The sequence below is a fragment of the Hymenobacter antarcticus genome (assembly GCF_039539545.1).
GTDB classification, from domain to species: domain Bacteria; phylum Bacteroidota; class Bacteroidia; order Cytophagales; family Hymenobacteraceae; genus Hymenobacter; species Hymenobacter antarcticus.
The window spans coordinates 57021-113525 of record NZ_BAABDI010000014.1 but is presented as its reverse complement, the minus strand read 5'-3'; the positions used below and the strand labels follow the sequence as shown (position 1 = coordinate 113525).

Below are 56505 nucleotides of genomic sequence, written 5' to 3'. Positions count from 1 at the left end.
CACCTTCTCCACATCGGCCCCGGCGCCCGAAGTGCCCGACGAGTAGGACAGCATGGCCACCCGCGGCTCGATGCCAAAGGCGCGGCTGCTTTCGGCCGAGGAAATGGCGATTTCGGCCAATTGCTCGGCCGTGGGGTTGGGGTTCACGGCGCAGTCGCCGAACACGGCCACGCGGTCGGGCAGGCACATGAAGAACACCGACGACACCACCGACACGCCCGGCTTGGTTTTGATGAACTGCAGCGCCGGCCGGATGGTGTGCTGCGTGGTGTGCACCGCCCCCGACACCATGCCGTCGGCGTGGCCCTGGTACACCATCATCGAGCCGAAGTAGGACACGTCCCGCAGCAGGTCGCGGGCCATGGCCTGGTTCACGCCCTTGTCTTTGCGCAGCTCATAAAACGTCTCCACGTAGTCGGCGTACTGCTCGGAATTAACCGGGTCGATGATGCGCAGGTGGCCGGCGGGCAGGTGCAGGCCCAGGCGCTTGGCCGAAGCCGCCACTTCGGCCGGGTCGCCGAGAATGGTCAGGTCCACCACGTCCTGGTGCAGCAGCTGCGCGGCGGCCCGCAGAATGCGGTCGTCGTTGCCCTCGGGCAGCACAATGTGGCGCCGCGCGCGTTTGGCCCACTGCAGCAGCCGGTACTGAAACATGTGCGGCGTAATGCCTTCGGACTGGAAGCTCACCAGCTTCTCTTCCAGGACCCGCACGTCCACGTACCGCTCGAACGTGTGGATGGCCCGCTGGATTTTCTTCGGGTTGTCGGGCGTGATGCGGGATTTGATATTGGCCACCCGGGTAGTCGTTTCGAAAGTGCCCATGGGCACGGCCAGGATGGGCACCACGCTCGGCAGGCCTTCCAGCAGGCGCATGATGGGCGGGTCAGGCTCGGAGCCGGCCGTGAGCACCAGCCCCGCCACCCGCGGGTAGCTGGCCGACATGTTGGCCTGCAACGCCGCCACGATGATGTCGCCCCGGTCGCCGGGCGTCACAATCAGCACGTTGTCCTTGAGGTAGTTCAGGAACTGCGGCACCTGCATGGCCCCGATAATGTAGTTGTCGACCTGCCCGCCCAGGCCCGCCTCGCCAAAGAGCAGCTTGCCGCCCAGCCCGGCCTGGATTTCGCGCATGGTGGGGTGCAGCAGGTCGGGGTCATCGGGGATAACGGCCAGCAGCACGTCTGGGGGGAGTTGGGCGCGGAGCAGCGCCTGCACGTCCTCGGCCTGGGCCGGCACCACGCGGTTGGCCACCACCAGCAGCACCGGCACCTCGCGCCCCTCGAAGCTGCGCAGCAGCGTGAGCACCGAGCTCACCAGCTGGGCCGTGCTTTTGCCCTCGCCCGACACCACCAGCACCACCGGCACGCCCAGGTTTTTGGCAATGGAGAGGTTGGCATCGAATTCAAAAGCGGTGCCCGGACCCAGGAAGTCGCTGCCCTCCACCACCGTAAAATCGTAGTGGTCTTCCCAGTGCTTGAACTTGCGAATCACCGCATCAATCAGCTCACCCTGCGCGTCGGCCTCGATTAGCCGCAGGGCCTCCGGGCGCGTGTAAGCGTAGGTGTCGGCATAAGGCAGCGGCAGCTTGAAATGCCTCGTGATGGTGTCGATGTGTGGGTCGGGGCCCTGCGCGGGGTCATAGTCGATGATGGGCTTAAAGTACCCCACGCGGCGGGCCTGCCCCAGCAGCATGTTCACCAGGCCCAGCGCAACCAGGGATTTGCCGCTGTTGGGCTCGGCGACGGCGATAAAAACGGCTTTTGTCATGGTTTAGGTAACGTAGTGACCGCGCCCGGCGTTGGCCTACTAGCCGACAGGGCCAGCGGCCCACGCAAGTATCCGTCCTGGTTAGGCTGCCCACATCAAAGTCCACGGCTTCGGCGGTGGAGTCTGCCCATGAGAGCTGGTGGCTCCACCTGCACGCAACCCGATTGAAAACGGCAAAGTAGCACCCAGACCAGTACTACTCTGTTTGAATTGCCGCCGGCTGTGCTACGCCAGGGAGCTCAGCAAAAAGCGGGCGGCAACGCTCTGACCGAAAACGAAGCAATTAGCCTCCTTTTCGGCAAGTGCCTTGCCGCCCGCTTTTCGGCTGTGTCAGCCTCAGACTTTCACGTCGTAGCGGTCGAGCATCATCACCTTATCCCAGGCCTTCACAAACGCTTTCACGAAGCGCTTATGGCCATCGCTGCCGGCGTACGCTTCTGCAACCGCCCGCAGCTGGCTGTTGGAGCCGAACAAGAGGTCCGACCGCGTGGCCGTAAAGCGTTTTTCTCCCGTCGTGCGGTCGTTAAGCGAGAAGGTCATGCCTTTCGCGTCCGTCTTCTTCCAGTCGAAGTCCATGCTGGTCAGCACGGTAAAGAAGTCGTTGGTGAGCACGCCCACGCGGTCGGTGAAAATGCCGTGCGCCGAGCCGTCGTGGTTGGTGTTCATCGCCCGCAGGCCCCCCACCAGCGCCACCCACTCCGGCGAGGTGAGCGACAGCAGTTGCGCCTTGTCGAGGAACAGCTCCTCGGGGGCCACGCCCTGCGAAATCTGCGGGCCGTAGTTATGGTAGTCCGACGGCCACTAGGCGACCGAAGAGGTCAGGAAGCCCTTGATTTCTTCCTTCAGCGCAGGCAGGTCGATGGCGTTGAAGGCCTGGGCGTAGTCGAAGTCATCGCCGAGCGGATTGGCGCCCGGGCCGTTCTGGTGCAGCAGCTCCACCCGCAGCCGATTGGGGTACCAGTCGGACAGCGTAGGCGGCGTTCCCTCCGCGCCACCGATGCGGTCCCCGCCGAAGGGACATTTGCCAGCCATTTCGAATGTTTTGGTGTCGGTCTTGTCGTGGCTCGTGTTATTCATTATGATTTCCTTTAAGATTTTCAAATTGGGGTAAGCCGTCGCTAGCGCGCCACTTATTAACTAAGCAGTCGTTCAAAAGTAAACGGGTTGTCAGTTGCTTGTTGTTAGTTGTCAGTCAGACGATTGCCATCCTGCTAACAACTGACAACTAATGACTAACAACTTAAGCAGCAGCGCTTCGGGTTGTTGCGGGCCAAAAATCGCAACTGCAATTAACTGGCTTCCGAGGCAGACAAATAGCGCGTACTCATTCAAAATCAGGGCTTTCAATTGCAGCTCTGGTCAAACGCAGGCACTGGGCCCGCGGCTGCATTCTAAAGGAAGCCGTAAGGCGCCCAGGACGGTGGGAAAGGCCAGCCAGCCGCGTGGCCCGTTCGTCCGCAGCCAAGGGAACGAAGCGTTTGAGCCTCCCCAAACGTGCGCATTTAGCAAGGCCTGATTACTGGTGGCCCGTTCCTTAGCGCGGGCTTTTCAGCAGCTCGGGGAATTTGCGGCGAAACTTCTCCACTTTGGGGGTCGACTCGCTCTGCACGTACCCGGACTCGGGGTGGCGGCGGTAGTAACCCTGGTGGTAGTCCTCGGCGGGCCAGAACTTTTGGAACGGCACCACCTGGGTGACGACGGGGCTCCCGTACTGCTGGCTGGCATTAACGCGGGCAATGGCGTCTTCGATGGCTTTTTTCTCTTCCGGGGTGCGGTAGAAGGCCACGGAGCGATACTGCGCCCCGGCGTCGGGCCCTTGGCGGTTGAGGGTGGTGGGGTCGTGGGCGGCCCGGAAAAACACCTCTACCAGCGTGGCGAAGCTCACCTCTTTCGGGTCGTAGTACACCTCGATGGCCTCGGCGTGGCCGGTTTCGCCCCGGCCCACCTGCTCGTAGGTGGGGTTGGCTTCGCGGCCCCCGCTGTAGCCCGACACCACGGCGTTCACGCCTTTCAGCTCCTCGAATACTTCTTCGGTGCACCAGAAGCAGCCCCCGGCGAACGTAGCCGTGGCGAGGCCCTGCCTGTCGGCGGGCGCGGCCCCGGCCGTGGAACGGACCACGGGCGGGTTATTCGTTTGCTGGACCTCGGCGGGCGGTTCGGTGCAGGAGGCCAGCAGCAGCAGGAACAGGGCGGCCAGGCTGTTTTTCAGGAAATGAGCCATATGGATACAGACTTAAAAGAGAAATGAAAAATTCAGCGGCCGGGCCGCCAGAGCTTCCTTACGCAAACCCGCCCCGGCCGACCGGCTCTACTACCGCCTCGGGCAGGAGGACGCGGACGGCACCCGCCACTACGGCCCCGTGGTCACGGTGGCGGCCGCCGGCGGCTGTTTCGCTCACGGTGACCTCAACCCCAACGACCCCGGCCAGCCGCCATCTGCGTTGGTGTCTTATTTCTGAAAAGGCAGCGGTTTGCCCGCTGGGCACGTGTACTGGTCGGTGGTCCGGTCGTAGGTAGAGCCCTCGATTTCGGGCCTATACTGGCCAAACACTGGAATCCAGGCCGTCACCCCCTAGGCTTCCAACAAGGCGTAGTTCGGGCCGTTGGCATAGCCGGCGTCAGCCAGCAAGTCGCGCATCCGCAGTTCGTGGGTACCCAGGCGCTGTTGCAATCCCGTCAACAAGCGCGGCAGGTGGCAGCTGTCGCGGCTGTCAGCTAAATCCGCTTGCACGTGGCTAATGACGCCTTGGGCCGTATCGACGGATAAGCTACACAGGTAGTTCAGGGCCCGCGCTTTGCCGGGTTTAACGGAAATGCGCGCGTCCGGGTCAGTCGGGCTATAATGTGTTTTATTGCTCACCAAACGGGCTTTTTCGTGCTGTGCTCCCAAGGCCCCCGGCTCGGTCCGGCGTTTGGCTTGCCGGGCTGCTTCGCAGCGCAACTGATGGGCGGGGCCGAGTGCACCGCTGCCGGGGGCGGCAGGGCGTGCCCGCCTTCGTACTGCTGCGCAACGGCGTGGAGCTGTGGCGGCAGCAGGGCCTGCCCGCAGGCGCACCCATGGCCGCCTTGCTGCTAAGTGAGCTGGCCGCGGCCGCGGGGTAGCTGATGTTACGCAGTGGCTTCTGCGGTTTGTTCTTTGGTTGCTGGTTGCTGGTTGCTCGTTTCAAGGTGCTGGTTGCTGGCTTAACGCTTGTGAGCCGCTTTTATAGGACGAGCAACCAGAAACCAGCAATACACCCCGCTCGGTTAGCCCGGTTCGCGGAGTGCAAGGCCAGGCGGCAGCAACTTTCCTGTCCAAGGTCAGGCCTTCGGGATGACTTTCGTCAAGGCGGCGGGGCGGGGATTTCGGTACTCTTGTGTCGGGCTTTATTCGGGCCAGCCTCTTCTGTTAATTCTATGGATGTTACCCTGCAATTTCTGGGGGCCGCGCACTGCGTCACCGGCTCCAAATACCTGCTCACGCTCGACGACCACGCCGCCCGGCCGCACCAGCTGATGGTGGACTGCGGCCTGTTTCAGGGGCTGAAGGAGCTGCGCCTGCGCAACCGCGAGCCGCTGCCACTGCCGGCGGCCGACGTGGAGCTGGTCATCCTCACCCATGCTCACATCGACCACAGCGGCTACCTGCCCAAGCTGGTGCGCGACGGCTTCCGGGGCCGCATCCTGTGCACCGAAGCCACGGCCGACCTGCTCAGCATCATGCTCCTCGATTCGGCCAAGCTCCAGGAAGAAGAAGCCGCGTACGCCAACAAAAAAGGCTACTCCAGGCACCACCCCGCCGAGCCGCTCTACACCCAGGCCGACGTGGAGCACATGCTGCCGCTGGTGGAAAGCGTGGCCTACGACGCCCCCGTGGCCTTGCTCGATGGCCTGCTCACGCTCACCTTCCGCGATGCCGGCCACATCCTCGGCTCGGCCATTGTGGAGCTGGAGGTGCAGGGCGCGCAGCAGCGCAAGAAGCTGGTGTTTTCCGGCGACCTGGGCCGCTACGACAACCCGGTGCTGTTCGACCCCACGCCCATTACCTCGGCCGACGTGCTGCTGGTGGAGTCCACCTACGGCGACCGCGACGCCCGCATCGAAGACCCCGAGGCCGAGATGGTGCAGGTGGTGACCGAGGCCATGGCCCGGGGCGGCGTGCTGCTCATTGCCGCCTTCGCCGTGGGCCGCACCCAAACCCTGCTCTACTTCCTCAAAAAGCTCATTGCCGAAGGCCGCCTGCCCCAGGTGCCGGTGTACGTAGACAGCCCGATGGGCATTCGCGTGTCGGACCTGTACCCGCGCCACCCGGCCGCCCACCGCCTTGGGCACGGCAACGTGTTTGACTTCCCGGGCGTGCGCTTCGTGACCGAAGCCCGGGAGTCGAAGGGGCTGAACTCGAAAACCGGGGCGGCCATCATCGTTTCCTCCAGCGGCATGCTCACCGGCGGGCGCATCATTCACCACCTGTTCAACCGCCTCTCCCGGCCCCAGGACACGCTGCTGCTCGTGGGCTACCAGGCCGAGGGCACCCGGGGCCGCCGCCTGCAAAACGGCGAAACCGAAATTAAAATGTTTGGCGAAATGGTGCCCGTGCGCTGCCAGGTCAAGCAGCTCCACGGCTTCTCGGCCCACGCCGACCGCTCGGAGCTGCTGCGCTGGCTGGGCCAGTTTCTGGCCCCGCCCAAGCGCACGTTTATCGTGCACGGCGAGCCCGCCCCCGCCGAGGCCCTGGCGAAAGCCCTGCGCGAAGCCCACGGCTGGTCCAACGTGGAAGTGCCCGACTACCTGGACCGGCATGTGCTGTTTGAAGGCATTTAGGGCGGGAATAAATCCCGGCCACAAGCAGCAAGTAGCCGACTACCGGACCGGCTCCCAACTTCATTCCAGGAAGTAGTAGCCGATGGAAGGTCAATAGGAGCATTATCGGCCTTGGTTAAAAGTTTGGTCCAAAAGTCGCATTTGGAGCGACAGTCTCTTAACCTTCAGGGACTTCCCACTCGACGGTGAGCAACGCACCCAAGTCGAAGCGTAGCGCATCGGTTAGTGCTTCGTCGGAGAAATCAAATTCGCCTTGCAGGTTGATGTGCTGCCAGCTCACGGGCGACATCCGGGCGATGGCATCGGCCAGGGCCTGCCGCTCGACTGGTGGAGCTTGAAAGAGCTGCTGATTGAGGTACAAGCAGTTCCAGCACACAATCACATTTTGGACCAGCCGTTTGCAGGCATCGGCGAGCTGCTGCTCTTCCTTGCCTGCGTAGCGAAACTGCCCGTTTTGGCCGTAAAACACGGCACGGGCGAACTGGTGGGTGCTTTCCAGCTTGTCGAGTTGGTCGTCGATGCGCTTGCGCAGGTCCTGGTCGTCCATGTAACGCAGCAGAAATTCGGTGCGTACCGCCCGCCCCAACTCGCGCAACGCCAGGTACAGGGGGTGGTGCTGGGAGTAGGAGTTGAGGCGCTTGAGCACGGTGGACGCCGTCACGTGCTTCTGCTTGAGGCTGACGATGAGCCGCAGAATGGTTTCCCACTGGGCTTCAATCAGCCCCCGGTCCAGGGGTTTGCCCAGCCGCAGGGCGTACGCGGCCAGGTCGGGCACGTCCATGCCGGCGAAGGCGTAGAGCTGCTGGTCCTGAAAGGACTGGATGCGCGGGGCAAAGGCGACCTGAATCAGGTACGTCACGGCAAAGTTAACTTCGGTAAAGCCGTGGGTATCGGTGCTGTGAATGGTCGATTCCACGACGTCGTTGTGCAGCAGGCCATCGACCATATAAGGCGCTTCCCGGTCCGAGGACGTAAACGTGGTCGAGTAAAAGAGTCGGTGCCGGTCGTCGAGGAAACCGTACGAGACGAGCCCTTTGTTCTGTCCAAAATACTTGTAGGAGTAGGTGGCGTGAATCGAATCCACGGCCACGTGGTACTTCTGGCCATCGGAGGAGGTATGGGTCTGGCCGGGGGCGCGCTGGAACAAGCGGCTGACCGGTAGCTTGCCCGTCAGGGCAATGACCGCGTCGTTGGCGCGGCGCAGATTGTCCAGCGAGAAGTACCAGTTGACCGTGTTTTCCAGCGTGGACTGGGCCACGTGCTTCGTGGCGTGGGCCATGCGCGTCAGCCCCAGGTTGCAGCCGTAGGCCATGACGCCGGCAAAGAACACCCGGTCGGCCGGCCGGGGCGGGCGGTGGCGCGGATTCCAGTGTTCGAGGCAGTCGGTGAAGCGGCACTGGGCATTCACCGTGTGCAGCACCTCGTGCAGCGAAATCACGCCCGGTCCGGGAAACAGCGGCCGCGGCGGGGGCGCGTCCTCGTCGGCGGGCCGGGCCGGCGTGAGGAACCGCGGCCGGCCATCGGCCCGCTGGCGCACGGCCGGGTTGGTGCCGGCGTTCAACCGCTCGAAGGTGCGGGCAAACGCGGTGGCCAGTTTGGCTTGCAAGGCGTCGAGAAAGGGGCCCGGCTCGCGCAATTCCAGCAGGTTGGTTTGAAACAGCAGTTCCTCCCGCTGCGCGGCCCAGGTGGCGGCATCGAGCAGGTAGGTATCGAAGGGGCGGTAGCTGAGCGAATGGACCAGATTCAATTTGCCCGCTTTCAGGTGGTCGGCCACGTGGCCCGCCAGCAGCGCTTTGTAGAGGGACACCGCGCTGTCGGCCTCGTGCAGGGCGGCGCGCTCGGCCGCTTTCAGAAACGTGGCCGGGGGCTGGCTCCCCGGGTTGCCGGCCCGGTTCCGGTACTGGGTCAGGGCCTGGGCCAGCGGGCTGTCCGGGCGGCCTTCGTAGGCCACCAGGCGCAGAATATCGCCCAGTCGGCGCTGCAAGGCGCGGGAGCGTTCCTCCACGACCTGGTAGTACGGGCCGGTGGGGCTGCCGCCCCCGCCTTTGCGCAATTGCTGGGCCGTCTGGCGCAGCTGCGCAAACGCCGCTACGTCCGGGGTTTGCAGCCAGGCCAGTAGGGCGGCCACTTTTTCTGCGTTGGTGCGGGCGAACGAAAAGGCCACCGCTTCCACCTGCGTCAGGGCCTCCCCGTGGCCCACCACCCCGTCGAGCACCTGCCGCAGCTGGCCGGCCGTGTCTTGTTGTTGGCGGTAGACCCGCTCCTGCGTTTCGCGCTGGGCGGCATTGCGGTGGGTTTGCACCGCTTGCAACAGCGTCTCGGTCAGCAGGTCGCCGAGTTGATAGAACTGGTAGACCACGAAGCAGAGCACCATCAGGTACTTCTTATCCGCCTGCTGCTGCACCTGAAAGACCTGCGCCCGCTCCACGTAGCGGGCGTAGTAGCGCACCAGTTCCTCGGACAACTCCAGGGCCTGCACCACGGGGTGTACGTGCGTGAACAGCGCGTGCAGCACGATGTAGTCCTGGATGTTGGCGCGGATAGCGGCCGGGCGCATCAGTTCCAGGCTGCGCTTGAGCGTGGTCAGCCGGTAGGGTCGGTGGGAATGGGCAGGGGCTTCTTCGGCCGTGGTAAACAAGGCATCGAGCTGCTGGCGCAACTCCGGGGTTAGCAGGCTAGCCAGTTGGGTGGTGAGCTGCTGCTCGACGGCGCGGAAGGCGTCGGTAACCAAGCCGGCCAGCGTGGCGTAGGTCGGCACTTCCCAGCGGTGGGAACGCAGGTAGTCCGCCGCCGTGCGAAACACGGCCACCGGGTTCATTTGCTGGCGAGCAAAATGGGTGACCTGGCGCAACACGCCGGGTTGCACCTGTTCGAACGGGGCCACCCCGAAGTGATGCAACAGCACCGGCCGGTGGCGGAAGCTGGCTTTGTTATCGTAGCCGCTCCAGTCCATGGGGCCCAGTCGGTAAGGCTGCTGCACGTAGGCGCGGTCGGCTGCGGTAAACCGCTCGACGGCGAAAAAGCGGCCGCTGGCCTTGAAGTAGCCCAACTGCAAGAGGAAGCCGCCGCGCATGTGCGCGGCGCTCATGGCCCGGAGCAAGGGCTCGGCCCATTCGGGCAGGGAAAAGAACAATTGCCGCTGGGCCAGCGTGAACGCGGGCGGGGAATCAAACGCGCGGCGCTGGGCCGCGTCGAGCAGGGGAAGGGAGCGGGCCATGACAAATGGGGGTGGTAAACAAACGCCCCTTTTCCGGTACCACCGGCCCCGGCACTGAATCGGCACGCTGCTACCGGAAAAAGCGGTACCGGAAACTGGTTCCGGCAATCAAGATACCGTAAATTCGCCTTTCGCTTCTTTCCGGTACCAATCATCCCCTTTTTGCCATGAAGAAACTCGGCTACGCCCGCGTCAGTACCCAGGAGCAGGTGCTGGACCTCCAACTCGACGCCCTGCGCCAGGCCGGCTGCGACGACATCTACACCGATACGGTTTCCGGGGTGCAGGCCCACAAGCCGAACTGGGAAAAACTGTTGGCGTACGCCCGGCCCGGCGACACCGTGGTCATCTGGCGGCTCGACCGGCTGGGCCGCTCCACCAAGCACCTCATTGAAGTCGTCGAAGACCTGAGCCGGCGTGGGCTGCACCTGATTTCCCTCCAGGACCCCATTGACACGACCTCGCCGGGTGGTCAGTTGGTGTTCCAGATATTCTGCGCCCTGGCCGAACACGAGCGCAACGTGCTGGTGCAACGCACCCACGCCGGGCTGCAAGCGGCGCGCGCCCGGGGCCGCCAGGGAGGCCGGCCCCCGGGCCTGGCCCCGCGTTACCAGAAAATTGCGCCCGCCGTCAAGGAGCTTTACGAAGCCGGCCAGCAGTCCACCCGCCAGCTCATGGCCTACTTTCAGATTGGCTCGCGCCGCACCCTCTATAAAATCCTGCGCTTCGCCGGCTGCCGGATTAATTCCACCTCTGCGCTCGCTGCTGGGCCCGTTGCCGACCAGGCCTAGCAGCCATGTAACATTTGGACCAAACTTTTAACCAAGGCCAAGCCTACAACTAAAAGAGAGCCTACAAGCGGGCAAACCAATGGCTGACCGGTGCGCTATTCCTACGGTAACCCCAAATGCGACTTTTGGACCAAACTTTTAACCAAGGCCACCATTGTTACCGGTGTTACCAATGTTACTTGTATTACTGATATTACCGATGGCGATTGTATCATTGTTGAAAAGCTGGGATGATTGCTGAAATTGGCCCACGCCTGCTCTTGTGTCCTACCGTTGGGTGTTGTTAAACAAGTAGGGTAGAACCTCCGACTCGGCCCTACGTGGGTTTGCTCGGCGGCTGCCAGGCCGCAATCAGGTCCATGTCAAAGGAACTTCGGCAGGCAGCTGCTGGTCGGAGAATTCGTATTCGCCGTGCAGGCTCAGCTGGTGGTAGGAAAGCACGGCCGAACGGGAAAGCGTGGCCAGTATGGCGGCTTGCTGCTCGGGCAGGTACTGCGGAAATGCAAAGCCGTCATCAGACCAAATACACGCTAACGCCGCTGGGTATGCGCTTAAAATTGGCCTGTTTGTCTTCTTGCACGCAATCGACCGATTCGGTCTATAATCCGCAACCTGGGTTTGCTAAAAGGGGAGAGTTGTGAGTTAAAATCAAAGAGGATTTTAACTCACAACTCTCCCCTTTTAATTTTTTTCAATGTGTACACTGGACCAGAAACCGCTGTAACCTACCCACGGCCACTCCAGGAACGCTATTCGCGCACCAGGCGTCGGGTGACGGTGTGCGGGCCCTGGCGGGCCCGCAGCAGGTAGGCTCCGTTGGGCCAGTTGGCACTGGGCAGGGAGAGCGAGGCGCGTGGTTCGGTGGTGTGGCGGAACAGCAGGCGGCCCGTGGCGTCGTACACCTCCACTTCCACGGGTTGGGCGCCAGCAGAGGTTACGCGCACCTGAGTCGCCGCCGCCGTGGGGTTGGGCCAGAGTTCCAGGGTTAAGCCGACAACGGGCTGGGGCGTGAGCACGACCACGGGGGAGAAGGCCGTGGTGCCGTCCAGGTCCACCTGGCGGAGGCGGTAGTAGACCAGCGGCGCACCGTAGCGGCTGATGCGGGCGTCGGGGTAAGCATAGTCGCGGGGTGCGGTGCTGGTGCCGGCAGCGGGCACGGTGCCAAGGGCCTGCCATGCGGCGCGGCCGTCGGTGCTTTGCTGCACTTCGAAGTAGGCGCTGTTCTTCTCACTGGCGGTGCGCCAGCGCAACAGGCCGTCGTCGCCCACCAGGGTGGCGGTGAAGGACACCAGCTCCACGGGCAGGGGATTGGCGGGGCTTATGCTGGCGAGTGCCAGGGCCGTGTAGCTGGGGTCGAGGGCAACCGGCAAGGTAACGGTAACGGTTTTGGCCGTGGTGTTGATGGCATTGGCGGGGGTGGCGCTCAGGTTGGTCCATTGGGTGCCGTTGTAGGCAGCGATGGTCAGCTTGCCAGGGTCGCCGACGTAGGGGCCACCGATGGCCGTGGGGCCGAAGTTGCCATAGGGAACGGTGAGGGTAGCCCCGGCCGGTACGTCAATCGTACCGATGGGATAGTACTCGTGCGTGCTGACGTTGGTGAGCTGCAGGCCCCCGCCCTGCGTGGCCCGGCTGGTGGGAGTGGGGGTAGCGCCGGCGATGTAGCGGATGGCGGTGCCCCGGGGGCTGCTCACCGTGATGGGTGAGTAGATGTTGGCGCCTACGGGCGTGGTGTTGCCGCCCAGCGAGTTGGTGGCACCAAGCGGGTAGGTGAAGGGGGCGGTACCGTCTTTGGCCAGGAAGCCGTCGACGTACGTGGTGGCGCTGGGCGTATTGCCGGCGAGGGACGAGGCCTGGGGCCCCGGGTTGGTGATGCGGATGGCCCGCACGGGGGTGGCCGTGAGGTTAGCCGCGGTGTTGGTAACGGTGGTGATGCCGTTGCCCAACGTGAGTAGGTTGGTGACGTTGATGCCGGCCGTGTTGCTCACCGTGAAGGGCTGGGCCGCGCCGTTGAGGAGGGCCAGGTTATAGAAGGTGGGGGGCGCAACGCCAGCAATTGCTTGGGGGCCGGGTGCCCCGGCAGGGCCGATGAACTGGTCGGTGGCTTGGTTGCTGCCGTCGGGGATGGCCACGTAGCTGCCGTCGTTGCGGAACGTGGGGAGGCCGGCCCCGGCATGGGTAATGGTGGCTCCGGTGTTGGAAAACGTGCCGGTAGGGTTGTTAACAAACTCCCCGGCGTGGTACAGGCTGCCGTGGTAGGCGAGGGCCGACCCCGCGTTGTACGTTTGGGCCTGGCCGGCGTAGGCAGGGCCCAGCAGGGCCAGCGCGCAAGCCAGCAGACGTGGCCCGCGCAGGAAAGCGGTGGATAAACGATTCATGAGCGAAGGAAAAATGGATGCAAAGCAGCCGTGCCGGGGCACGAGAAGAAAGGGACCACTGCCCACGAGCTGCCCGGCCACATAGAGCCAGGCAGCTCGGAAGGCAGGCGCTTACTTGCTGCGGGCGGTGGTGCCGGCGGCTTGCAGGGTCTGCATTTCGCCGCGCAGGGTTTGCAGGGCGGCTTGCAGCGCATCGACGGTGCTGGCCGAGGCCTTACCATCGAGGCTGGTTTGCAGGGTGGCGTTGGCGGAGGTCAGCTTGGCGTTGGCCGTTTTGAGGGCCTCAATCTGCGCCTGCTGCTCCTGAATGGCTTTGGTGAGCACCGGGATAAGCTCGGTGTACTTCATGCCGTAGTGCTCCCCGGCGGCTTTGGGCGCTGCCACGGCTTCGGGCACAATCTGCTCCATTTCCTGGGCAATGAAGCCCACCATGTGGTTGGTGGTCGGCTGCGCCTTCCAGTTGTAGGCCACCGGGCGCATCTTCAGCACGTCCTTGAGGCCGTAGGTCAGGTTCTCGATGTTCGTCTTCAGGCGACGGTCCGAGGTTTGAATTATACCATTAGCGGCATAAACCGTACCCCAACGGGAGTTAATGGTACCCAGGTCTTTGGCGCCGTCGGCATCGGGAACCACGTTGCCCCCAAACACGTGGTTTTCGTTGCCGACGCCGACGTTACTGTTATAATAAAAATTGCCCAACGAGTTGGCCCCGACATTGCCTAAATTTAAACGGGTAGACGTAATCTCCATGGTGGGCTGGCCGTTGGTTCTGATGGATACCCCATCGTTGCAAGTAGTCCGGCCAGATATCTGCACCGCCCCGGTTACGTTCAATATATGAGCGGGGCTGGCGTCGCCTCCAATGCCGACGGACCCGTTGCTATACACGAAGAACCGAGGCGTAAACGTGCCGGAATTAACCTGCCCGGGGCCGGAGGCGGCGGTGGTGGTCCCCAGCACAAAGCGGTCGGCAGACGAGCTATTCGCCGCGACTACGTCATCGCCCAGTACCAGGCGGAGCTCACTGTTATTGCTGGCGGCGGAGCCAACGGCGGTGTTGAAGCGCGCCAAGCCAATGACGTCGGTATTCACCCCGTTCCCGCCAAACTCCAGGTAGTTGCCGGGGCCAACGGTAGCCACTGCCGGCTCCGACCCCAGGCGGATGTTGCCGTTCACTTCCAGCTTTTCGGCTGCCTCGCCCGCCGCCGTGCCGATGCCCACGTTGCCACCCGAGGTAAACGTCGTGCTGCCGCCCGAGCCGTCAATGGTTAGCGGCATCCCGTTGTTGGTCACCGTGGTGGCTTGCGTCAGGGGGCCACCGAGCTGGACGGTGTTGCCGGTTTTGCTCAGGCCGTTGTTGGCCGCCACGCCATTGCCGCCGCCGGCCGAAGCCCGCCAGCCACTGGCCGAATACAGAAACTCGACAGCTTGGGCCGCCGGAATCAGCTGGCTGTTGAGGGTGGCCGGCACGCCGGTGTTGTTGTACACCACCAGCCGCTGCCCCGGTACGGCGGCCGCGGTGGTGAGGCCGATGGTGCCGGTGGGCGTGCCGCTGAGCTGCACCTGGCCCACGGCGGGCACCTGATAGGTGGGGTTGGCTCCGCTCAGGGTGGCCGTGGTTTCGTAGGCAGCCGTGGGGCCGTTCACGTCGAGGGTGGTGCGGGGCGGGGTGGTGCCCGTGCCGATGCCTTGCTGGGCGTGGGCCGTGTGGCCGCCAATTAGGGTCAGGCCCGTAAGTCCAAGCAGCAGTTTATATAGAGGTCTCATGAAAAAAAAATGGAAAATTGATTCGGGGGTGAGGGATAAAAAGCGCGCGCGCTTACCGGCCATTTAATGCCAGCAACTGCCCGTGTTTCAGATTGAAGGAGTTGTTTTTTTTGGAGCACGGCTATGGCGCCGGCATTCGCTCCATTGGCCGGCTTGGTTGTAGCCAGTTATTTTTTTTGCGCTTGTTTGGAATTAGCGCTTACATTCGGCGTTGCCTTCGGGTAATGGTTTCCGCCCGTCATCAGTTGGTGCCTTTCCTTTCTTCATCCACGACTCGGAGGTTCCACGAAGTAGGGGTAAAAGCATAGGGGAACCGGGTAAGAATGCCTGCAAAAGCGGTTAGCGCGCAGGGCTTTTTGAGGAGCGAAATGAAGCCAGATAAGTGAAGCAAGAATTTTGAAAGCCAGCGACTACCCTGTTTCTTTCAACGGCGACAAAATTACTTGCTAGTTATTGTCAAATTAATGCCCGTATAATTCAATTAGGTCCAGGCGCTAGAAAATTGCCTTGAACGACACGCTTGCTAGTTCAAACGACGAAATACTTAACATCGGCCCCGAGAAGTATTGCCCGCGTGCAGGCAAAACAACGAGCGAAGCCTCCGCCGGTCAGGCCCCGCCCGCTGATGCGTTCAGTGTGAATCAATGCGTCGCATCATAGTTTATTATTATTTCTTTAGCCGGAATGTTCCAGCTTTCCTTTACTTCCACTGTTCGTATGGCCCAGGTCCTCATCGTTGAAGATGAATTCTTTATTGCGGAACACCTGCGCACCATTGTGACCGGGTTGGGGCACCACGTGGTGGGGGTAGCCGACAGCGCGGCCCAGGCGCTGGAGTTAGTGCACGGCTTGCCCCACCCGCCCACGCTGGCCCTGCTCGACATCACCCTCAACGGCGAACTGGACGGCATCGACCTGGCCGCCCGCCTGCGTGCCCGCTACGGCGTGCCCTGTGTGTTTGTGACTTCGCTGGCTGACCCCGAGACCGTGGCCCGCGCCAAGCAGGCGACTCCGTTGGGCTATCTGCTCAAGCCCTTTGTGCAGCAGGAGGTGTATGTGACGCTGGAAATGGCCCTGGCTGCCCTGGCAGTAACGACGGCTGCTCCCGCCGCCCCCGAACCCGCCGGCCTGTTCGTGCGCGACCACAAGCAATTGGTACGCGTGGACTTTGTGGACCTGTGCTGGCTCGAAGCCGACAGCAATTACACCAAACTTTACACCTGTTCGGGTAAGCATTACACCACCACCATGCCCTTCAAGCAGGTGGAGGCGCGGCTGCCGGCGGCCGCCTTCCTGCGCATCCACAAATCCCACATCGTGGCCCTGGCCCACATCACCGCCCTCGCCGGCCAAGCCGTGGTGGTGGCCGGCCACCAGGTTCCCATCGGCCGGGCCTACCACGCGGCGCTGTTCAGCCGGCTCAACTTGCTAAAAAGCGCCGACCTGTAGCGGCATTGCCCTGTTCGGCGGCCCACATGGCACCACCGGCAACTTCCCGGCTGCCGCCGCCCCTCTTCTTTATCCTCTTTCGCTGCCTCTGGGCCTATGACGCCATTCGTACGCTTTCTGTTCTCTGCTTCTATAACCGGGCTGGTCGTTAGCACTGCGCTTGCGGCACCGCTGGTGCCCGCGCCCGACAGCCTATTGGCCGCTGCCCGGCAGGCCCCTTCCGATACGGCCCGGGCGCGTACCCTGCTGCGGCTGAGTGCCTGGTATCAATCCACCGATTCTGCCCGGACGCGGCAGTACGCCCAGCAAGCGCTGCACCTGGCCCGGCAGGTGGCGTCCAGGCCCCTGGAGGCCGCGGCGTGGCTGCGGCTGGGCGAGGGCTATCAGGCCCACAAGCGGCCGCAGCTGGCTTTGGACCTGTGCCAACGGGCGCTGGTGCTATTTGCGAAGTTGGGCGATGCCGACCAGCAGGGGCGGTGCCTGTATACCCTGGGGCGGGCGCAGCTCAGCCTGGGCCAGTATGCCCAGGCCCGAGCCGTTTTCCGGCAGGAGTTGGCGCTGTGGCAGCAAGCCGGCAACCCCCGGCGAACAGCCGAAGCGTACGCCCGCCTCGGCGAATCGTACGGGTACAACGATGCGACGGCGTCGGAAGGATTGCCTTACCTGCTGAAAAGCCTGAAAATGGCCGAGGAAGGAAAATTTCCCACGGTCATGCTCAGTGTGCTGCGTTCCCTGGTGTCGGTCTACGAACGGCAGGACGACTTCAAGCGCGCCCTGGGCTACCTGAGGCGGGAATTGCAGGTGGCCCGCGACCTGAACGACCCGGAGAAAATCGGCGGGGCCCACATTGCCCTGGGGCTGTTGTACCAGCAAGACGAGCAAGACAGCCTTTCGGCAATGCACCTGCAAGCCGGCCTTAATTTGCTGCAACCCCGCACGGCCCCGCAACTGGACTACGAAAAAGGGGTGGCGTACTACACGCTGGGCGAGCTGACCGCCAAGAAGCCCGGCGCGGCGGCGGCGGCAATCGGGCATTACCGCCACGCCGCCGCGCTGTTTCGGCAAAAGGAAGGCCTGGGCCAACAGTACGTTTCCACCATGACGGTTCTGGCGCTGTTTCAGCTGGGCCAAGGCCAGACGGTAGCGGCCCGGAAAACCCTGGCCGAAGCCGCGCGCACGGCGCCGGCCGTATTTTACAGCGTGGAGGGCAGCTACGACGTTCTGGCGAAAGTCAGCGCCGCGAACCGGGAGTACGCCGATGCTTACCGGTATCAGCAGCGCTACCAGGGCCTGCACGACTCCTTGTTCAACGAGGCCAAATCGCAGCAGTTGGCCGAGGTAACCACCCGCTACGAAACGCAGGAAAAAGAAGAGAAAATCAGCGCGCTGCAGCGGGCCACGGCGTTGCAGCACCGCACCCGCACCTGGCTGCTGGCCGCCCTGGCCGCCGTGCTGCTGCTGAGCGCGGCCACGTATTGGCGCTACCGCCGCGAGCGCCGCGCCCGGCGCGAGGTGCAGGCCAAAGAAGTGGAGCTGGCCGCCCGCAATCAGCAGCTCCTCCACACCGAGGAGCAGCTGCGCCGCTCCCTCGACGACAAGGAAGTGCTGCTGAAAGAGGTCCACCACCGGGTCAAAAACAATTTGCAGGTCATCACCAGCCGGCTGGCGTTGCAAGGGCAGGAGCCGCGCGCCAACCCGTTGGTACGGGCGGCGCTGCGCGACATCGAAAACTGGGTGCAGTCCATCTCCCTGATGCACCACATGCTCTACCAGTCCGCGGACCTGGCCTCGGTCGCGTTTCAGCCGTTTCTGGAGCAGCTGGTGACGCAGATGCACCGCACCTTTGCCGGCGGTGGGGCCGGCACGGTCACGTGCGCGGTGCACGCGCCGGCCGTGCGCCTGGGCAGCAGCACGGCGGTGCCCCTGGGGTTGATTATCAATGAGCTGCTGTCCAACACCTACAAGCATGCCTTTGCCAATGGCCGGGCCGGGCACGTCGATATCAGCCTCGCCCCCGAACCAGCGGGCGGCTACTCCCTGCGCGTGTACGACAACGGGGCGGGCCTGCCCGCCGGCTTCTCGCTTGCGGCCACGGCCTCGCTCGGCTTGCGCCTCGTGCACAGCCTCGTGCGCAAGCTCAAGGGCACGTTGGCGGTGAAGCAACCCGGCGTAGGCACCGAATTTACCCTGATGTTTCAGGAAATTGAATAGAGAAAATCTGCCAGTAAGTGCCGAGCCATTATTATTTGGCTGATAGCCATTAGCTGTTTAATTTATAGTCAAACAGTTACATCAAAAGCAGTAGCTGTTTAATTTGGTGCAGGCACTTAAGCAATTAGCAATGGCGGAGAGGGACTCCAGCCGCCAGCCCTTCGCCCGCGTGTATCCGTTTGTGATGTTTCTAGGCAAGAGCAACTATGGGTGTTGTTAAACAACTAAGAGAAAACTTGGGAGTCTGAAGCCAAGTAGCTTGGCTGCTTGTGACAAGGAGTGAATGCGTCGTAAGAGTATCGAAAAGGGCTCGTACTGCACGTTCGTTCAAAACCAGCGAAAACGGCGAGCGAAAACGAACGTTTACTCCATCGCTTACGCAATTTTACCAGGCATTTGGCTGATTAACAAGATATTAATCCCAGAAAGCAGGCACCTGCGCCCCCGAATCGGATATTTTAAGTAGTCAGTCATAAGTAATCAGTAGTCAGATTTAATTTATCTTTCTGATTATCAATATTTTGATGTCCAACTACTGAATACTTAATTCTGACTACCTACTTACCCTATTTGTTTAACAACACCCACTGCTCCCCACCACCCGCCTCATGCCCCGTCATCCCCTGCGGCGGCCCGCTGCCCGGCGAGCATCCGCCCCGCCCCGCGTGCTGCCCGCCACCTGGCTCCCGGACCTGACCACGGCCCGCTTTGCCTACAGCGGCTTGCAGCTCGACCTCTTATTCTACTTACTTTCCACGCTGGAAGAAGAGGCGGCCGCCCGCCCGGTGGAGCTGTGGCTTGGTGGCTTTTCCGCAGCGGCGGGCAAAAAGCACAACTACAGCTACGTGGTAGCCGCAGTCGCGGCGCTGGTGGCGCAACCGCTGACCATCCGGGGCAAGCAGGAGCAGTACCGTTCGCTGCGCCTTTTCGACCGCATCCGCTCCGTGCCGGGACAGGGCCTGCTGCAAATCAAGCTCGCCCGGGCCGGCATCCCCTATCTACTGGAGCTGCGCGACGTGATTCCCGCCACCAGCCTGCGGGCGTTTCTACAGCTTTCAAGCAAGCACACCAAGCGGATTTATGCGCTGTGCTGCCGCTATAAAGGCAAGGGCCGCACGCCCACTTTCACCGTGGCCGACTTCAAATAGATGCTGGGCTTATTGGATGAGCAGGGCCACGAAAAGCAGCGGGGCTTCACGTCTTTCCGCAAGCACGTACTGGAAGCTGCTATCGAGCAGATTAATGCCACCACCGACCTGCGGATTGACTGTCACTTGGAAAAACACGGCCGGGCTGTTTTCTACCTCGCGTTTACGGTGAAGTCCCAAGCCCTACCCGTGCTGCTACCGGCTGCGGGCGCGGATGCTCAGCTGCTTCCCTAACCGACCCGGCAATCCGCTTCTCACTACTCGGCATTACCAGTGTTACACATGTTACCGGTATTACTCGTATTACTAATGTTACCTAGCCAAAGTAAGGCGGGAATAGGGTAAAATCGGGTTGGAATCGTTACTTTTGGTTGCTGCGTGTGCGGCCTGCCTTACCTGATTCTCATGACTTCCTGCAGCCAAGATGCTTACCAGGCCCTCCGGGACTACCTGAACGGGCTCCTTAATCCGTCGCTGGCTGACCAGGCGCTGGCCGACGTGCCGGCGGCCCTGCGTCCCGGCCTGGAGACGTTCATGACGGGCAAAACCGAGTACCAGGACGAGGCCGGCCGGCGCATGATTTACGCGGCCGACCTGGCGGCGTGGGCGGCGGACCTGATTTACGGCGCGGGCCTGACCGCGCCCCTGCCCCTGGCCACCGTGGACGTGGCCGCGCTGCGGGCGGCCACGCTCCGGCACGCCGCATGACGTGGACTCAGATTGAGCAGCTGACCTATAAGCTTGACTTTAGCCTTTTGGGGGTTGGTAAGGAGGCAAAAAAGAAACCCGCCGGGTAGGGCAGGCTTAGCTTTGGGTAACGACACCTTTCTGCTATGCCCACCTTCCCCCGCGAGTTTCAGACCGTAATATTACCGTACGCGCACCTATTTTGCCGCCGCGTCTTCGCCCACGTGCAGCTCTTGCTGCTCGGGGCCATCCTGGCCCCAGGCAAACGCACCATCACGTCGGTGCTGCGCATCGTGGGCCTGGGCCAGCAGCCGGCCTGGCACAAGTACCACCGGGTGCTGAGCCGGGGCAAGTGGAGCGCCCGCGCCGCCAGCCGCCTGCTGCTGGGCCAGCTCGTGGCCGCCTTTCTGCCCACTGGCCCGCTGGTGTTCGGCCTGGACGAAACGCTGGAGCGACGCTGGGGACCGCGCATCGCCGCCCGCGGTATTTACCGCGACGCCGTGCGCAACAGCGACTCCCATCTGGTCAAGTGCAGCGGCCTGCGCTGGCTCAGCGTCTGCCTGCTCACGCCCCTGCCCTGGGCGGCGCGGGTCTGGGCCCTGCCCGTGCTCACCGTGCTAGCCCCCTCGGCGGGCTGGGCCAGGGCGCAGGGCCGCCGCCACAAAAAAGTGACGGACTGGGCCCGGCAAGCCGTGCTGCAACTGGCCCGCTGGCTGCCCGGCCGCCAGCTTACCTGCCTGGGCGACAGCGGCTACGCCGTGCTGACGCTGCTGGCCGCGACGCGCGCCCACGCCACCTGGCTTACGCGCCTGCGCTTGGACGCGGCCCTGTATGAAACGGCTCCGGCCCGCGTGGCCGGCCAGCGGGGCCGGACCCGGGTCAAGGGCGCGCGCCTGCCCAGCCTGGCGCAGGTGGCGGCGGCGGCCACTACCGCTTGGCAGGCGCTGACACTGCCCGTCGATGCCCGCGGACAGGCCCGGACGGTCGAGCTGGCCACGGGTACGGCCCTGTGGTACTCGGCCGGCACACTCGTGCCCATCCGCTGGGTGCTGGTGCGCCCGGCCGGGGAGGCGGACGGCCCGTTCAGTGCGTTGCTGAGCACGGACCTGGACCTGAAAGCGGCCGCCATCGTGACCACCTACGCCCAGCGCTGGGCCCTGGAAGTGACCTTCGCCCAGGTGCGGGCCCACCTGGGCGTGGAAACCCAACGCCAGTGGAGTGCCTTGGCCATTGCCCGCACCACGCCCGTGCTGCTGGGCCTGTTTTCGCTCGTCACCCTGCTCGCCAATCGCCTCCACGCCCGGGGCTTGTTACGGGCACAGGCCTGCGCCTGGTACCAGAAGCAGGCCCCGACCTTTAGCGATGCCCTGGCTACCGTACGCCGCTATTTATGGGCCGAAACGCTTTTTGACAACTCGCCCAAGGACACCGTCCTGCTCAAAATCCCGCGCCACCAACCCCACATCTGGCAAGAGGCCCTGGCATGGGCCGCGTAGGGCTAAAGTCAAGATCAGAATCTATGCCGGATAAATTTGTCCGGTATGTATTTGGGCCTTACCTTTGCTTCCCTAAGCAACAGCTATGTTTTCCAAAGCGTGTGAGTACGGGATTCGGGCCTCGATTTACATCGGGCAGCAGTCGGCCGACGCTGGCCGGCGGGTAGGCTTGCGCGACATTGCCGCGGAAATTGACTCGCCGGAAGCCTTCACGGCGAAAGTACTGCAGCTGCTGGTGCGGGCGCAGCTTATCACCTCTGTAAAAGGCCCCACCGGCGGCTTTGCGCTGACGGCGGAGCAGCTGCGCACGGTCACCTTGAAGCAAATCGTAGTGGCCATTGATGGACCCGACATGTTGCAGGGCTGCGCGCTGGGCCTACGGCAATGCTCGGCCAAGCAGCCCTGCCCCATGCATTACCAGTTTCTGCCCATTCGCGACCAGCTCAACGAGCTGCTGCGCACCCACACCATCGGCGAGCTGGCCAGCAAGGTGCATGACGGCCTGGGCTTTTTAAAGCAGTTCAGCTAACCCTCTTTTTTTACTAAAATACCGGACAAAAATGTCCGATAATCAGCCTTTTTATTATGACCCCTGACCAGAAAAACCTCGTTACGGCGACTGTAAGTACGTTGCGCGAACACGGCGTGGCCCTGACCACCCACTTCTACCGCCGCCTGTTCGAGCACAACCCCGAGCTGAAGAACGTCTTCAACATGGGCAACCAGCAGAACGGCAAGCAGCAAACCGCCCTGGCGATGGCCGTGCTGGCCTACGCCGAAAACATCGAAGACCCCTCGGTGCTGGTGCACGCGGTGACCAAAATCGGCCACAAGCACGTCAGCCTCGACATCCGGCCCGAGTACTACGCCATCGTGGGCCGCCACCTGATTGCCTCCATCGGGGAGGTGCTGGGCGAGGCCGCCACGCCTGAGCTGCTCGATGCCTGGGCCACCGCGTATGGGGAGCTGGCTGGCCTGATGAGCGGCCTGGAAAGCGGCCTCTACCAGCACGCGGCCAACCAGGAAGGCGGCTGGACGGGCTGGCGCCCCTTTACGGTAAAGCAGAGAGTGGCCGAATCGGCCGAAATCACCTCCTTTTATCTCTACCCCAACGACGGCGGCCGGGTGGCTGATTTCCAGCCCGGCCAGTACGTGAGCCTGCGCCTGTTTCTGCCCGAGCTGAATTTGTTTCAGCCCCGCCAGTACAGCCTCTCCAGCGCCCCGAACGGCGAGTATTACCGCATCTCGGTGAAGAAGGAAGCGGGCAACCCGAAGCACCCGGATGGCATGATTAGCAACCGCCTGCACGACTTCGTGGCCGAGGGGGGCATCGTGGAGCTGGCCGCCCCGGCCGGTGACTTCACGCTGGCCACCGACAAGCCAACGCCGGTGGTATTGGTGAGCGGCGGCGTGGGCCAGACACCCCTCATGAGCATGCTCGAACACCTGGTGACCAAGGAAAGCAGCCGCGAAGTGGTGTGGGTGCACGGCAGCCGCAACTGCCAGGTGCACGCCTTCCGCGAGCCGGTGGCGCAGCTGGCCGCCAAATACGACAACGTGCAGCAGCACATTTTCTACGATACGCTGGCCCCGGGCCCGGAACGGGAAGGTCACTACGAGGGCATCGTGGACCTGCCTAGCCTGAGCGGCGGCACCCTGCTGCCGGAGGCCGACTACTACATCTGCGGCCCCGCGCCCTTTATCCGCAAGCAGGTGCAGGACCTGGCCGCGCTGGGCGTGCCCCGCGCGGCCATTCACTTCGAAGAGTTCGGGCCGGCCACGCTGAGCGTGTAGGCACTGGCCCCGAACTGCTCCGGAATTTCTGATGGAATGTACCCGCTCCTTCTTCCCAACCTATGTATCCTCCCCTAAAATGCGGCAGCCTGCTCCACGGGCAGCACCCGCCTATCGGCGAACAGAAAGGCCTCGTGCTGCTCGATAAAGCCGGCCAGAAAATCATCTTCAAAACCTTTCAGGCCGGCGAAACCATGCCCACGCATCACCACGACGCGGGCGACGTGCTGGTGGCAGTGCTCGCCGGCCGGCTCACCATCACGCAGGAAGCGACCAGCGTGGACGTGGCGGCCGGCGACTACGTCATCTTCCCAGCCGGCGCGCCTCATTCGCTGGCCTGCCTGGAGGCCGCCCGCATCCTGATTTACCGCTAAGCCGGGGCGGGGCAGCTGGCTTTTTTACTACTAATCAGTTGATTAATATTTGATAATCAACTGATTGGCGACGGTTTTTTCAATCTATGGCTTTTGAACAAGCAATGAGAAACTTTCATTTTGATACCGTTTTCAGGCGCGGGCTACCGACCCTGCTGCTGCTGATGGCGGCGGCGGCCGGGTCGGCACAGGCGCAGGCCGCGCCTCCGGCCGAAGGCCCCATGCTCACGCAGCCGGCCGTGCTGGGCATGCTGGCCCTGCTGCTCGTCATCGTGCTCGGGGCGGCAACCGTGCTGGTCAGCCGGGTTGCTTCGCTGATTCGGGGCAGCCAGAAGCCGACGCTGACCGAGGAGCTGGAGCATTTCGATGAGACGGTGACCAACCTCACGCCGTCGCAGCTGGATACCATTGTGGCGCGGCACCAGGCCCGGCACTTTGAGCTGAGCGGGGCCGAGCTGGGCAGCACCAACCCGGCGCTGGACCCGCAGGGCCTGGTGCAGCAGGTGGCCGTGGACGTGCATTCGCCCTGGTTCCACGAGAAGCGGCGCACGGCCCCCTTCACCGACCTTGACCCCCAGCTGACGCGGCTGGTATCGGCGTTTCTGCTGTGCGCGGCCGGCTGGCTGGTGCTGGGCACCACGGTGGGCTGGTACGTGGGGGTGAAGTTTGTGAGCCCCGACCTCGACCACGTGGCGGCGCTATCGTTCGGCCGGCTGCGGCCGGTGCATACCAACATGGTGTTCTGGGGCTGGACCTCGCTGGCCATGATTGGGCTGGGCTATTTTGTGGTACCGCGCACCAACAACATTCCTATTTACAGCCTGCGCATCGGCTGGTGGTCGCTGGGCCTGATAAACGCCAGCGTGATTCTGGGCAGCGCCTGCCTGATGGCGGGCATCAACAACGGCGGCGGCGAGTACCGCGAGTACATCTGGCCCGTGATGCTGCTGTTTGCCGTGGGCATCGTACTCACGCTCATCAACTTTTACCAGACCATTGCGCGGCGCACCACCGAGGAGTTCTACATCTCGAACTGGTACATTATGGCCGCCACCATCTGGGGTATCGTGCTGACCGTCATTGGTTATCTGCCCTTTTATCAGAATGGCATGGGCGAAACCATCACGCAGGGCTACTACATGCACATGGGCGTGGGCATGTGGTTCATGACCTTCACGCTGGGCCTGATGTACTACTTCCTGCCCATGTCCTTGAACAAGCCGATTTACTCCTACTCGCTAGGCGTGCTGGCGTTCTGGACGCAGCTGCTTTTTTATACGATGATTGGCACGCACCACTTCATTTTCAGCCCCTTGCCGTGGTGGCTGCAAACGGTGGCCATCGTGTTCAGCGTGGGCATGGTGATTCCGGTGCTGGCCGGCACCATCAATTTCCTGATGACTTTTCGGGGCAGCCGCAAGCGCGTGGGCGACTCCTATTCGCTGCCGTTCCTGCTCATTGGGGTGCTGTTCTACTTCACGGGCTCGTTTCAGGGCTCGCTGCAGGCCTTCCGCTACACCAATCTGGTGTGGCACTTCACCGATTTCAACGTGGCCCACTCGCACCTCACCATGTACGGCATCGTGGCGTTCATGCTCTGGGGCTGCATCTACACGCTGGTCCCGCGGCTGCGCGGACGCGAGCCCCGGCAGGGCCTGGTAGGCGTGCATTTCTGGTTCGCCCTCATCGGCCTGCTGGGCTACAGCATGGCCCTGATGATTGGCGGTACCCTGAAAGGCCAGAGCTGGATGGAGGGCGAGCCCTTCCTGAAATCGGTGGTGCTGATGGCGCCTTACTGGCTGTGGCGGGCCATTGGCGGCACGTTTATGCTGCTGGCCCACTTCGTGTTCCTCTATAATCTGGCCGATATGCTGCTGGGCAAAGTGGCTCCGGCCACGCCCGTTATCACTCCTGAACCTCAAGTCCAAGCGCATGAAATCCTGGAGTCTGTATAAAAACCACCGCCTGTTTGCGGCCACCGTGTTCCTGGGTTTTCTGGGCCTGAGCGTGGTCATTGCCGTGCAGCCGGCGGCCCGTATTCAGGCCGAAAACGCCCCGCTGCCCACTGCCGTGGCCCTCACTCCGGAGCAACAGGCCGGCCTGCGCGTGTTCATCGGCGAGGGCTGCGTGGCCTGCCACACCCAACAGGTGCGCAACATCGACATGGACAAAACCTGGGGCGGCCGGCCCGGCCTGCCCGCCGACTACGCCTGGCGCAAGCGCCTCGACGTGTGGCGTGCCACGCCGTCCGTCCTCGGCTCGGAGCGCACCGGCCCCGACCTGACCGAAGTAGGCGAGCGCCAGCCCAGCGACCTCTGGCATCTGATTCACCTCTACCAGCCCCGCGCTGTGGTGAAGGAATCCATCATGCCGGCCTTCCCGTGGCTGTTTGAGGACAGCGTGGCCGGCACGCCGGCGGGGCTGGCCGTGCGCATTCCGGCGGGCTACCGCGAGCCGGGCAGCCACACCATCGTGCCCACGCGCCGCGCTCAGCAGCTGGTGGCCTACCTCATGTCGCTGAAGCAGGCCGAACTGCCCACTGGCGACACCGCGCCCGCCTTCCTGAACGTGTCGCCGCCAAAAACCGCCGCAGCCACGGGCCTGGCCCCCGACGCTGCCGCCGCCAGCCCCGCGCTGGACGGGGCCGCCCTGTACACCACCCACTGCCAGGCCTGCCACCAGGCCAACGGCGAGGGCCTGAAAGGTGCTTTCCCGCCCCTGAAAGGCAGCCCGGTAGCCAACAATGCCGATGCGACGCTCATGGTCAACATCGTGCTGCAAGGCTACGACCCACGCCCGGAATACGCCGCCATGCCCGGTTTCGCCGCCAAGCTCACCGACGCGGAAATCGCGGCCATCGTCACTCACGAGCGCAGCAGCTGGGGCAATACCGGCAAGCCCGTCACGGCGGAGTTCGTGCAAAAGCTCCGCGCTTTGGCCAAACCTGGTCCGGCCCTCTAATTATTTTTTCATCCCCTGCTCATGAAAAAAAACCTGTTTGCGCTACTCACCGGCCTGCTGCTGGCGCTGCCCACGCTGGCCTGCCCGGTATGCGAGAAAAACCAGCCGAAAGGGTTTGCCGGCGTCACGCACGGCGTCGGGCACGGCGGGCCCTTCGATTACGTGATGCTCTACGGCTCGATTGCCGTCGTTGCAGTCACCTTTATCCTGTTTTTCCGCTACCTGCTGCGGCCCGACAACCGCCGCAACCAGGCGCGGCGCGAGCAGCTCACTTTTCGCTAACGCCTACCTCATGCCTACTTCTGACGACTCGCAGCAGGTGCTGCTGTTCCTCGACGATAACCCCGTGCCGTTTGCCCGCTACGCCCCGCCGGTCAAAATCGACCTCGACACCACCAAGCTGGTGGACGGCCCCCACGAGCTGCGCGTGGTGGCGCGCTCCTCCAGCGGGGTGGAGGGCGTGCAGCGCATTCCGTTCGTGGTGCGCAACGGCCCCTCCATCACCGTGCTGGGTTTGAGCGAGCACGACACGGTTTCCGATGTGGTGCCCCTCACCGTGTCAGCCTACGGCAGCGAGCGGGCCGATTCGTTCGTCATCGCGGCCTCGGAAACGCCGCAGGGCGTGCCGGCCTGGGTTTGGGCCAGTATTCTGGCGTTCATCGGCTGGGGCGCATACTACCTGTTCACCGCCATTTCGATACCTGCCGGCTAGCCGCGGCGGCCCCGGTATTCTTTGCGCCATATTCCACTCATGGAAACTTCCGAAAAAACCGACATCCGCGAGCAGGACGATATCCGCCGGCTGATTGATGCCTTTTACACGCTGGTGCGCCAGGACGAGCTGCTGGGGCCGGTGTTTGCCGCCCGCATCCCCGATGGGCACTGGCCCACGCACCTCGATACCATGACGCGCTTCTGGACGGCCGCCCTGCTGGGCCAGGCCGCCGGCTACCGCGGCAACCCCGGGGCCAAGCATATGTACCTGCCCATCGAAAAGGCTCATTTCACGCGCTGGCTGGCCCTGTTCAGCCAAACCGTGGATGCCCTGTTCGCGGGCGAGAATGCCGCCGAAATGAAAGTGCGGGCCCTGAAAATGGGCGAGATGTTTCAGGCCAAAATCGCCTCGGCCCGCGCCAACGGCGGCCTCTCGATACTGTAAAAACCGTACTATTGGCATGGCATCCGCCGGATGCTGATTAGAGTTACTATCACCTGGCAATGAAGTTTTTACCTAACCAGAACGTCATGCTGAGCTTGCCGAAGCATCTCTACCGCTTCGCACGAGCCATTCAACGAAGCGGTAGAGATGCTTCGACAAGCTCAGCATGACGTTCTGGATGCAAAAGCTCTGATAATCAGAAATTAGCAACTCTTTATTCCCAACTGTTCCAGCAGCCCCTTTTTGCGCCACAGGTCCTGCGGCTGCTCGCTAAGATTGCCACAGACTGAACAGTACCCCTATACCCGATATGCCGATGACTCCTGCTAAGCAGCAACCCCACTCGCTCCGCTTAACCCTCAACATCTGGCGACAGAAAAACCGGGCGGCGGCGGGTGAAATAATGACCTATGCCGTGCAGGATATTTTCCCGGAAATGTCGTTTCTGGAAATGCTCGACGTGCTCAACGAGGAGTTGCTGCGCCAGGGCGACGACCCGGTGGCCTTCGACCACGACTGCCGCGAGGGCATCTGCGGCTCGTGCGCCTTGTTCATCAACGGCCGCGCCCACGGGCCGCAGCGGCTCACCACGGCCTGCCAGCTGCACATGCGCGCCTTCGCCGACGGCGACACCATCACCATCGAGCCCTGGCGGGCCAATGCCTTCCCCATCAACAAAGACCTGAGCTGCGACCGGTCGGCCTTCGACCGCATCATCCAGGCCGGCGGCTACGTGAGCGTGAACACGGGCGGCACCCCCGACGCGAACGAAATTCCCATCCCCAAAGAGGTGGCCGACCGGGCTTTTGAGTCGGCTACCTGCATCGGGTGCGGGGCCTGCGTGGCGGCCTGCAAAAATGCCTCCGCTGTGCTGTTCGTGGGGGCCAAGGTGATGGAATTGGCCCTGTTGCCGCAGGGCCAGGTGGAGCGCCAGACCCGCGCCGAGAACATGGTAGCCCAAATGGACCGGGAAGGCTTCGGGGCCTGCTCCAACATCGGCTCCTGCGCCGCCGAGTGCCCGGTAGGCATCACCCTGGAAAACATTGCCACCCTCAACCGCGAATACCTGGTGGCCAAAGCTACCTCCAACCACCTGGCCTAGCGCCCGGGGCGGATACGCCGCTTCCCCGGTCTGCTGACTGCCTTTTCCCCTTTCCCCTTTCCCGCATTTGCTATGGACCCCATGACCACCGTTTCCGAGGTACTGAACAACCTGAAAAAAGAAGGCTACACCGTCGATTTCAACTTGCAGGACAACTGCCTGGTCTGCCACGGAAATGCTCTTCAATTATCCCCGGACGAGTTTCAGGTGGATAAGCACTACCGCTTCGAAGGCCCGTCGGACCCCGGCGACGCGGCCGTGGTGTACGCCATTTCCTCTGCCAAGCACGACGTAAAAGGCACGCTGGTGAACGGCTACGGCATTTCGAGCGAGGCGATGGGCGCCGACATGGTGAAGGCCCTGCGGGAAAACCCCGCCTTCTCCGCCTCGCACGACGAAAGCCCGGCCCCGGCCCTAAAGTCGAACGACGCCACGCCGCAGCGCCCGGCCGGCACCCGCCCGCTGGATGCCCCGCTGCTCGTGCTGGACCTGCCGCAGGCCCTGGCGCAAATCAAGCAGGAACCGGCCTGGCACAGCAGCGACCGGAATGCCCTCACGCTGTTCAAATCCGACGGGCTGCGCCTGGTACTCATGGCACTGCACGCAGGCGCGGAGCTGAAAACGCACACTGCCCCCGGCACCATCAGCGTGCAGGTGCTGGAAGGGCACATCAGCTTCTGGACAGAGCAGCAAACGGCGGAGCTGACGCCCGGGCAAATGCTGACCCTGCACCCTGGTATTCCGCACAGCGTGGTGGCCCGGCAGGAAACGGTTTTCCTGCTCACCCTGGCTCCCGCAGCGGCCCGCCAGTAGCCCCTTGCACGAAGTCGGCTCGTCGTTTTTCAGGTAGCTGAAAATCACCATTTTTTCGAACCCCTACCTGCATGATTCCCCATTTCAACGAAGCCGAGCAGGCCGTTCATTACCCGCCCGACCGGCGGGCGGCCGTCGTCATTCAGCCGTACATGCTCTGGCTGGTGGGGGCCGTGCTGGTGGGGGCCGTGGGCCTGGCCTGGGGGCACTACCTGGTGCTGGGCCTGCCCGCCGACCCGTCCCGGGCCTTTGGGCCGGGCAGCAGTGCGGGCACGCCTGGCTTTCCGTGGTGGGCCAATCTGAGCCACTGGGTCAACTTCTTTTTCCTGGCCCTGATTATCCGCAGCGGGCTGTCCATTCTCATGGACCACCCCCGCCTGTACTGGAACAACTCCTGCGCCCCCACCACGGAGTGGGTCCGCTTTACCCCGGTCATCGTGCCCACCGACCGGCGGTGGACCGCCAAGGAGGATGCCCGCTACATCAGCCCGCTGCTGGGCCTGCCCGGCTACCGGCACACCATTGGCATTGCCCGCGCCTGGCATTTTCTGACCGTTCCGTTTTTCGTGCTCAACGGCGTCGTGTTCGCCGCGCTGCTCTTCACCACCGACCACTGGCGGCGGCTGGTGCCCACCACGTGGCAGGTGCTGCCCGATGCCTGGCGCGTGTTCGTGCATTACGCCACGTTTCATATGCCGCTGGAGCCCAATGGGTTTTATCACTACAACGCCTTGCAGCAGGTGTCCTACTTCAGCGTCATCTTCGTGCTGGCCCCCCTGGCGATGCTGACGGGCATGGCCATGTCGCCGGCCCTCGAAACCCGGTTTCCCTGGTTCCCCAAGCTGTTCGGCAACCGCCAGAGCGCCCGCTCCCTTCACTTTCTGGTGACCATTGCCTACGCCGTTTTTCTGGTCATTCACGTCAGCATGATTGCCGCTACCGGCCTGGTGCGCAACATGAACCACATCACCCTGGGCACCGACGACCCCGGCAGCCGCCTCGGGCTGGCCCTTGGCGGCGGCATCGTGCTGGTCACCGTGGCCTTTGCCGGCCTGGCGCACTGGCTGTCGTGGCACCGGCCGCGGGCCCTGCAAACGATGCACGCCGCCGTGAACGGCCCGCTCTGGCGCGCGAGCCTGAACCAGCTCACGCCCCGCGCCTCCTACCGCCGGGAAGACATCACGCCCTACTTCTGGTCGAATGGCACCATGCCCACCGCGCCCGAGTGGCAGCAGCTGGCCGCCAACCACTTCACCGACTACAAGCTGAAAATCGGGGGCCTGGTCGAGCACCCGGTCGAGCTGTCGTTAGCCGAGCTGAAGGGCCTGGGGCTGGAGCAGAACATTACCATGCACCACTGCATTCAGGGCTGGTCGGGCATCGCCGAATGGGGCGGCATTCCGATTCAAAAAATAGTGGACCTGGTGCGGCCCCACGCCTCCGTGACGACCGTCGTGTTTCACTCCTTCGGCGAGGGCCTCTACGGCGGCCCGTACTACGACACCAACACCCTCGAAAACTGCCTCAAGCCCCAGGCCATCCTGGCGTGGGAGATGAACTACGAGCCCCTGCCCCTGGACTACGGCGCGCCGCTGCGGCTGCGGGTCGAAAACCAGCTCGGCTACAAGATGGTGAAGTGGATTAGTCGCATCGACTTCGTGGAAACCCACCAAACCGTGGGCATGGGCTACGGCGGCAAAAACGAAGACGAGGAGTACTTCGACTTGCTGGCCAATACCTAAGCGCCGCCCCTACCCAGGCCGGGCAGCCACGGCCGGCCGCCGCCCAGGCTCGTTTGGTGGCCCGGCCGCGAGCCGCCCCGCGCCGCGGGCCAGGTGGTAGAGCATGGCCCCCAGCGTGAGGCCCCAGGCCAGGAGCGCCACGTAGATAAAGTATGCGGCGACGACGTGCAAGGCCGGCAACGGCAGGGCCGCGGCCAGGCGCCACGTAGCCGCGGTGTACATCCCCAGCGGAAACACCATGCTCCAGTCGGTGGGGCGGTAGGCAAACGCCGGCCGCCCCCGCAGGTGGTGCCAGGCCCGCAACGTGAAAACCAGCGGTATCCACCAGGTACTGACCGCCCAAAACAGCACACTCACGCCTTTCACCACCCCGGCGACATCGGCCAGGGCCGGCGTTTGCCGCAGCGCCCCCAGCAGCGAAGCGCCCGCCAGCGCGCTGATGGCGCTGCCGCCCACGCTTATCCAATACGGCGCACTCACCGCTCCGGCGCTCAATTGCCCGAAGGCCAGGCGGTAGAACAGCAGCGTGCTGAGCATGACGTAGAGCAGGCTGCCCAGCAAAAACAAGCTCAGCACGACGAACACCCCGGTGCCGTCCGGCGGCCGGCCGGGCAGCAGCGTGGCCCCCAGCACGGCCAACGACTGCGTGGCCACCACCAGCAGCAACCAGCTGCCCGTGAGGGCCGTTTCCAGCGGCGGCTTTTCGCGGCGCGTCATCACGCCGAGCAGAAAGGCGTAGAGCAACAGGCCCCAGCACAGGGCCCCCGCTACCCACAGCGCCTCCCCAACCACCGGGTTGCCGCGTAGCACGGCAAACTGATTGCCGACCATACAGGTAGCCGGCACCAGCGCCAGGTAACTCGCCCCGGTTTCGTGCGAAGCCAACTCGGCCCTAACGCCGGCGAAAAAGCCCAGCACCCGGCCCAGCAGCAGCAGCACAAACAGCGGGTATAGCCCCAGGTTGAGGTAAAAGAAACCGTTCGCCACCCCTTCCAGGCGCAGCCCGTGGGCCGCCAGCGAAATAATGCCCGTCGCCATCACCATCGTGAAATACGCGGGTGGAAACTGCTGTACGGCGGACTTCCACATGGGGCATCTTGGTTAGGGCAGCCCGGAAGTATACGGCACACGGCGCGGTGCGGCCACCTACCCGCAAATCAGTAATCGAGCCCCGCAGGGGGGCTTCTTCCAAGCGGAAGAAGAAACCCAAGCTGCGGCGTGAACGACACCAGCAGCGCCACGCTCACCAGCGAATACGGCGGCCGCTTTGCGGCGGAGGCCAGCCTGCGCGCGGAGTTCCTGCGCCAGATTGGCAAGTGAGGCGCGGGGCAAAGCGAATTATTTCCCCTGATTTTGTAATGCCGGTGCCTGTTGGGTACTCTAAGCCGTAAATCATCTCTCACCAATCTTTTTGCTCATGTTGTACGCTAGCGTTACTCTGTTTGTCCTCGCCGCCACTGCGGGCGCCACTATTCTCATCACCTGGCTCAATAAGAAGAACGCGCCCAAGGCCGTGGTGTACAGCCACGGGCTGCTGGCCGTTTCGGGGCTGCTGGTGCTGCTGTACTACGCCTTCACCCATCCCGCGGCCTACCCCAAGCTGAGCATCGGCCTGTTCATCATCACGGCCCTGGCCGGCATTTATATGTTTATTACCAGCCGTCCCGACCAGGTCAAGCCCGTTCGGATTGCCGGCCTGCACGCCTTACTGGCCGTAAGCAGCCTCATCACGCTGCTGGTGTACGTGTTCAGCTAAACCGGTTCTGGTCATCAAGCGCAACTACCACCCGCCCCACCTGGTTTCGGTGCACTTTCCGGGCGCGTTGCTGCCCATGGATTTGGTGTGCGCCGCCCTGGGCTGGTAGACCCGCAACCCCACCTGCACCGCCGCCGCGTACTACGCCCTGGCGGGCGGCGTGGGGGCCGGCTGACGGTGGCCTTCGGCTTTCTGGACCTGATACGTATTCCGGCGGAGCGGCACGCGGCCCAACGCCCGGCCTTGCTGCACGCGGGCATCAATACCGTGGTGCTGATGAGTTTTTCCGTACTTTTCTTTCCACAGTGGCAGTAGGCAGTACTGGCCCCGGCCACCGCGCCGGCGCTGCGGGTGAAAGCCGGCCTGTTGCTGGCGCTGGTGGCCGGCCATTACCTGGACGCACCGCTTGTCTTAACATACCGTCCTGGCACCACCCATGAAGACTGAAACCGACTCCCATGCTGCCCCACGGCCCCGCCTGGTGCCTGCCGGTGCCCCGGCCGATACCGTGCTCATTGCCCGCATCCTGGGTGGCGAGAAGGAATATTTCGAGCTGCTGATTCGGCGCTACAACGGCGCGCTCTACAAGGTGGGGCGCTCCTACGGCTTCGACCACGCCACGGTGCAGGACCTGATGCAGGACACCTACGTGGCCGCCTACCAGGCCTTGGGCAAGTTTGAGGAGCGGGCCGCCTTCAAAACCTGGCTGATTCGCATCATGCTCAACCACTGCTACCACTGGAGCCGGAAAGCGGCCCACCAGCCCCAACCCCTGCCAGCCGCCGCGTGTATGAACGAAGCCCCCGACTCCCCGCGCAGCCCCTCCACCGACGGGCAGCAGGAAATCCTCAACCGCGAGCTGGGCGCGGTGCTGGAGCAGTGCATTCAGGCCCTGCCGCCCGACTACCGCATGGTGTTCGTGCTGCGCGAGCTCGAAGGCCTCAGCAGCCAGGAAACCGCGCAGGCTGTGGACATCACCGAAACCAACGTGAACGCGCGCCTAAGCCGGGCTAAGGGCCTGCTGCGCCAGCAGCTGGAAAGCTGGTACCCCCGCGCCGCCGTCTACGAGTTCAACCTGATTTACTGCGACGAGATGGTGGAGCGGAGCTTCCGCCACCTCGGCGAACCGCCCCAAGTGCCGGCCTGAGCAGCGGGCCACGGCCTAAACCGGCAGATTCCCTCCTCTTTATCACTCTTTGAAATACCGTCTGATGGCTTCTCCCGAAACACCCACTGGCCCCGACTTTGCAACGGCCGGCGTCGCGCTGGCCGACCTGGCCGACGGGGCCCTGCTCCGCGGCCACGCCCACGGCGAGCCCGTGCTGCTGGCGCGGCGCGGCGAGGAGGTATTGGCCGTGGGGGCGGTGTGCACCCACCTTGGAGCGCCCCTGGAAACGGGCCTGCTGGTCGGCGACACCGTGCGCTGCCCCTGGCACCACGCCTGTTTCAGCCTGCGCACCGGGGCCGCGCTGCGGGCCCCAGCCCTCGACCCGCTGCCCTGCTGGACGGTGGAGCGGCGCGACGGCCGGGCCTACGTCACCGGCAAGCAGGAGCGCGACCCGCTGGCCCCCGAATCGCCCCCGGCAACCGCCAAAAACGCCCATCATCCGAAGCAGGTCGTCCTCATCGGGGCGGGCGGGGCGGGCAGCGCGGCCGCCGAGATGCTGCGCCGCGAGGGCTACCAGGGCCGCATTACCCTGCTCGACGGGGAAGCCGAAGTGCCGTACGACCGCACCGTGCTTTCCAAGAGCTTTTCGTCCGACGACGCGCAACACATTGCCCTGCGCCCGGCGGGCTTTTACGCCGCGCATGGCATCGACCTCATCCGGGGCGAGGTGACTGCGCTGGATGTCAGCGGCCGGTGCGTGCGGCTGGCCAATGGCTCGGCGCACGCCTACGACGCGCTGCTGCTGGCCACTGGCGCCGAGCCGGTGCGGCTCGATATTGCCGGCCACGACCTGCCCCACGTGCACGTACTACGCTCCCTGGCCGACCACCGCGCCATTGTGGCGGGGGCGGCAAAGGCTAAAAGGGCCGTGGTGCTGGGGGCCAGCTTTATCGGGCTGGAAGTCGCGGCCGCGTTGCGCGGCCTCGGGCTGGAAGTACACGTCGTGGCCCCCGATGAAGTGCCGCTGGCCAAGGTGCTGGGCGCGGAGCTGGGCGCGATGGTGCAGCAACTGCACGAGGGGAAAGGCATCGTTTTTCATTTGCAGCAAACGGCTACCGCCATCGAGGCCGAGGCCGTGGTACTGAAAAACGGCCAGCGGCTGCCGGCCGACCTGGTGGTGACCGGCATTGGGGTGCGGCCCCGGCTGGCACTGGCCGAAGCGGCGGGCCTGGCCCTGGACCGGGGCGTGCTGGTGGATGCGTACCTGCAAACCAGCAGCCCCGGCATCTACGCCGCCGGCGACATTGCCCGCTGGCCCGATGCCCACACCGGGGCCGCTATTCGGGTGGAGCACTGGGTGGTGGCGCAGCGCCAGGGCCAGACGGCCGCCCGCAACATGCTGGGCCGGCGGGAGAAATTCGACGCGGTACCTTTTTTCTGGAGCAAGCACTACGACCTGTCGGTGCGCTACACGGGCCACGCCGAAAAGTGGGACGAGCTGACCGTGGATGGCCCCCTGGCCGAGCGAACCGGCAGCGTAGCGTTCCGCCAAAGCGGCCAGACCCTGGCCGTGGCCAGCGTGCAGCGCGACGTGGATAACCTGAAAGCCGAAGTAGCCCTGGAAGCCGACGACGAGGCCGCCCTGAGAAAGCTGCTGCACTAGTCGGGGTTGCACGATAGTAGGAACGGAAAACAACGCTAAGCCCATTTGACCAACAAAAACGAGCTTATTTGTCTCAATAAGTCAGCCATTTAGGATGTAACAAGCCGTTGATACGTGAGATAACCAAAAGCTACACGCCAACCTGGCCAGCACCGGCTTTTCTCAAAAACTGCCTTAGCAGTGCTTAAACGGACATTTTTTGAGGCTCTGGCCCTACTCAGCTTTCCTTAGCGGGAAATTCTGTTCCAACTCTAGTGGCCACCCGGCAGCCAGGGGAAAGCTTACCGTGTAAATCCGCCCGATTGGAAGACGAGCAGCTCAACCAGTTGAAATCGTTCGGCGGAATCATCATCAAACGTCATACAGACCAGGGCGGTGCTAAAATGATGGCAGAGATAGAAGGGGGCTGTAACGCTGATTTTGCAGGTGTTTATGGCTCCAGCCACATGATTTCCTGGTCCCATCCCGCCGGGAATCCCATGTGCTGCTGGTGCAGGCCCGGGGTAATGATATCGTATTCGTGCAACAAGGCCACGACGCGCCGCCCAAAGCTGGAGGTCTGGCTGACCTGCACCATCAGGAAGTTGAAGATGGAAAGCGGGTAGTAGATTTTGGTATTGATGGCCGTTACATTGGGCTCCGTGAGCCAGTACCCGGCATGCCCCCGCTGGTTGGAGAGCATGGGTTTCATGGAGATGTCCTATAGCCGGTCGTGGTGCGCGCACTTGTTGCGGACGCCGTTAATGCTCTGCATCCAGGAATTGAACACCGTCAGGGCCAAATGGAAATGGTTGGCAATGGCCAGTTTGGGCGTGGTGTCCACGAACTGATTGAACAAGTTGTAGAGCGTACCAAAAGAAAGCAGCTCCAGCACCATCCAGGCGGGCGGATTGCGGGGCTGGTCGTAGAAGCGGTAGTAGTCGGCGATGAAGGTTTTGCTTTTGGCCCGGTCCAGCTCGCCCCGAATGGTCGAGAGGAGCCGGGCCGAGGCGGTTTGCTCGGCGGGCGTCCCGCGCTTAAAAAAGCGGGCCTGCTCGTACCGGTTATTGTCGCCCGTGTAGCGGGTGATGTGGTAGATGAGCTGCGTGCGGAAGGAGATTTCCAGCCGCTCAATGGCTTCCAGGCACAGCAGGCGTAGCTGCTTATCGAACTGATAGCGGTGCAGAATGTCGTCGAGCGTGGTGCCGGGCTAAAAATGGCTGATGCCGGGCACCAGGAAGCTGCCCCAGTAGCCGCTGAGCCGGTAGTAGCTGATGTTGGCCAGGTAGCGCAGGGCCCGCGGCTCATCCGCTACCACCAGGCCCCAGGCCTGCAGCTGCTGCGGGAAGTCAATAGCGGGCTTGGTAAAGTGGCGGATGGGGCGGGGCGGCATGGAGCAGAGCGGTAGGCAAAAAAAAACCCACCCTCAGTGGGGTGGGCTTCCGGTCAAACAGCAAGCCGAAGCTTGTGACCGAAGAATTTTACGGTACCAACCAAACAGCACCGGCAGAACCGATGTGGCGGATACTTTTTTTGTGGGGCAAAGATACGGCTTTTTGGAAGAAAAGTCAACCCAAGTGCTTCATGCCACCTGAAGTTGGCCAAGAGAATGATTCGATTTAAAAACTCCTCTGGCAAACTTTAGCCCCATTCAGCGTTGCACGTAGGTCCGCACGTCGGCGGCCAGCGGGCCTACGGCGAGCACGGCGTTGCGCAGCCGGGTTTCGGTGCAGTTCAGCGCCTGGCACCAGTAATTGACCTCAATGGTGGAAGCAAGATTGGCCTTGGTAAAAAGTTTGGACCAAAAGTTAAACGACGGGCTGGAAATCGGTTTCCTCTTGACGATGAATAAGCCCTGTGCGTCAAATTAGCGGGGTTTTCCGTGGTTTACCGGAGAAGTCAAACTCACCTTGGTAATTGCGCAACGGCCAGCTCTCCAACGTACCGTCATCTATTCAACGCAGGTCGAAGTGTTGGCCGTTAGCCCTGATGTAGACAGAAGCAATGAGGGTACCGAACAGGTCAACAAGGTGGGGCCATCAGGATGCGTGAGAGGCCCCACTTTCCGGCCCCATTTCTACCCGCATAACAGCCACCGGTTGGCTAGGGCCGGCAAAGTGTCCCTTTCTGGACCCACCCCCGCGCAGTGGGGAGCGTGAACCAGGTACGCATGAAGACCGGCAACTAACGGCTCGTTTAATCTTTGGACCAAAATTTTAACCAAGACCGGAGTTGATGAAAGTTACACTTCATAAAGATTATTTATGCTAACCATAAACTATATAAATTTTCATTAATGATTATTTGCCCGCACTTTTGTGCCACGCTTTTTGGCAATCAGCCCAAAAACACCCCTCATCAGTACTTATATGCACTTTCTCTTTCTGTCAATACTTCCCTACCTCCTCATTATCGGCCTGCCGCTGGCGGGGGCCATTGTAAACCGGTTGTTTTTCAGAGCAGAGCCGGTTCGGGGTGCGCGGCTGACTACGGCCGCTGTCTGGTTGAGCGGACTGCTGGCCCTGCTGGCCCTGATTGATACCACGCTGCATCCGGGCAGGGTCAACGCAGCCGGTTTTCAGGGCGACGCGCTTGCCTGGCTGATAGCCACGCTCGTGTTGCTGGTCAGTGGCATTGTCCATCAGTTTTCGCTGCGCTACATGGCCGGCGACCGGGCCTACCACCGCTACTACGTCAATCTTTCGTTGGTGACGGCCAGTGCGCTGCTGCTGGTCACGGCCGACCATCTGCTGCTACTGCTGGTAGGGTGGGGGCTGAGTAACGGGCTGCTGGTACGGCTGATTGTTCACAAGAGCACCTGGAAAGCGTCCGTCGAATCTGGGAAATTAGCCACGAAGACGTTTGTATTTGGCTTTTTGTGCCTGGCGGTGGCGGTGGCCCTGCTGTGGCAGGTAAGCGGTACGCTATACCTACACCAACTGGTGCAGATGGAGTTAACGGCGGCTTCGTCGTGGCCGGTCACGGTGGCCCTGCTGCTTATCATTGTCGGAGCCATGACCCAATCGGCCCAATGGCCCTTCCAGGGGTGGCTCATCAGCTCCCTCAATTCCCCCACGCCGGTGTCGGCCCTGATGCACGCCGGACTTGTCAGCGGGGGGGGCCTGCTGCTCGCCCGCTTTGCCCCGCTCTACCTGGCGCGGCCCGAATTGCTCCAATTGCTGCTGGTCGTGGGCGGCGTGACCGCCGTGACCGGCACGGCCTGGAAACTGATGCAGAACGACATAAAACGGATGCTGGCCTGCTCAACGATGGGACAGATGGGTTTTATGGTTATGCAGTGTGGCCTGGGCCTGTTTCCGGCGGCCATCGCCCACATTTGCTGGCATGGCCTGTTCAAAGCGTTTCTGTTCCTCAATACGGGCTCGGCGGTGGAGGGCACCCGGAAACCGGCCCCGGCCCGGTCGGGTGGCTGGCCGGTCTGGCTGCTGGCCGGCTGTTGCGGCCTGGTGGGTGCCTACAGCTTTGCGAGCGTGAGCCACCTCGCGGTTAACGTGGCCGATACGACCCTGCTACTAACCGGTTTTGCGTTCATCGCGGCTACCCAGACCGCTTATAGCATCCTGCAATCGGGTTCGCTGACCAGCCGGGTTATTCCCGCCATTGTGTTGACGCTGCTGGCGGGCACGCTGTATGGTCTCAGCGTGTGGGCGATTGAATCGTTGCTCACGCCCCTGGCTATCTGGTCGCCCCAGCCGCTGACGGCCCTGCACCTAATCGTTTTTGGGGTGTTTTCCCTTACCTGGCTCCCCATCACCCTGAAACTGCCGGCTACCGGGCAAGCCTCCCGCATCTGGCAACGGCTCTACGTTAGGGCGCTCAACGGCAGCCAGCCCCATCCGCGCACCACCACGCCCACCCGCAACAGCTACCACTACTAACCATCGATAACGCCCCCGTACGCCCCCCGAATGGAAACGCTACTTAAGTCCCCCCCGCAGGTCAGCCCCCCCGCCCTGATTCGTGCACAGGTTGAGCAGGCGGCCCGGATTCTCTCGCCGGTATGGCCCCTGAAAACGTTTATTGCCTGCAACCCGCTCCAGGGATTGGAAGACCTGCCCTTCGACGAAGCCGTTGCCCAGGCCGCCGGGCTGTTTCAGGGCTGCGATACCCGGCCCGAAGCCGAAGCCGTCAACCGGCAGCTCATCAAATGGTGCCTCGCTTTTCTGGACGAAGGGCAGGCCACCCTGCTGATGCCCAACCGAAGCCTGGGTTTTTACGCCGCCTGGAAAGGATTAGCACCCTTTGATAATCAACTGCACCAGCGCAATGCAGCGCACCAGAACTGGCTATCGGCCCTGCCGGACAAGCCGGAAGAGGCCATAGCACGATGCCTGGAAAAACTGGCCGTGCCCGCCGACCATCAGCACCAGTTTCTGACCCACGCGCTGACCCAATTGCCCGGCTGGGCGGGTTACGTTCACTGGCGCGATTGCTGGGAACAACCGGTGGCCGACCCGGTAAACCCCATCACCGTGCTGGAGTTTCTGGCGGTGCGCCTGGTGATTACCTGCCTGCTCTGGCCCGCAGCCATGCACCACCTGGCCGCGTTGCCCGTGGCGGATGAACGGGTGGCCGATACCCTGACCAAACTAAAACAGGACGAGGCAACCTACCAACAAACCTTGCTCGGGCAGGTATTGCCGCACCTCAACCAGCTCGGAGCCACGCCGCCGCGGCCCGACGCGCAATTGGCGTTCTGCATCGATGTCCGGTCGGAGCCATTCCGCCGCCGGCTGGAGGCCGTGGGCAACTACGAAACGCTGGGGTTTGCCGGGTTTTTTGGTTTGCCCGTGCGGGTACACGCGCCTGCCGACGGAGCCGTGTACGACAGTTGCCCGGTCCTGCTCAAACCCAGTCATGACATCCATCAGAAACCCGTTTCCAATCGTCCGGCCGATTTGGTCCGCTTCTGGCGGGGCAACCGGGCCTCGCAAACGATAAAGTTGATTTACAACAGCCTCAAATACAACTTTGTGACGCCCTTTGCGCTGGTCGAAACGCTCGGGGCGGCCTGTGGGCTGCTGATGCTGGAGCGGACGCTGACCCCGACGCGAAGCGTCCGCACCCGCAATGCGCTGAACGAAGCCATTCGGCCCGGCCTGCCTACCGCGCCCGACTTGACGGGGGCACCCGGTAATACCGGCATTGGCTCGGTCGAGCAGGCGCAGTATGCCGAAGGGGCCTTGCGGCTCATGGGCCTCACCGACAACTTCGGGAAATTGGTCATCTTCTGCGGGCATGGCAGCACCACCCAAAACAACCCGTACCGTTCTGCGCTCGATTGCGGGGCCTGCGGGGGTAACCACGGCGGCACTAACGCCCAGCTACTGGCCCTGATGCTAAACGCCCCGTTTGTCCGGCAAACGCTGGCCGGGCAAGGAATCCACATTCCGACCGACACGCTGTTCATGGCCGCCGAACACAACACCACGACCGATGAAGTGGTGCTGTACGATACCCCGCCGTCGGCAAGTCTTCACCAGCCCCTCATCGACCCGCTTCGGCAGGCCCTGGCCAGCGCCAGAACCGCCAACAGCGCGGCCCGCTGTGAGACCTTTGGCGAACTGAAAAAAGAGCGTAATCCCGTAGGTGCCACCGAGCGGCGTAGCAGCGACTGGGCCGAAGCCCGCCCGGAATGGGGATTGGCCCGCAATGCCGCCTTTATTGTTGGGCCCCGCCGGTTGACGCAGACCCTCGACCTGGAGGGCCGCTGTTTTCTACACTCCTACGACTGGCGGGCCGACCACACCCACAGCCACCTGGAAACGATTCTGACGGCGCCGATGGTCGTGGCGCAGTGGATTAATACGCAGTACCTGTTCTCCGCGCTGGACCCCGTTGCCTACGGTAGTGGCAGCAAGATAACGCACAATGTGGCCGGGAAGCTGGGGGTGATGCAGGGAAACGCCAGTGATTTGATGCACGGTCTGCCGGTGCAATCCGTTGCAAGCACCGACGACCAGGCTTACCACACCCCGCAGCGCCTGCTGACCGTAGTGGTCGCGCCCCGGGCAGCCCTCGACTTGGTTATTGGGCGGCAACCCATCTTGCAGAAACTATTTTTTAACCAGTGGGTGCATCTGGTCGCCCTCGACCCGCTGGAAAACAAAGCCTTTCACTTAACTGCCGACGAGTGCTGGCAGGAGGTGACCGGTTGACAACCCCGCTTTTTAGGTTTCGGTTAGTCATTAACCGGATATAAAAAAGGGGCGGTGGTCTAATTCAAGGTGGTATTATACCGGTCAATTACAATTTTAATCCGGGCGATGCTGCGCTGCGAGTTGCGCTCGCCCAGCAGTTCGTCAACCTGCGCATACTGTACCGCTTTGACCACCGCGGCGGGGTAAAGCGAGCTTGGTGCCCGCAGCCCTGGCACTGGTATTTGGCATGGCCCCCGGTGCTGCCATTGCGCCGAATATGGTTAGCATGTCCCGCAATTGGGTCTTGGTACTCCAACAAGGGAAGTGGCGGCCCTTATAAACTTTTATCTATAGATTTGATGTATATCATAACTGGTTTTTATGAACTATACGCTGCATCAGCTTGATGTTTTCGCCAAAGTAGCGCGCCTGCAGAGCGTTACCAAGGCTGCCGAAGCCTTACACCTGACCCAACCGGCGGTGTCTATTCAATTGAAAAACTTTCAGGACCAGTTCAATATTCCATTGACGGAAATCATCAGCCGACGCCTTTACCTGACCGATTTTGGGCGGGAAATTGCCCAGGCTGCCGAGAAGATTCTCTACGAAGCCCACGCCATCAATGACCGGACGCTGGCGCATAAGGGGTTGCTTTACGGAAAGTTGACCCTATCCGTGGTTTCGACGGGTAAGTACGTAATGCCCTACTTTTTGTCGGGTTTTATGCAAGCCCACGAGGGCATCGAACTGGTAATGGACGTGACCAACCGGGAGAAAGTGGTGGATAGCCTGGCTAACAACGAGGTCGACTTTGCGCTGGTGTCCATTTTGCCCAAGCAGTTCAACCTGAATTACCTGGACCTGATGCCGAACAAGCTGTACCTGGTTGGTCGGGGGGTCAATCAGGCTGAACACACGGATAAAGACCCCCGGTTGCTCGAAACGCTCCCGCTCATTTACCGGGAAGCCGGTTCGGGGACCCGTTCGATGATGGAAACGTTTATTGCCGACCACCAGCTGGTGGTGCGCAAGCGCTTGGAACTGGCCTCGAACGAAGCCGTCAAGCAGGCCCTATTGGCCGGTCTAGGCTATTCCATCATGCCCCTGATTGGCATTCGGAACGAACTACTCGATAACGATTTGCAGATTATCCCAATCCGGGGGTTGCCCCTGCAAACCTCGTGGATGCTCACCTGGCACAAAGCCAAACAGCTCTCGCCCGTGGCGCAGGCCTACCTGACTTATCTGCAAGCAAATAAAGAGTCGACTATTCAGCAATGGTTTGACTGGTATGAGCGCTTTTAGCGGCCCAAGCGGCTAGCGGCTAAACAGGTGATTATCCAAGGGGTTCTTCTTTCCAAAGGGTGGATTTACGCCCGGAAGCAAAAAAGTGCTTAGCGTGTAAAGCGCCAACTAGCCCATATCAGGCCATGACTATGTTGGTTGAGCAATGATTGATTGGTTTATATCTCGCGCAGCGTGTTCAGAAAATCATCCAGGAGAGCATCAAAAAGTGTGGGGCAATTGGGCTAAGCGGCCATCGGCAGGGCTTCCGCCAGCAGTGGCCGGGAGCCGGGATACTGCTGCCCCACACTTTTTGATGCTCTCAGCGCCTTGCCCATCGCAGCCATTCAGCGCCAATAAAGCCCGCTGACGCCCCCACGTTTGTCGCATTCGCCCGCCCTACCAGCGGCCTCCACCCATCTCAGTCCCAGCCTTATGGTTACCATTTACGTCCGCTACGTGCTGGACCCCGCCAAACTCACCGAATTTGAGCATTACGGCCGGTTGTGGCTGCCGCTGGTGGCGCGGTTTGGGGGGCAGCACAACGGCTATTTTCTGCCCAGCGAGGGCGCCAACAATATTGCCTTGGCGCTTTTCACTTTTGAGAGCCTGACGGCGTACGAACGCTACCGCCAGCTCTCGTTTGCGGACCCCGACTGCCAGGCCGTCTTCCGCTACGCCGATGACACCCGCTGCATCCTCAGCTACGAGCGCAGCTTTTTCCGCCCGGTCTTTTCGTGAGGCGCCGCGTAAATCCGCCCGCTCCACCCCTCACTACCCGGCCCCAGACCCCAAAAAGCCCCGAAGCGTACAGCTTCGGGGCTTTTTGGGGTCTGGGGCCGGGTAGGAAAGATTATCGGCTCCTTACTCGACCTGGCCGCGGATTTCGCCGGCCGGATACGCCTGCGAGTGCACGTTGGTGTACACGTTGCCCGCGTCAATGGCGGCGAGCAGGGCCGATAACGGCCGGCCGCTCAACGGCCCGACGAGGTTGGCCGCCGTGATGGTGCCTTGCAGGACGGGGCCGGTGGGGTTGAGCTGAGGCGCCCCGCCGGGGTACAGGTCAGCGATGACGCGACCGTTGACCCCTACTGCCCCTAGGTGCAGGTGCGCCACGGTTAGCGAGCCCAGGTTAGCTAGGTTCACCTTGTATTCGAGCGCCAGGCCGTCGTCGCTCAGGCGGTATTTTGCTTGGCCAACGGCTTGCGTAACCACGACGGGTACCTGCTGGTCACCCGTGAGGTGGGCTTTGTAGTTCCGGTCGGGAGCGACTTTGGCGGCGGTCTGGGCCTCCACATTCAAATCGGGGGCCACGGATTCGGATTCGCAACCCGTTGTGAGGACGCTTACGCCCAACAGGCTTAGCGCTAGGAAAGTGTGCTTCATAAAAAAATATTTAAATTTGATTGTGTAAGTATATAACTGAACAAATGTTAAGATGTTATTTAAAAAACTTAAAAAAATAAAGGTTGAGCACCATTAAATCTTAGCGACCAGTACAAGTATTCACACGATAGTAGGAACGGAAAACAACGCTAAGCCTTTTTGGACCCGAAAAATGAGCCGATTTATCTCAGTAAGTAACTGGCCCTATTTAATCCAACATTGCTTTTGTCGTAAAACTTTATTAAACAGTCTATTGCATCTTGGCAATAGACTGTTTAAATAGGTGCAGGCACTTAAATCAGTATTTGGAGGCATAACGGGCAGGTTGATAGGCGAGATAAGCAAAAGCAACAAACTAACTTGGTCGGAACCGTTACTTTTTAAAAACGACTTTGGTAGCGTTAAAACGTACGTTTTAGGGAAGCTGTTTAGAAAGTCAAAAGGACTCTCAAGAAAAGGCGAAATTTGAGGTGCAACGCTCATTTTTTCGCCTTTTATGGAAGTCTTGTCCAAAGACAACATCCGCACCTGGATTTTGCCCTCGCTCACTTTTTCGCCGCAAGGTCGGCCCTCCGCCGTGGACCCGACCGAACTCGTGGAAGTCATTTTCTACAAGCTCAAGACCGGCTGCCAGTGGCGGTTTCTGCCTGTCAAACAGTTTTTACCGGGGCCTCTCTGACCTGGCAAGGCGTGTATGCCCGCTTCAACACCTGGCGTAAAGACGGGTCGTGGCAGCGCATGTGGCTCAACCTGCTGCGCCAAAACAAGGCCCATCTCGACTGCTCCAGCGTTCAACTCGACGGCAGCCATACGCCGACCAAAAATGGGGGCGCGGCCATCGGCTACCAGGCCCGCAAACGGGCCCGCACCACCACGGCCTTGTTTGTGGCCGACGACCAAGGCCAGCCCCTGGCCTGCGCCACCCCGCAGGCGGGTAACCACCACGACAGCTACCACCTGCGCGAGCTGTTTGCCGAACTTTGTACGCTGCTGGAAGCGGCCGATATTCCCCTCAATGGCTTATTTCTCGACGCTGATAGCGCCTTCGACACTCAGGAGTTTCGCCAAGCGTGTGCCGAACGCGACATCGAGGCCAACATCGCCCGCAACCGGCGGGCAGCGGACTGGCAGACCGAGGACAATACCTTTTTTGACCCCGAACTTTACCGTCGCCGCATCGTCGTTGAACACGCCAATGCCTGGCTCGACAACTTCAAAACGCTGCTCGTGCGCTACGAGACCAGCGTCGACAACTAGCTCGCCTGGCACTGGATGGCCTTCGCCGTGCTGTTTTTGCGAAAAATCAACCAAAAGCCGACTTTCTAAACAACTTCAGGAGATAGCCTGCCCGCTCAAAATTCCTTAACGTTGTTTTCCGTTCCTACTATCGTGCGACCCCTATCACTTTCGCTAACCATTCTGACCTATGAAACGACTTGCTTATTTGCTGCTGAGCGGCGCAGCATTGGCCACGGCCTCCGGCTGCTCGAAGGACGATGCTACTCCTTTCGGCCCGAAGGAATATCAGGTAAAGTACAGGGTTACCTCGAACGCTGTAGAATCGGATTACTTGAGTTACACCAACGAAAGCGGCGGCAATACGGCGCTCAATAATCCTCCCTACCAGTCAGCTACAAGTTTAAGCGCACTATGAAACAGGGTGACAACCTTACTATCCTGGCCAGCATTGACGGAGGTACGGCAGCATTGGGAAATTACCTGCGCTATCCTGTTGGATGGGAAAGAGGTGAGTAAGGAAACTGGCCGGTGCGTCGATGCTCAAGCAGTACCAATGTATGTTATTGGCCAGTAGCCTTGTGACAGGTTGATAATTTTCCCACACCGCCGTTCTCGGAGTACGTTTCGGGTCACAGCACGTTTAGCATGGCCGCCGCCACCGTTCTGAAAGCCTACACCGGCAGCGACCAGTTTGGCTACTTCTATCATGTAGCGCAAGCAGCTGGCTGCCGACTCGCACGAAGAGGTACTGGGCATATTGCTGAGCTGGAACACGTTCCGCGACGCGGCCCTCAATGCCGGCGAATCCCGAATCTACGGCGGTATTCATTTCTACGAGGGCAACGTGTCCGGCTTGGAGCTGGGCAAAAAAGTGGGCACCAATGCTTTCCAGAAAGCGCAGGCCTACTGGACGGGCACAGTGCAGCCGGCGGCGCAAGGGCGCAACTGACGCGGTTCCGACGCGCGAAGCCAGCCCCCGAAAAGGCAAGCGCCTCGTAAGGTTCGGCCCCGCAGGGCGACTACCGCGGTTGCCGGCCCCGGTCGGGGCGGCTCAGTTTCCCGTCAGCGCCCCTTGCCATGACCTATCCCGCGTCCCTGCTGCTGATTCCCGACATCAGCGGCTTTACCTCGTTCGTGCACGAAACTGAGCTGGAGCACAGCCAGCACATTATTTCGGGGCTGCTCAATACGATTATCGATGCGGATGAACTGGACCTCACGGTAGCCGAAATCGAAGGCGATGCCGTGCTGTTTTACCAGGAGGGCCGCGTACCGTCGGCCGGGCAGGTCCTGGCGCAGGCCCACGCCTTCGGGGCCGCGTTCCACGCCTGGATTGCGGCCTACGTGCGCACCTGCGGATGCACCTGCGCCGCCTGCCGCTCCGTATCCCGGCTCTCGCTGAAAGTGGTGGCCCACGCCGGCCCCCTGGGCTTCACCACGGTGCGCCAGCAGCGCAAGCCGTTTGGCGAAACGGTGGTCGTGGCGCACCGCCTGCTCAAAAACGATATTCCCGGCCACGAGTACCTGTTGCTGACAGAGGGCGTGCTGGGCCGGCCGGCCCCCACGCTGGTAGCGCCGGGCCACGAGGGGCAGCGGGGCCAGGCAACGTACCCGGAGCTGGGCGAAATCCGGTTTGTGTACCTGCCGCTGCCACGTCCGCTCAGCCCCGAAGCCTGACGCCCCGGCCAGGGCCAGCCGGCAAAATGTCGACATCCTCGCAAAGCGCGCATTATTCAGCTGAAAAAGCTGAAATCCGGCCGCTGGGGCGGCGCTTGGGGCCGTATGGCTGTGCGGCGGTCCTGGCCGGCCATGGGCTGGCTCCTTCCAGAATGAGGGCCACGGTCCGCAAAATGCCGGGTTCAACTCCCCATAAATCAGTCAACCTTTCCCGGGAGTTGACCAGCAGCTTATAGTCCGGCAGGTCGGTATCGGGCTGTTGCCTACCCCACTGCCGGGCGGGCTACGGCAGCTTTACCGGCCAGAGCCGTCGGGCCGCCCCGGGAACGCCCCAGAAAGTAGCCTTATTGTCGGCTATCTGACACATCCATCATCAATTACTTGATAATCAAAGCAATGATTCAAATATGACTGGCGGCTCCGATCAGACCGAAGAAGGCTATTTGGAACCTACCCAGGGGAATTCTACAGCAAACAATTAGATTTCAACTACTTATTAATCAAAGTCTTGCCTACAAGGCCGAAGCGGCAACCATCTGCAACCCTGTTAACAGTTTGCCGAAAGGCGGTTGGTTGGATGCCTGCCGCCAACCCCGGTCTTAACAACTAGCCATTAGCACCGCACGTAGCAACAAGCACGCTGGGCCATTGTCCGGCACTCCGGCCGGCTTTCATTGGCCTGCTTCACCCGCCCCGGCATGGTCGGGTTTCCTGGCCCCCGAATAGTTGGTCGGACCTCGCACCTTGCTTTCATCAAATTCACCCCATCCCTATGGAACACCACACCCGCCCCACCACTGGCCCCGCCACCTACCTGCCCAAGGCCGAAACCGGGCGCACCCTGCCCGCCGACCGCACCGTGCTGCTGGTCATCGACCCCGTCAATGATTTCCTGTCCGAAGGCGGCGCAGCCTGGGAAATGACCAAGGGCACGGTGGAGAAAAACAACGTCATTCCCAACCTGAAGCGCGCCATCGACGGCGCCCGGTCCCAGGGCATTCCCGTGCTGTTCGGGCCCATGGCTTACACCGAGGAGGACTACGCCCTTCACAACCTGCAGAAGCGCAGCGGCATCAACCGCCTCATGTTCGAGAACAAAATGTTTCTGGCCGGCAGCTGGGGCGCCGATTTCCACCCCGAGATTCAGCCCCAGGCCCAGGACATCGTGCTGCTGCCCCACAAAAGCTGCGACGTGTTTCAGACCGACCTGGCCGAGCATTTGGAAAGCCGCGGCATCACCCACCTGGTCATTGCCGGCATGACGGCCAACCTGTGCTGCGAAAGCACCGGCCGCCACGGCACCGAAGCCGGCTACGACGTCACCTTCCTCTCCGACGCCATCGGCGCCGCCGGCCTGCCCGAGTACGAAGCCGCCATCCACATCAACTTCCCCCTGATTTCCAACGGCGTCATCACCGTCGACGACTTCCTGGCCAGCATTGAACACTCCCCCGTGCCCGCCATCGAAGCCGGCGACACGGTGCACGGCTCCGACGACGCCGAGATTGGCAACGTAAAGAAAGTGGTGAACGACGGCGACGGCCCGGGCTACCTGGTAGTGGGGCAGGGCCTGCTCAAGAGCGACGTGTACGTTCCCCTCGACGCCGTGGTGCGGCGCAGCGGCACCGACGTGTTCATCAACCTGCCCACCCTGATAGTGGGCAAGATGCCCTGGACCGAGCCGCCCACGGCCGCCACGACCAGCGCCAAGCAGGGCCCGCCGGCCGCCGCCGTGGAGAAGCTCTACGGCTCCTACGCCCCCACGGGCCGGGCCTGAACCGGCGCATTGCGGGCCGCAACCATCCCACTTATGTGGGGTTGATACAACCAATGGCTGCCTTGCGCAGCCATTGGTTTTTCCGGGCTGCCGCCCGCAGGGTCGCACAGGCCTGTGGGGTACGAATCATGTCTTTGGAAGTCCTCTTTCTTTTCCAGGCAGCTTTGATAAATACAATCACTATGATGTTAAGAAAAGCCATAATACTCAGCATAGGCATCCAATTCATCATTCTGTCGGGCTGTGCGCAGAACAGCAAGCCGGTGAAAGACGAAGGCAATGCAAAACCAGCAAAAGAGCAAAGCAGCGGAACCCGCAACCGCTTAGCGCAAGCCAGCAGCCCCTACCTGCGCGAGCATGCCGACAACCCCGTGGATTGGTATGAGTGGGGGCCGGAGGCGCTCGAAAAAGCCAAGCGGGAAAACAAGCCGCTACTCGTCAGCATCGGCTACGCGGCCTGCCATTGGTGCCACGTCATGGAGCGCGAGTCGTTCATGGACAGCACGGTGGCCCGGCTGATGAACGAAAACTTTGTTTGCGTGAAGGTCGACCGGGAAGAGCGGCCCGACGTGGACCAGGTGTTCATGAGTGCCGCCCAGCTGCTAACCGGCAGCGGCGGCTGGCCCCTCAACGCCTTTGCCCTGCCGGACGGGCGGCCTTTCTACGCCGGCACCTACTTCCCGAAAGACCAATGGGTGCGGGTATTGCAACAACTGGCCGCGGCCTATAAAACCCAGCACCAGCAGGTGGTGCAGCAGGCCGAAGCCATCACGAAAGGCATCCAGGGCCAGGAGGTAGTAGCGCTTGCACCGGGCAGTTCCAAAAACTTCACCAAGGCCGCCTACAGCGGGATTTACGCGAACTGGAAATCTTCCATCGACTTCAAAAAAGGAGGGTTCAGCCGGGCGCCCAAATTTCCCTTGCCCGTGGGCTGGGAGTTCGTGCTCCAGAACTACTACCTGACCGGCAACAAAGAAGCGCTGGCAGCGGTGATGACCACGCTGGATGCGATGGCCAAAGGCGGCATTTATGACCAGATAGGAGGGGGCTTTGCCCGGTACTCGACCGATGCCGACTGGTTTGCGCCCCATTTCGAGAAGATGCTGTACGATAACGGCCAACTCGTCAGCCTGTACGCCCACGCCTATAAAGTCACCAAAAACCCGCTTTATGCCGAGGTGATACGGGAAACGCTGGCCTTCATCCAACGGGAGATGACCAGCCCGGAGGGTGGCTTCTACGCTTCCCTCAACGCCGACAGCGAGGGCGAAGAGGGGAAATTCTACGTCTGGACCCAGGAAGAAATGCAACAGGCGCTGGAGGAGAAGCCGGCCCGGCTGGTGGGGGACTATTTCCAGGTAAAGAAAGCGGGCAACTGGGAGCGTGGCGAGAACATCCTCCACCGGGAAAGCACCAAAGAGGCTTTTGCCAAAAGCAACGGATTAACCGCCGACCAATGGGATAAACTGCTGTCAAACGCCAGAGAGAAGCTGCTGAAAGAACGCGGCAAACGTACCCGGCCCTCCACCGACGACAAGGTGCTTACCTCCTGGAACGCCCTGATGCTGAAGGGCTACATTGACGCTTACCTGGCGTTGGGAGACGAAGCGTACTTGCAGACCGCGCTACAGAATGCCCGGTTCCTGGAGAAGAACATGGTCCGGAAAGACGGCCGGCTGTGGAGAAACTACAAGGATGGAAAACCCAGCATCGACGCTTTTCTGGATGATTACGCCTTGCTGGCCGAGGCCTACATCCATCTGTACCAGGCCACCCTGGATGTCCAGTGGCTGACAAGGGCGCGGGGGATAACCGATTATGCCGTTGCACACTTCCGGGATGCCAAAAGCGGGCTGTTTTTTTATACCTCCGGCCTAACGGGAGGCTTGGTGGTGAGGAAGATGGAGCTAACCGATAACGTGATGCCCGCGTCCAATTCCGTCATGGCTAACGTGCTGTACCGGCTCGGCGAGTACTACGACCACCCGCCTTATATTCAGATGAGCCAGGCCATGCTCCACCACGTGGCCGGCGAAGTTTCGACAGGCGGGCCTTACTACGCCAATTGGGCAAATCTGATGGGCATGATGGCGTACGGGCCTTTTGAAATTGCCGTCATGGGCAAAGAAGCAGTTGCCAAAAGCCACCAAATGCAGCGGTACTACCTGCCCACCGCGCTATTTATGGGCGGGAAGGAAGAAAACCTGCCCCTGCTGGAAAGCAAAGGCGTGGAGGAGGGAACCCTTATTTACGTGTGCCGGAATAAGACCTGCAAGATGCCGGTAAAAGAAGTGCAAGCAGCCATGCAGCAGCTATTGCCCTAAAAGGTGAGGTGGGCTTTCCCTGTAAAGTGTCTCGCCCGGCGCCGTGGACACGCCCATGCTCTGAGAAAACTCCAACGTGAAAAGCAGGAAGGAGAAAGTGGAAGGCGCCATCGGCAAGCCCGAGGCTATTGCCACCGTTATCTGCTTTCCGGCCTCCGAGCAAGCCGCCTTCGTGAACGGCACTACCGTCGTGGCCGACGGCGGCCGGCTCAATATTCTGTAGGAGCAAGGTGGTCTAGGAGTGACGAATAGAGTAAGGACTCATATTTCTTCTGTCCGTGACTATTAGACCACCTCGCTTTTGTCCGGCACGAAAAAATAGCCTGGGCGGGGGCAGTGCGGGCGCACGTGTTCCGGTCCGGGCTAGGGGGGCTCAAATGCGGCGCTTACTTTTTCGCGCAGCAGGCAGGCACGCCGGCCAGAGTGCAGGCCGTCGTGCCCTTGTCCGGGCAATCTTTAATCAGGGGACACTCCGGGGTACCTTTCAGGGGGCAATCCGCCGTATTGGCGGGGCTGGTAAAGCCAAACAGGGCGCCACCGGCCAGCAGGACGGCCGTGCTCAACAGCAACACTTTTTGTTTCATTTTGTGAGGGGTTAGGGGGGTTGCCCACTGGTACGGCAGCTGGGCAGGTGGGAAATGCAGGCCGTGCCCTGCGGGGTCAGCGCGCCTTACGCCGCTTGGCCAATGCCGGCGGCTTCCAGCGCTTCTTTGGTGATGCCGCCGCTCTGGCAGCAGGCCAACAGCGCGCCGTTCACGGCCACGGCGGGCAGGGTTTGCACCCCCAGCAGGCGGGCCCGCCGCAGGGCCGGATTGCCGGCTTCGGTCTCGGTCAAATTATGGGTAATAATGTCGCAGCTGCTGCAAGCGGCGCTTTTTACCAGCTCGACCACGGGGCTGCACAGCGGGCAGCCGGCGGTGAATATTTCTACGATGCGTTTCATACGAGAGGGGGTGGATAATAAAATGAACCAGACAAAGCTCCACTCTGCCCCCGGGTGTTCGTCAAGTTATTTCTTCGCCTTTTTTTCGAGGCCCACGTTGTGTTGCTCCAGCCGCCCGCCAATCTCGCGCAACTCCCGCATTTTCTGCGTCAGTTCGCCCTCGCTCAGCTTCGGGAACTGTTGGCGCAACTCCTCGATGCGCCCCGCGTCCTGGCAGTCGCCCGGGCAGGCCCCCACCACGTCCACGATTTGCAGGGCCAGCCCCTTGCGAAATACCTCGTCGAGCAGCAGGTGCTCAGCGCTGCTGAGCCCGCTGGTCACGGCCTTGAACTGCACCAGAATCTGCTCGGGCGCGGTAGTCTCAGCGTCCAGCATCTTGACAATGCCATGCAGCTGGCCGGCCAGCATGTTCAGGCGACTTTTCAGGTCACGAGTCAGGTCTTTGGGGAGCATGGGCTAAGCTTTTTTAACAATAACGAAGCCACCCGGGGGTATCCGTCAAGGGCACGGGCTTTTTTCTTCCCTTTGAATTCTACGCCCCGGCATTTAGCGAGCAACTCGCTGCCAGGTTGCCCAGCGCCACGTGGCACTGCTCAAACCAGGTGCCGGCCGTATGAGAGGCCACCAGGGCGCGGGCATGAGCCACGGCTTCTATGCTCAGCTGCTGGAGCAGTTCTTCGGGCACGTCCACCACGGGCCGGCCCGTTTCCGGGTGCTCCAGGCGCGTCATGCCTGCCACCCGGTATACGGTCAGGCAGACGGCGCTGAGCAAAAAACAGGTACTGTCCGGCGCTTCATACCGGATGCTGACTGTGATTTCGAGGCTTTCTCCGTGCTCGGGCACCCGGTTGAGCACCTGCAACTGGTAGGTGATGGGTGCCGCTTCGGTGGCCACGTAGTCCGGGTTGACGTTGAAATCGGTCAATCGGATGGACTGTACTTGGGCGTGAGTCATGGGGGCCAGTGTGATAGTAATAAGTATTAAGGGCCAGAAGTCTGCTGATTACATCTTCATGTTGGGGTCCATAGCCGGGGCTTTCGGGGCCGAAACCGGCTTTTTCTGCATATCCATGCCCGGCATGTTGGGGTCCATCCCGGCCATGGGGTCGGTACCCTGGTAGAGTGCGTATTCGCTCTCCAGCAGGTAAGCCCCGCTGACCACCACCTGCGTCCCCGCGGCCACACCCCCGGTGATAGCCACGGTTTCGTCGGTTTCGGCCCCCGTGATGACTTTGAGCCGGCGGAAGCGGCCGGCGGCATCCACCTGCTGCCAGATATAGCTGCCGCGGCTGTCGCGCAGCACCGCGTCCTGGGGCAGGGTCAGCGCACTGGCCGTTGTACCCCGGCTAGCAGTCAGGCGCACATTGGCCTGCATGCCGGGCTGCAGCCGCCCGCCGGGGTTGGCCAGCTGCACGCGCAGCAGCGTCACCTTACTGTTGGCCTGCAGCTCGGGGCTGAGGAAAACCACCTTGCCAGCGTAGGTATCGGGAAGGCCGGCTACCTGCACCTGCACCGACTGGCCCGTCTGGATGCCGGCTACTTCCCCGGGGTAGAGCTGGGCTTCGACCCACACCGAGGAAAGGTTGGTGAGCGACACGAGCAGCGCGCCCTCGCCCACGTACTGGCCTTCCGTCACGCCCACAGCTTGCACCAGCCCTGCGTGCGGGCTGTAAAATGTCAGCGAGGGCGTGGGCCGGCCCGTAGCGGCAAGGGTGCGGAGCTGCCCGTCCGTCATGCCGAGCAGGCGCAGCTTCTGGCGGGCGCTGGCCACCAGGCGGCCGTACTGGTTTACGCTCGTGCCCACGGCCCGTAGCTGGGCCAGGCTCAGCAGGTATTCCTGCTGCAGGGCCTGCAATTGCTCGCTGTAGATAGCCACCAGCGGGGCCCCCGCTCGAATCGACTCGCCCGTCTGTCGCACAAACAGCCGCTCGACGCGCCCGGCCACCCGGCTGCTGACCGTGCGGGTCTGGTTGGCGTTGGCCGTGATGGTGCCCGTGAGCACGGTGCTGCTGCCCGACCCGCTACCGCCCGCGCCGAGGGCGGCCACCCGAATGTTGGCCAGCTGCCGCTGCTGCGCGCTCAGCATCACTTCCGGGGCGGCGGCGGGTCCCCCAGCCGGGGTTGCTACTACCGGCGCGGCCTTAGTCGCTTTCACCAGGTTCATGCTGCAAATCGGGCATTTGCCGGGCTCTTCGCGGCTGATTTGCGGGTGCATGGGGCAGGTGTAATGCGTGAGCGCCGCCGACGCGGTGGCCGTGCCCGTAGCCGGTTTGGCGGGGGCTACCTGCTTGGTGGCTTTCACCAAATCCATGGTGCAGATGGGGCATTTGCCGGGCTCGTCGCGCACAATTTGCGGGTGCATGGGGCAGGTATAGTAGGTACTGGAGGTGCTGGTGCCGTCGTGGGCGTGGGTTTCCTCGGGCGGGGCTTTTTGGCACGCGCCGGCTCCGAAGGCGAGCAGGCCCGCCAGCAGGGCCAAGGCCAGCAAGCGGCCCGGAGCGCAGCGGGTGAGCAGATTACGAAGCTTATTCATCGCGGTAGTCGGTCTTGGATGGGTTCGATGTGGGGGGCTGGTTGGACGTCGGAGTCCGGGCGGTTTGCACAAATCCTTCGCTGTCGACCAGAAACTGGGCATTGGTGGCCACCGCGTCCTGCTCGCTCAGCCCTTGCAGAATTTGCACCCGGTCGGCGCTGCGTCGGCCGGTCTGAACCGGCACGGCCTGGAAAGCACCGCTGCGGCGCACAAAGGCCACCTCGCGGCTGCCCAAGTCCACCACCGCGGCCCGGGGCAGCCACAGCCCGCCCGTGGCGGGCACGCTGACGGTGCCAGTGAGCAGGGTCCCGCTGCGCAGCTGGCCATTGGTATTGCTTAAGTGCACCCGCACGGCCCCGGTGCGGGCACCTTCGCGGAAGAAAGGCTCTATCAGGTCGATGCGAGCGGTTCGGGCGCGGGTCGGGTCGTTGTCGGGCAACACCTGTATGCGCTGGCCCACTTGCAGGGCGGCCAGCTCATCGGGCCGGGGCTCGAACACGCCCCACACCTGCCTGGTGTTCACCACCCGAAACAGGGTCTGTCCCGCCGTGACGTAAGCGCCTTCGGTGAGCGTCAGACTGGCTTCGGCTGGCATGGTCGAAGTGGCGGCTGGCGTGCTACTCGCCGCGGGAGCGCCTCCGCCCATAGCGTCACCGCCGCTGCCCATACCGCCCCCGGCCGGGGCGGGTGGCGGCGGCAGGGCTCCCCCGGGCTGGGCGGGCTGCTCGACCACGTACCCGGTGTAGGGACTATAAATGGCCACCTTATACTCGGGCTTGCGGGTGGCGACGGTGCGGGTTATTTGCGCGTCGGTCAGGCCCAGCAGGCGCAGCTTCTGACGCGCCCCCCGCAGCAGGGTCTGGTTTTGGGCGTCGTGGGTGAGAATAAAAATCAACTCCTGCTGGGCCGTCACCAGCTCGGGGCTGTAGAGCTCTAGCAGCTTCTGGCCCTTGGTGACGGGCTGGTAGTTGAAGCGGATGAGCAGCTTTTCGATGCGGCCCCCGAAGCGGGCGGCAATGGCT

Annotated in this window: 55 protein-coding genes and 1 pseudogene (2 of these 56 running past the window's edge); 35 read left to right on the top strand and 21 right to left on the bottom strand. The window is 62.2% G+C overall.

Annotated elements, in window-relative coordinates:
- From pta to ABD819_RS11610, 5 genes are all read right to left on the bottom strand, one after another.
- Nucleotides 1-1767: the 5' portion of a phosphate acetyltransferase gene (gene pta, locus ABD819_RS11630; protein ID WP_345124399.1), read on the bottom strand. 327 nt of this gene lie to the left of the window's left edge; only the first 1767 of its 2094 coding nucleotides appear in the window; the start codon lies at nt 1765-1767; its stop codon lies off the left edge, out of view.
- Nucleotides 1768-2103: 336 nt separating this feature from the next.
- Nucleotides 2104-2523, bottom strand: coding sequence for a hypothetical protein (locus tag ABD819_RS11625; RefSeq protein WP_345124397.1), 420 nt, complete (start codon nt 2521-2523; stop codon nt 2104-2106).
- Nucleotides 2524-2568: 45 nt separating this feature from the next.
- Entirely contained in the window at nt 2569-2868 is a 300-nt protein-coding gene (locus ABD819_RS11620; protein ID WP_345124396.1) for a hypothetical protein, read from the bottom strand.
- A 433-nt stretch (nt 2869-3301) separates the two neighbouring features.
- Entirely contained in the window at nt 3302-3988 is a 687-nt protein-coding gene (gene msrA, locus ABD819_RS11615) for a peptide-methionine (S)-S-oxide reductase MsrA (RefSeq protein WP_345124394.1), read from the bottom strand.
- Nucleotides 3989-4339: 351 nt separating this feature from the next.
- Nucleotides 4340-4498: a hypothetical protein gene (locus ABD819_RS11610; RefSeq protein WP_345124391.1), complete on the bottom strand. Its 159-nt coding sequence runs from the start codon at nt 4496-4498 to the stop codon at nt 4340-4342.
- 665 nt (nt 4499-5163) lie between these two features.
- On the opposite strand from ABD819_RS11610, the gene ABD819_RS11605 reads away from it, so the two are divergent.
- Complete coding sequence (locus ABD819_RS11605) at nt 5164-6567, top strand: MBL fold metallo-hydrolase RNA specificity domain-containing protein (RefSeq protein WP_345124389.1); 1404 nt, start codon at nt 5164-5166, stop codon at nt 6565-6567.
- 157 nt (nt 6568-6724) lie between these two features.
- Here the strand turns inward: ABD819_RS11605 and ABD819_RS11600 are convergent, their stop codons facing one another.
- On the bottom strand, nt 6725-9784 hold the full coding sequence (locus ABD819_RS11600; protein ID WP_345124387.1) for a Tn3 family transposase: 3060 nt from the start codon (nt 9782-9784) through the stop codon (nt 6725-6727).
- A 167-nt stretch (nt 9785-9951) separates the two neighbouring features.
- Between ABD819_RS11600 and ABD819_RS11595 the strand changes: the two genes are divergently transcribed.
- Nucleotides 9952-10575, top strand: coding sequence for a recombinase family protein (locus tag ABD819_RS11595; RefSeq protein WP_345124385.1), 624 nt, complete (start codon nt 9952-9954; stop codon nt 10573-10575).
- 749 nt (nt 10576-11324) lie between these two features.
- On the opposite strand, the gene ABD819_RS11590 is transcribed toward ABD819_RS11595, so the two are convergent.
- Both ABD819_RS11590 and ABD819_RS11585 read right to left on the bottom strand, forming a co-directional pair.
- Entirely contained in the window at nt 11325-12950 is a 1626-nt protein-coding gene (locus ABD819_RS11590) for a T9SS type A sorting domain-containing protein (protein ID WP_345124383.1), read from the bottom strand.
- 111 nt (nt 12951-13061) lie between these two features.
- The gene (locus ABD819_RS11585; protein ID WP_345124381.1) at nt 13062-14717 is read right to left on the bottom strand and encodes a tail fiber domain-containing protein; all 1656 of its coding nucleotides are present in this window, start codon (nt 14715-14717) and stop codon (nt 13062-13064) included.
- A gap of 717 nt (nt 14718-15434) precedes the next feature.
- On the opposite strand from ABD819_RS11585, the gene ABD819_RS11580 reads away from it, so the two are divergent.
- From ABD819_RS11580 to ABD819_RS11515, 14 genes are all read left to right on the top strand, one after another.
- Nucleotides 15435-16166, top strand: coding sequence for a LytR/AlgR family response regulator transcription factor (locus ABD819_RS11580; RefSeq protein ID WP_345124379.1), 732 nt, complete (start codon nt 15435-15437; stop codon nt 16164-16166).
- A gap of 96 nt (nt 16167-16262) precedes the next feature.
- Nucleotides 16263-18377 (top strand): histidine kinase dimerization/phosphoacceptor domain -containing protein, encoded by a 2115-nt coding sequence (locus tag ABD819_RS11575; RefSeq protein WP_345124378.1) that lies wholly within the window; start codon nt 16263-16265, stop codon nt 18375-18377.
- A 608-nt stretch (nt 18378-18985) separates the two neighbouring features.
- Nucleotides 18986-19525 (top strand): RepB family plasmid replication initiator protein, encoded by a 540-nt coding sequence (locus ABD819_RS11570; protein WP_345124375.1) that lies wholly within the window; start codon nt 18986-18988, stop codon nt 19523-19525.
- Complete coding sequence (locus ABD819_RS11565) at nt 19526-19759, top strand: replication initiation protein (RefSeq protein WP_345124372.1); 234 nt, start codon at nt 19526-19528, stop codon at nt 19757-19759. It abuts the gene before it with no gap.
- Nucleotides 19760-19930: 171 nt separating this feature from the next.
- Nucleotides 19931-20233: a hypothetical protein gene (locus ABD819_RS11560; protein ID WP_345124370.1), complete on the top strand. Its 303-nt coding sequence runs from the start codon at nt 19931-19933 to the stop codon at nt 20231-20233.
- Between the two features lie 125 nt (nt 20234-20358).
- Nucleotides 20359-21708: an IS701 family transposase gene (locus tag ABD819_RS11555; protein WP_345124368.1), complete on the top strand. Its 1350-nt coding sequence runs from the start codon at nt 20359-20361 to the stop codon at nt 21706-21708.
- 85 nt (nt 21709-21793) lie between these two features.
- Entirely contained in the window at nt 21794-22237 is a 444-nt protein-coding gene (locus tag ABD819_RS11550) for an RrF2 family transcriptional regulator (RefSeq protein ID WP_345124366.1), read from the top strand.
- A gap of 56 nt (nt 22238-22293) precedes the next feature.
- Entirely contained in the window at nt 22294-23502 is a 1209-nt protein-coding gene (gene hmpA / locus ABD819_RS11545) for an NO-inducible flavohemoprotein (RefSeq protein WP_345124364.1), read from the top strand.
- Between the two features lie 62 nt (nt 23503-23564).
- Complete coding sequence (locus ABD819_RS11540) at nt 23565-23876, top strand: cupin domain-containing protein (protein WP_345124362.1); 312 nt, start codon at nt 23565-23567, stop codon at nt 23874-23876.
- A 104-nt stretch (nt 23877-23980) separates the two neighbouring features.
- The gene (locus ABD819_RS11535; protein ID WP_345124360.1) at nt 23981-25831 is read left to right on the top strand and encodes a cbb3-type cytochrome c oxidase subunit I; all 1851 of its coding nucleotides are present in this window, start codon (nt 23981-23983) and stop codon (nt 25829-25831) included.
- Nucleotides 25809-26837, top strand: a complete 1029-nt coding sequence (locus ABD819_RS11530; RefSeq protein ID WP_345124358.1) for a cbb3-type cytochrome c oxidase subunit II — start codon at nt 25809-25811, stop codon at nt 26835-26837. Before ABD819_RS11535 ends, ABD819_RS11530 begins: the two co-directional genes overlap by 23 nt.
- A 21-nt stretch (nt 26838-26858) precedes the next feature.
- Nucleotides 26859-27119 (top strand): hypothetical protein, encoded by a 261-nt coding sequence (locus tag ABD819_RS11525; RefSeq protein WP_345124356.1) that lies wholly within the window; start codon nt 26859-26861, stop codon nt 27117-27119.
- Between the two features lie 10 nt (nt 27120-27129).
- Nucleotides 27130-27549, top strand: coding sequence for a cytochrome C (locus tag ABD819_RS11520; protein WP_345124353.1), 420 nt, complete (start codon nt 27130-27132; stop codon nt 27547-27549).
- A gap of 39 nt (nt 27550-27588) precedes the next feature.
- A complete protein-coding gene (locus ABD819_RS11515; RefSeq protein WP_345124351.1) occupies nt 27589-27996 on the top strand; it encodes a group III truncated hemoglobin in 408 nt (135 codons plus the stop codon).
- A gap of 203 nt (nt 27997-28199) precedes the next feature.
- Here the strand turns inward: ABD819_RS11515 and ABD819_RS21555 are convergent.
- Nucleotides 28200-28295 (bottom strand): annotated as a pseudogene (locus tag ABD819_RS21555) (hypothetical protein); the annotation flags it as partial.
- Nucleotides 28296-28312: 17 nt separating this feature from the next.
- Between ABD819_RS21555 and ABD819_RS11510 the strand changes: the two are divergent.
- The 3 genes from ABD819_RS11510 to ABD819_RS11500 all read left to right on the top strand — a co-directional run bounded on the left by ABD819_RS11510 (nt 28313) and on the right by ABD819_RS11500 (nt 31653).
- A complete protein-coding gene (locus ABD819_RS11510; protein WP_345124350.1) occupies nt 28313-29098 on the top strand; it encodes a succinate dehydrogenase/fumarate reductase iron-sulfur subunit in 786 nt (261 codons plus the stop codon).
- An 81-nt stretch (nt 29099-29179) separates the two neighbouring features.
- Entirely contained in the window at nt 29180-29911 is a 732-nt protein-coding gene (locus ABD819_RS11505) for a cupin domain-containing protein (protein ID WP_345124348.1), read from the top strand.
- 71 nt (nt 29912-29982) lie between these two features.
- Nucleotides 29983-31653, top strand: a complete 1671-nt coding sequence (locus ABD819_RS11500; RefSeq protein WP_345124346.1) for a molybdopterin-dependent oxidoreductase — start codon at nt 29983-29985, stop codon at nt 31651-31653.
- Nucleotides 31654-31662: 9 nt separating this feature from the next.
- Here ABD819_RS11500 and ABD819_RS11495 read toward each other — a convergent pair whose 3' ends face one another.
- The gene (locus tag ABD819_RS11495) at nt 31663-32742 is read right to left on the bottom strand and encodes a tellurite resistance/C4-dicarboxylate transporter family protein (protein WP_345124344.1); all 1080 of its coding nucleotides are present in this window, start codon (nt 32740-32742) and stop codon (nt 31663-31665) included.
- 328 nt (nt 32743-33070) lie between these two features.
- On the opposite strand from ABD819_RS11495, the gene ABD819_RS11490 reads away from it, so the two are divergent.
- From ABD819_RS11490 to ABD819_RS11475, 4 genes are all read left to right on the top strand, one after another.
- Complete coding sequence (locus ABD819_RS11490) at nt 33071-33409, top strand: hypothetical protein (RefSeq protein ID WP_345124342.1); 339 nt, start codon at nt 33071-33073, stop codon at nt 33407-33409.
- Between the two features lie 87 nt (nt 33410-33496).
- Nucleotides 33497-33724, top strand: a complete 228-nt coding sequence (locus ABD819_RS11485) for a hypothetical protein (protein ID WP_345124340.1) — start codon at nt 33497-33499, stop codon at nt 33722-33724.
- Nucleotides 33725-33845: 121 nt separating this feature from the next.
- Nucleotides 33846-34556 (top strand): sigma-70 family RNA polymerase sigma factor, encoded by a 711-nt coding sequence (locus tag ABD819_RS11480; RefSeq protein ID WP_345124337.1) that lies wholly within the window; start codon nt 33846-33848, stop codon nt 34554-34556.
- Nucleotides 34557-34605: 49 nt separating this feature from the next.
- Nucleotides 34606-36180, top strand: a complete 1575-nt coding sequence (locus ABD819_RS11475; RefSeq protein ID WP_345124335.1) for an FAD-dependent oxidoreductase — start codon at nt 34606-34608, stop codon at nt 36178-36180.
- 430 nt (nt 36181-36610) lie between these two features.
- Here ABD819_RS11475 and ABD819_RS11470 read toward each other — a convergent pair whose 3' ends face one another.
- The 4 genes from ABD819_RS11470 to ABD819_RS21545 form a co-directional block, all read right to left on the bottom strand.
- Nucleotides 36611-36871, bottom strand: coding sequence for a hypothetical protein (locus ABD819_RS11470; protein ID WP_345124333.1), 261 nt, complete (start codon nt 36869-36871; stop codon nt 36611-36613).
- Nucleotides 36872-36880: 9 nt separating this feature from the next.
- Nucleotides 36881-37309: an Abi family protein gene (locus ABD819_RS21550; RefSeq protein ID WP_425553978.1), complete on the bottom strand. Its 429-nt coding sequence runs from the start codon at nt 37307-37309 to the stop codon at nt 36881-36883.
- 60 nt (nt 37310-37369) lie between these two features.
- The gene (locus ABD819_RS11460) at nt 37370-37552 is read right to left on the bottom strand and encodes a hypothetical protein (RefSeq protein ID WP_345124330.1); all 183 of its coding nucleotides are present in this window, start codon (nt 37550-37552) and stop codon (nt 37370-37372) included.
- A 258-nt stretch (nt 37553-37810) separates the two neighbouring features.
- Nucleotides 37811-37924: a DUF3606 domain-containing protein gene (locus ABD819_RS21545; RefSeq protein WP_425553976.1), complete on the bottom strand. Its 114-nt coding sequence runs from the start codon at nt 37922-37924 to the stop codon at nt 37811-37813.
- A gap of 604 nt (nt 37925-38528) precedes the next feature.
- Between ABD819_RS21545 and ABD819_RS11455 the strand changes: the two genes are divergently transcribed.
- The 4 genes from ABD819_RS11455 (at nt 38529) to ABD819_RS11440 (ending at nt 44345) form a co-directional block, all read left to right on the top strand.
- A complete protein-coding gene (locus ABD819_RS11455; RefSeq protein WP_345124328.1) occupies nt 38529-40058 on the top strand; it encodes a proton-conducting transporter transmembrane domain-containing protein in 1530 nt (509 codons plus the stop codon).
- Between the two features lie 30 nt (nt 40059-40088).
- Nucleotides 40089-42338: a DUF2309 domain-containing protein gene (locus tag ABD819_RS11450; protein ID WP_345124327.1), complete on the top strand. Its 2250-nt coding sequence runs from the start codon at nt 40089-40091 to the stop codon at nt 42336-42338.
- Between the two features lie 363 nt (nt 42339-42701).
- Nucleotides 42702-43625 (top strand): LysR family transcriptional regulator, encoded by a 924-nt coding sequence (locus tag ABD819_RS11445; protein ID WP_345124325.1) that lies wholly within the window; start codon nt 42702-42704, stop codon nt 43623-43625.
- Nucleotides 43626-44039: 414 nt separating this feature from the next.
- The gene (locus tag ABD819_RS11440) at nt 44040-44345 is read left to right on the top strand and encodes an NIPSNAP family protein (protein ID WP_345124323.1); all 306 of its coding nucleotides are present in this window, start codon (nt 44040-44042) and stop codon (nt 44343-44345) included.
- Nucleotides 44346-44468: 123 nt separating this feature from the next.
- Here ABD819_RS11440 and ABD819_RS11435 read toward each other — a convergent pair whose 3' ends face one another.
- Complete coding sequence (locus tag ABD819_RS11435; protein ID WP_345124322.1) at nt 44469-44990, bottom strand: CHRD domain-containing protein; 522 nt, start codon at nt 44988-44990, stop codon at nt 44469-44471.
- A 496-nt stretch (nt 44991-45486) separates the two neighbouring features.
- Between ABD819_RS11435 and ABD819_RS11430 the strand changes: the two genes are divergently transcribed.
- The 8 genes from ABD819_RS11430 (at nt 45487) to ABD819_RS11395 (ending at nt 52230) form a co-directional block, all read left to right on the top strand.
- Complete coding sequence (locus ABD819_RS11430; RefSeq protein ID WP_345124319.1) at nt 45487-45669, top strand: transposase; 183 nt, start codon at nt 45487-45489, stop codon at nt 45667-45669.
- An 11-nt stretch (nt 45670-45680) separates the two neighbouring features.
- Complete coding sequence (locus ABD819_RS11425; RefSeq protein ID WP_345124317.1) at nt 45681-46247, top strand: transposase; 567 nt, start codon at nt 45681-45683, stop codon at nt 46245-46247.
- 169 nt (nt 46248-46416) lie between these two features.
- A complete protein-coding gene (locus ABD819_RS11420) occupies nt 46417-46644 on the top strand; it encodes a hypothetical protein (RefSeq protein WP_345124315.1) in 228 nt (75 codons plus the stop codon).
- A gap of 342 nt (nt 46645-46986) precedes the next feature.
- Nucleotides 46987-47178: a hypothetical protein gene (locus tag ABD819_RS11415; protein WP_345124312.1), complete on the top strand. Its 192-nt coding sequence runs from the start codon at nt 46987-46989 to the stop codon at nt 47176-47178.
- Between the two features lie 128 nt (nt 47179-47306).
- Nucleotides 47307-47906, top strand: a complete 600-nt coding sequence (locus ABD819_RS11410; RefSeq protein WP_345124310.1) for a DUF2652 domain-containing protein — start codon at nt 47307-47309, stop codon at nt 47904-47906.
- A 772-nt stretch (nt 47907-48678) separates the two neighbouring features.
- Nucleotides 48679-49683, top strand: a complete 1005-nt coding sequence (locus ABD819_RS11405; protein WP_345124308.1) for a cysteine hydrolase family protein — start codon at nt 48679-48681, stop codon at nt 49681-49683.
- 182 nt (nt 49684-49865) lie between these two features.
- Nucleotides 49866-52007 carry a thioredoxin domain-containing protein gene (locus ABD819_RS11400; RefSeq protein WP_345124306.1) on the top strand — a complete coding sequence of 714 codons (2142 nt, stop codon included), beginning with the start codon at nt 49866-49868 and terminating at the stop codon, nt 52005-52007.
- Between the two features lie 76 nt (nt 52008-52083).
- The gene (locus ABD819_RS11395) at nt 52084-52230 is read left to right on the top strand and encodes a hypothetical protein (protein WP_345124305.1); all 147 of its coding nucleotides are present in this window, start codon (nt 52084-52086) and stop codon (nt 52228-52230) included.
- Between the two features lie 163 nt (nt 52231-52393).
- Here ABD819_RS11395 and ABD819_RS11390 read toward each other — a convergent pair whose 3' ends face one another.
- The 6 genes from ABD819_RS11390 to ABD819_RS11365 form a co-directional block, all read right to left on the bottom strand.
- Nucleotides 52394-52591 carry a hypothetical protein gene (locus tag ABD819_RS11390; protein ID WP_345124303.1) on the bottom strand — a complete coding sequence of 66 codons (198 nt, stop codon included), beginning with the start codon at nt 52589-52591 and terminating at the stop codon, nt 52394-52396.
- Between the two features lie 86 nt (nt 52592-52677).
- The gene (locus ABD819_RS11385; protein ID WP_345124301.1) at nt 52678-52950 is read right to left on the bottom strand and encodes a glutaredoxin; all 273 of its coding nucleotides are present in this window, start codon (nt 52948-52950) and stop codon (nt 52678-52680) included.
- 66 nt (nt 52951-53016) lie between these two features.
- Entirely contained in the window at nt 53017-53403 is a 387-nt protein-coding gene (locus tag ABD819_RS11380; protein ID WP_345124300.1) for a metal-sensing transcriptional repressor, read from the bottom strand.
- Between the two features lie 79 nt (nt 53404-53482).
- Nucleotides 53483-53905 (bottom strand): hypothetical protein, encoded by a 423-nt coding sequence (locus tag ABD819_RS11375; RefSeq protein WP_345124298.1) that lies wholly within the window; start codon nt 53903-53905, stop codon nt 53483-53485.
- 48 nt (nt 53906-53953) lie between these two features.
- Nucleotides 53954-55483, bottom strand: coding sequence for an efflux RND transporter periplasmic adaptor subunit (locus tag ABD819_RS11370; protein WP_345124295.1), 1530 nt, complete (start codon nt 55481-55483; stop codon nt 53954-53956).
- Nucleotides 55476-56505 carry the 3' portion of a heavy metal-binding domain-containing protein gene (locus tag ABD819_RS11365; RefSeq protein WP_345124293.1) on the bottom strand. 422 nt of this gene lie beyond the right edge of the window, so 1030 of the gene's 1452 nt are visible here — the last part of the coding sequence; the start codon falls outside the window, past its right edge; the stop codon is at nt 55476-55478. The genes ABD819_RS11370 and ABD819_RS11365 overlap by 8 nt, the downstream gene beginning before the upstream one ends.

Excerpts from the sequence above, each read along its gene's own strand:
- msrA (WP_345124394.1), bottom strand. The coding sequence starts at position 3,988 with ATGGCTCATTTCCTGAAAAACAGCCTGGCCGCCCTGTTCCTGCTGCTG.
- ABD819_RS11605 (WP_345124389.1), top strand. The coding sequence starts at position 5,164 with ATGGATGTTACCCTGCAATTTCTGGGGGCCGCGCACTGCGTCACCGGC.
- ABD819_RS11600 (WP_345124387.1), bottom strand. The coding sequence starts at position 9,784 with ATGGCCCGCTCCCTTCCCCTGCTCGACGCGGCCCAGCGCCGCGCGTTT.
- ABD819_RS11595 (WP_345124385.1), top strand. The coding sequence starts at position 9,952 with ATGAAGAAACTCGGCTACGCCCGCGTCAGTACCCAGGAGCAGGTGCTG.
- ABD819_RS11590 (WP_345124383.1), bottom strand. The coding sequence starts at position 12,950 with ATGAATCGTTTATCCACCGCTTTCCTGCGCGGGCCACGTCTGCTGGCT.
- ABD819_RS11585 (WP_345124381.1), bottom strand. The coding sequence starts at position 14,717 with ATGAGACCTCTATATAAACTGCTGCTTGGACTTACGGGCCTGACCCTA.
- ABD819_RS11580 (WP_345124379.1), top strand. The coding sequence starts at position 15,435 with ATGGCCCAGGTCCTCATCGTTGAAGATGAATTCTTTATTGCGGAACAC.
- ABD819_RS11575 (WP_345124378.1), top strand. The coding sequence starts at position 16,263 with ATGACGCCATTCGTACGCTTTCTGTTCTCTGCTTCTATAACCGGGCTG.
- ABD819_RS11570 (WP_345124375.1), top strand. The coding sequence starts at position 18,986 with ATGCCCCGTCATCCCCTGCGGCGGCCCGCTGCCCGGCGAGCATCCGCC.
- ABD819_RS11565 (WP_345124372.1), top strand. The coding sequence starts at position 19,526 with ATGCTGGGCTTATTGGATGAGCAGGGCCACGAAAAGCAGCGGGGCTTC.
- ABD819_RS11560 (WP_345124370.1), top strand. The coding sequence starts at position 19,931 with ATGACTTCCTGCAGCCAAGATGCTTACCAGGCCCTCCGGGACTACCTG.
- ABD819_RS11555 (WP_345124368.1), top strand. The coding sequence starts at position 20,359 with ATGCCCACCTTCCCCCGCGAGTTTCAGACCGTAATATTACCGTACGCG.
- ABD819_RS11550 (WP_345124366.1), top strand. The coding sequence starts at position 21,794 with ATGTTTTCCAAAGCGTGTGAGTACGGGATTCGGGCCTCGATTTACATC.
- hmpA (WP_345124364.1), top strand. The coding sequence starts at position 22,294 with ATGACCCCTGACCAGAAAAACCTCGTTACGGCGACTGTAAGTACGTTG.
- ABD819_RS11540 (WP_345124362.1), top strand. The coding sequence starts at position 23,565 with ATGTATCCTCCCCTAAAATGCGGCAGCCTGCTCCACGGGCAGCACCCG.
- ABD819_RS11535 (WP_345124360.1), top strand. The coding sequence starts at position 23,981 with ATGAGAAACTTTCATTTTGATACCGTTTTCAGGCGCGGGCTACCGACC.
- ABD819_RS11530 (WP_345124358.1), top strand. The coding sequence starts at position 25,809 with ATGAAATCCTGGAGTCTGTATAAAAACCACCGCCTGTTTGCGGCCACC.
- ABD819_RS11525 (WP_345124356.1), top strand. The coding sequence starts at position 26,859 with ATGAAAAAAAACCTGTTTGCGCTACTCACCGGCCTGCTGCTGGCGCTG.
- ABD819_RS11520 (WP_345124353.1), top strand. The coding sequence starts at position 27,130 with ATGCCTACTTCTGACGACTCGCAGCAGGTGCTGCTGTTCCTCGACGAT.
- ABD819_RS11515 (WP_345124351.1), top strand. The coding sequence starts at position 27,589 with ATGGAAACTTCCGAAAAAACCGACATCCGCGAGCAGGACGATATCCGC.
- ABD819_RS11510 (WP_345124350.1), top strand. The coding sequence starts at position 28,313 with ATGACTCCTGCTAAGCAGCAACCCCACTCGCTCCGCTTAACCCTCAAC.
- ABD819_RS11505 (WP_345124348.1), top strand. The coding sequence starts at position 29,180 with ATGACCACCGTTTCCGAGGTACTGAACAACCTGAAAAAAGAAGGCTAC.
- ABD819_RS11500 (WP_345124346.1), top strand. The coding sequence starts at position 29,983 with ATGATTCCCCATTTCAACGAAGCCGAGCAGGCCGTTCATTACCCGCCC.
- ABD819_RS11495 (WP_345124344.1), bottom strand. The coding sequence starts at position 32,742 with ATGTGGAAGTCCGCCGTACAGCAGTTTCCACCCGCGTATTTCACGATG.
- ABD819_RS11490 (WP_345124342.1), top strand. The coding sequence starts at position 33,071 with ATGTTGTACGCTAGCGTTACTCTGTTTGTCCTCGCCGCCACTGCGGGC.
- ABD819_RS11480 (WP_345124337.1), top strand. The coding sequence starts at position 33,846 with ATGAAGACTGAAACCGACTCCCATGCTGCCCCACGGCCCCGCCTGGTG.
- ABD819_RS11470 (WP_345124333.1), bottom strand. The coding sequence starts at position 36,871 with ATGAAACCCATGCTCTCCAACCAGCGGGGGCATGCCGGGTACTGGCTC.
- ABD819_RS11460 (WP_345124330.1), bottom strand. The coding sequence starts at position 37,552 with ATGCCGCCCCGCCCCATCCGCCACTTTACCAAGCCCGCTATTGACTTC.
- ABD819_RS11455 (WP_345124328.1), top strand. The coding sequence starts at position 38,529 with ATGCACTTTCTCTTTCTGTCAATACTTCCCTACCTCCTCATTATCGGC.
- ABD819_RS11450 (WP_345124327.1), top strand. The coding sequence starts at position 40,089 with ATGGAAACGCTACTTAAGTCCCCCCCGCAGGTCAGCCCCCCCGCCCTG.
- ABD819_RS11445 (WP_345124325.1), top strand. The coding sequence starts at position 42,702 with ATGAACTATACGCTGCATCAGCTTGATGTTTTCGCCAAAGTAGCGCGC.
- ABD819_RS11440 (WP_345124323.1), top strand. The coding sequence starts at position 44,040 with ATGGTTACCATTTACGTCCGCTACGTGCTGGACCCCGCCAAACTCACC.
- ABD819_RS11435 (WP_345124322.1), bottom strand. The coding sequence starts at position 44,990 with ATGAAGCACACTTTCCTAGCGCTAAGCCTGTTGGGCGTAAGCGTCCTC.
- ABD819_RS11430 (WP_345124319.1), top strand. The coding sequence starts at position 45,487 with ATGGAAGTCTTGTCCAAAGACAACATCCGCACCTGGATTTTGCCCTCG.
- ABD819_RS11420 (WP_345124315.1), top strand. The coding sequence starts at position 46,417 with ATGAAACGACTTGCTTATTTGCTGCTGAGCGGCGCAGCATTGGCCACG.
- ABD819_RS11410 (WP_345124310.1), top strand. The coding sequence starts at position 47,307 with ATGACCTATCCCGCGTCCCTGCTGCTGATTCCCGACATCAGCGGCTTT.
- ABD819_RS11405 (WP_345124308.1), top strand. The coding sequence starts at position 48,679 with ATGGAACACCACACCCGCCCCACCACTGGCCCCGCCACCTACCTGCCC.
- ABD819_RS11400 (WP_345124306.1), top strand. The coding sequence starts at position 49,866 with ATGATGTTAAGAAAAGCCATAATACTCAGCATAGGCATCCAATTCATC.
- ABD819_RS11390 (WP_345124303.1), bottom strand. The coding sequence starts at position 52,591 with ATGAAACAAAAAGTGTTGCTGTTGAGCACGGCCGTCCTGCTGGCCGGT.
- ABD819_RS11385 (WP_345124301.1), bottom strand. The coding sequence starts at position 52,950 with ATGAAACGCATCGTAGAAATATTCACCGCCGGCTGCCCGCTGTGCAGC.
- ABD819_RS11380 (WP_345124300.1), bottom strand. The coding sequence starts at position 53,403 with ATGCTCCCCAAAGACCTGACTCGTGACCTGAAAAGTCGCCTGAACATG.
- ABD819_RS11375 (WP_345124298.1), bottom strand. The coding sequence starts at position 53,905 with ATGACTCACGCCCAAGTACAGTCCATCCGATTGACCGATTTCAACGTC.
- ABD819_RS11370 (WP_345124295.1), bottom strand. The coding sequence starts at position 55,483 with ATGAATAAGCTTCGTAATCTGCTCACCCGCTGCGCTCCGGGCCGCTTG.